Origin of the sequence: Ochrobactrum sp. EDr1-4 (assembly GCF_049199085.1) — a bacterium.
GTDB lineage: Bacteria > Pseudomonadota > Alphaproteobacteria > Rhizobiales > Rhizobiaceae > Brucella.
In genome coordinates this window covers 1-57,671 of record NZ_JBLZOF010000011.1, presented here as the reverse complement: position 1 = coordinate 57,671, position 57,671 = coordinate 1, and the positions used below count along the sequence as shown (strand labels likewise).

Here is a 57,671-nt window from a genome sequence, read left to right as displayed (position 1 = left end):
TTCTGTCGGAATTTTTTATTTCTGCTGCGTTACTGTCGCTTAGGTGCACATGATTGGGTGAGGTGACAGCCGAACTACCATCCCTCCGCGGCCTGACGTTCAGAATAGTTTGTCCCAACGAGACGCCATAAAGGACTGCAGCCTGTACCTTCAATAACCTGCTGCTGGGAGCCTTGATCGATATCTTTCTCGATGCAATGGCATCGGTTGGACCCTCTTTCGATTTTTAATCGGAGCGATCCCGGACATAGAGGTGTTGTAACTCCAGGCTGTCTAGTGTTCTGTCCCGCAAAAAGCCTTACAAACTTCCCAATTTGGCTGAGAATTCGCACAAAAGATGCGTCAAAGAATGAGTGACCTCGGCACTCTCGTTAAAGTAACACTGCCCTTTGATCGAATAGATAGCGATGAGAGAGCGGCAAGCTGGCAGCCCCCATTGCCTTTCCGTGAACGCCGACTTTCCCTTCAAGAATTTCAGGTGCTGAAATACCCTGCAGATCGATATGCCTGAGCTCAATTTTCGTTGCCTCTACAATTTTTTGACGGATATCCGTGGGCAGCCAACCATCAATAATCGCTGCGGGAAAATCAATCACCGTTGTGGCGGCAACTGCGGCATGTGCCAGTCCACGTGCCGCCAACGCAATCCATTCATCAAGCAATGGTCCAAAATCTGGCCACTGTTCTGGCGACAACCATAAATCTTCAGACGATATATTTTGTTCGCGCAACATCCGTTCAAGAACGAAAAGCGATGCTGTATCAATGAGCTGGCTTGCTTCACGCGTATCGTCTGCTTCACGCATACGTATCGGCATGGAACCCAGAGCGCCAGCATTGCCGGTTCTGCCGGGATAGAGCGTGTTATTCAGCACAACGCCGCCACCTATAAAAGATCCAATTGAGAAGTAAACGAAATCCGTAAATTCAGGTCCGCGTCCGAAAGTTAGTTCTGCACCACAGGCGGCTGTACCGTCGTTTTGCAAAAAGACTGGAAAAGGCAGAGATGAACCGAAATCGTTGATCAGATCGGCATCTAGCCAGGCGTTCATATCGGCGGCGGGTGCGCCCACTTCCTCGACCCAGTTCCAAAGCTCAAAAGGCAGTGCGATCCCCAGACCTGCAATACGGTCGCGTTTGTCTGCATCAAGCGCGGCAGTAAATTCATCGATACTATCGAAAGCAAATCTGCGGATTTTATCGGGAACAGGCCAAGCATAGGTGATGTGGCGTCGTTGGCGTATTTGGCCCAGAAAATCCATCAGGATTATTTCAGCGCTTCGGCGTCCAATCTTAAGGCCGAATGAGAAAACGCCATCTGCGGCAAGTCGCATAGGCATGGACGGTTGTCCGACGCGTCCACGTACGCGTTCACCTTGCGTGATAAGTCCGTCCTTTTCCAGTTCGCGAATAATCACTGAAATTGTTTGCGCGGAGAGGCCGGTTTTCCGAGCGATGTCGACACGCGCCATTGCACCGTGTCGGCGCACTAAGGCAAGCACAAGACGCTCGTTATAAGCGCGGACACCGATCTGATTGGATCCACGATCAATATTTGCTTCTGTTTGCGCAAATTGCGGCAAAGCTGGTCCTGCGGCGGCGAGATCGCCGCGTTGCTCAGCTCCACGTTCTGAAGTGTGCCTGACCATATCCTCTCCCAGTGTCCCGGATATTTAACTTGAGTTTGCCTATCTCATTCGAGGCAATGGAAAAAGCGTTCTTTTTAGAACATGTTAAATAAAAACATCAACTTAGCTGATTTCCATGTGCGCGAACAAAAAACACTAAGTGGAATTCCCCCTCGACAGAGTGACACACCAGATTAATAAATCAAGTGGATTTATTAATTGACTCTCTTGCAAAGCCGTGTTTTGCTTTGGTCACGCCGGGGGAAGAGGAACCGGTTTCACTCTGGGAGGAGTTTATGAAGAAGACAGTTCTCTCGGCAGCCGTGGCTGCCTTTACGCTTGGTGTGGCTGCTGCTGTGGCTGGTCCAGCCAATGCCGCCGATGTTGGCGCTTGCCTGATTACTAAAACTGACACCAATCCTTTCTTCGTCAAGATGAAGGAAGGCGCGATAGCGAAAGCTAAAGAGCTTGGCGTTAATCTGAAGACATATGCGGGCAAAATCGATGGCGATTCCGAGAGCCAGGTTGCTGCGGTGGAAACTTGTATTGCAGATGGTGCAAAGGGTATTTTGATTACGGCTTCCGATACCAAGGGTATCGTACCTGCACTGCAAAAAGCGCGCGAAGCCGGTGCTCTGATCATCGCGCTCGATACGCCGCTTGAACCAGCAGATGCCGCAGATGCAACATTTGCAACAGACAATTTCCTTGCCGGTGAACTGGTTGGCAAATGGGCTGCAGCAACGCTTGGCGATAAGGCCAAAGATGCACGCGTAGCCTTTCTCAATTTGACCGCGTCGCAGCCAAGCGTTGATGTTTTGCGCGATCAGGGCTTTGCTGTAGGCTTTGGTATTGATCCGAAGGACAAAACCAAGCTCGGCGACGAAGATGATCCACGTATTGCCGGTCGTGATTTGACGGATGGTAATGAGGAAGGCGGCCGTCGCGCCATGGAAAATCTTCTTCAGAAAGATCCGACCATCAATGTCGTACACACGATCAACGAACCTGCCGCTGCCGGCGCCTATGAAGCGCTTAAGGCGGTAGGCCGCGAAAAAGACGTACTGATCGTATCGATCGATGGTGGCTGCCCTGGCGTCAAGAATGTTGAAGCAGGTGTAATTGGTGCGACGTCACAGCAATATCCGTTGCAGATGGCTGCACTTGGCATTGAAGCGATCAAAAAGTTCGCGGATAGCGGAGAAAAGCCTAAACTAACGGAAGGCAAAACCTTCGTTGATACGGGCGTGGCACTCGTCACTGACAAGCCGGTTGAAGGTGTGGAGTCAATCGACACCAAAACGGCTCTCGGTAAATGCTGGGGCTAAAGGCTTCTCGATTGAATGCATCCGGCAGTTTTTGCCGGATGCTCTTGCGCAATTAAGCAGGAGATAGACATGAGTGAGCCTCAGGTGACAAACACCTCCGTAAAACCATCAATGCAAGAATATGAGAAGTCGCTGTCTGAAAGCGTGCGCGATGTCGCATCTTTCGATGCTGGCGATCACTCTGTTCTCTATCGCCTGCGGCATTTCCTGCATCACAATCCAGCAGCTGTGCCATTGATTGTGCTTGTTATTTCCTTGCTTATTTTTGGCATTACGCTTGGCGGAAAATTCTTTTCAGCTTTTGCATTGACGCTCATTCTTCAGCAGGTTGCGATTACAGGTATCATCGCAACGGCACAGACTTTGGTGATCCTGACTGCGGGCATCGATTTGTCTGTTGGTGCGATCATGGTGTTGTCTTCTGTCGTGATGGGGCAATTTACGTTCCGCTATGGTTTGCCAGCTGAACTTTCCATTCTCTTTGGTTTCGCAACAGGCGCGCTTTGCGGCTTTATCAATGGATTTTTGATTGCTTATGTCCGACTGCCGCCTTTCATTGTCACACTCGGTATGTGGCAAGTCATTCTGGCAACGAATTTCCTTTATTCGTCGAATGAAACCATTCGCGCGCAGGAAATCACTGCTGAAGCTCCGATACTGCAATTCTTTGGTGAGAGTATTCGCGTTGGTGGTGCGGTCTTCACCTATGGTGTTATTGCCATGGTTTTGCTGGTTTTGCTGCTGTGGTTTGTTCTCAACCATACGGCTTGGGGACGCCACGTCTATGCTATAGGCGACGATCCGGAAGCGGCGAAACTATCGGGCGTTTCCGTAAAACCAATCCTGATGTCGGTCTATATATTGGCGGGTCTCATCTGCGCACTGGCTGGCTGGGCTATGATCGGAAGGCTCGGCTCTGTCTCGCCGACCGCCGGGCAGTTTGCGAATATCGAATCTATCACAGCCGTGGTGATCGGCGGGATTTCGCTTTTCGGTGGACGCGGGTCCATCCTCGGCACGATGTTTGGCGCGCTGATTGTTGGCGTCTTCTCACTCGGCTTACGCCTGTGGGGAACTGATCCGCAATGGACCTATTTGCTGATTGGCGTTCTTATTATCGCTGCCGTTGCTATCGACCAGTGGATTAGAAAGGCTGCCGCATGAAAACCTCCGTTACACCTGTTCTTTCTGCACGTGGTCTTGTCAAACGCTATGGACGCGTCACCGCTCTTGATCATGCCGATTTTGACCTATATCCGGGCGAAGTTCTCGCCGTCATCGGTGACAATGGCGCAGGTAAATCGTCGCTTATCAAAGCTTTGTCAGGTGCTGTACGCCCTGACGAGGGCGAGATCATGCTTGACGGCAAACCAATTAATTTTCATTCGCCAATGGAAGCGCGCAAAGCGGGTATCGAGACTGTCTATCAGAACCTTGCTCTTTCTCCGGCACTTTCCATCGCGGATAATTTGTTTCTCGGGCGTGAAATTCGCCGTAAAGGTCCACTTGGCTCATTGCTACGCATGCTGGATCGTGGCGCGATGGAAAAGATCGCGCGTGAAAAGCTTTCCGAACTTGGTCTGACGACCATTCAAAATATTGGTCAGGCGGTTGAGACACTGTCAGGTGGTCAGCGTCAGGGTGTTGCTGTCGCGCGCGCTGCAGCCTTTGGCTCCAAGGTTGTTATTATGGATGAGCCAACCGCAGCGCTTGGTGTGAAGGAATCTCGTCGCGTTCTGGAGCTTATCCAGGACGTGAAGGCGCGCGGCATGCCGATTGTTCTGATTTCACACAACATGCCGCATGTGTTTGAAGTCGCTGATCGCATCCATATTCATCGTCTTGGTCGTAGATTGACAGTGGTGGATCCAAAAGAATATTCGATGTCGGATGCAGTTGCTCTGATGACCGGTGCCATGAAGCCTCGCGCTGAGTTAGACTGATGTTATGTTTTGAAGATACATTTTCAATAAATATCTATACTCAACTTCCAACGGTTGTGTTTCAAACTTTCCGTCAATGGATGAGGTGATAGTATCCTGGCTTTTGATCAGCTGAGTATTTCGGATGTTCAAGGGTCTCCATTTTGATAAATCTGTCATCCTGCTGTGTTTTCGATGATATCTGGTTTATAATAGGTGGCTTCGCAGTCTGAAGGAAATGATGGCGGAGCGCGGCATTGACGTGTCAAACGAAACAGTTCGTCGTTGGATCGCAAGGTTCGGACCTCAGATCGCACGAAACTTGCGGCCTGTGTCGCCTGAAGATCTACGAGCCGCTGAGATTTCCGGCCAAAAAAACTTAACGTGACAACACCGTGCTTAAGAAACCTATTTTGCCACATCAAGGCCGTCCGTGGGGCGTCCATCCCAGCAGACCCATTTTGTAACAGCGCCCTGTGACGAGCACTATCCACTCTCGAATGGTGGTGGCATTCAACAGTCAGTGCCGCCTGGCCCAGAACGGCTGATCGTTGAAACGCCGCTCGTTTGCATAGAGCGATTGACCCGTCATCAGCGTGGTGGCCAGTCCATCGAGAAAAGCCGCCTCATAACGCTGTGCAGCGGTCTTGTCGCCGTTGAGCAGGGCAATTGCTGCATCGGCCGCCTGCATGCCGCTCCAAAATGCCGTTACCAGTCCATTGGCAGCCAGTGGATCAAAAGCCGCTGCCGCATCGCCAGCCCGGATGATACGGCCTTCCAGCAGCCTTTCACAAATAACCGTCGAGGCCGCTGCCAGTGACGGCGGCAAATCATCCAGATCCGTGGCAAGGCTGGCGAGCCTCTGCGCCGTCGCAGGTGCAGCTGCCAGCAGTGCCTTCCATGGGCGCGCCGTGCGGCCTGCGCCGGAAGGAACCAGATCCGTATCAGTAAAAGCCGCAAGGATGAGGCGCTGGCCGGGCATGGGAGCGGAATAGCACCAGCCGGATGGCGTTGCTTCCACCAGAGTGACCGGTGCAATGTCCACGTCATCGGCCACCGGCAAAACCCGCCACAGTGCCACCAGCCGGTCGAGACGGCGGCGGTTAGCCCGGTCTCCACTGCTGAGCGCGGCACGACCGCTACAATCGATCAGCACGGTAGCCCGGTGGATTTCACCATTGGCAAGCCGCAAAGTCACGCCCTCGGGCTCGTGCCGGATCGACTGGACGCTGCTGTGGCAGCGCTCAACACTGGCAAGCCCCTTCGCCATCTGCATTTCCAGCCCTGCCCGGTCAATATGGTAACTCGTCCCTTCGCCGGATAGATCGGCTTTGCGCAGTCGGTCATCGCCCCATACCGAAAACCGTCCCTCGTTCGCGAGTGCCCGTGACGACGTAAGCAGCGTATCCCAGCCAAGCCGCTGCAGAAGCGGCAGGGCGCGCGGCGACAGGGTCTCGCCGCGACTGATAATTTTGGCCGATTGTGCGATAAGCGTGACCGCAACACCTTGCAACTGCAACCAGCGTGCAGCCGTCATACCAGCGACCCCGTCACCCGCGACAATGACCGATGCCATCAACCTCGTGCCTGCCTGGTGCTATTTGCCGGCATAAAGATCCATGGAACCGCGCTGCACTTCTACATAGAGATTTTCCGGCACGCCCGGCAGTCCGGCCGGACCAGGGCGGCGCACCAATACACCCATGCGCGTCCACAATTCGATCATGCGGCGCAGGCCATCGGTATAACCGGCCTCAACGTGCAGGCCGATGCCGGACGCCCCGCGCGCCCAGGCCACCCGGCTATGATAAAAACGCAGCCGCGCCTCATCACTGAGATCGCTGCGCATCAACTGGCGATAGAAAGCTTCGGGTAGCACATCGACCGGTAACAGGGCTGGCCACCATACCGGGGTGGGGAAACCATCGGCGGTCTGCACTGCCTGACAGCTGAACGCATCGCCCTGCCAGGGCACGCCCATCCAGCGGGTGAGATCGCCGGGAGCCTGCGCACCAATAGGTGCCCCATCGTGCGGCGCCGCAGCATTGCCGGCGAACACATTGACGGGATTGAGCTGCAGGCCAAGATTTTGCACCAGGCCGGGGCGCGACGAAATGGCGATCCGGAATGGCAATGGTGTTTCATTGCGACCCAGGTAGAGTTCCGGATGGCGGATCGGCCAGGTGATCTCGACGCCCGGATGAAAGGCGCCGCCCGAGCAGGCATCCAACGCGGCCCGGGTCAGTGCCTCCGGCTGCAACTCGATCGGCAAATCGTCAATGCGGAGTACAGCATTGGCCTCCGCATCATCGAGATCATCGTCGAAATTGCCAGCCGCCCAAAGTTCGAGCGTGTGGTACTGGCTATTGGTCAGCGTCAGCCAGGCATGGGCGCTGTCAGGGTAATTGACACCATCGCCAAGCATTTTGGGCAGAGCATCAGGGCGGCGGTCCTCACCGCCCGGCTTGCGAAACGCAGCAACCACTTTTTCGCGCGCTTGTTGCGCCGCCGGGGTCGCCTGATTAAGCCGGCCCAGCACGTCAAGGTCGGATAGGTCCTCGATGTCGGTCCAGGCAGCCCCCAGGAAGGAAGCTGCTGCCACCCATTGCAGGCTGCCTGTGCGGCGCAGGATCGGATATACGTCGCGCCGGAACGACACCCGGTCGGCAGGCGGCTCCATCTGGCCAAGCTTTTCCATGGCGCTGCGCGCCGCATCATAGAGCGTTACAATCGGCTCCAGCTGCGGCGCAAATTTCGGTCCGCAACTCACAACCCAGGCCGGGTCGCAATCATGCCGCACACCGTCAATAACTACGCTGGCCTTAACCCAGCCATCACACCAGTCATCATGCCAGCCATCATTATTAGTAAAATCGCGGACCGGGTTTTGTTCGATAGCAGTGCGCGACACACCATCGCCCGGAAAGACCAGCAAATGGGCATTATCATCGGTGCGCAAATGGCCAAGCGTAACATCCATACGCTGCCAGAATTTACCCGCCATACGACAGGTGGCATCATCACCGGCGGTATTGCGGGACGGACCCGAAATTGTCACCACACCCGGATCAATGATCAGCATGCCGGCACGCTGATCCATCGGGACCGGTGCATTGCGCAACGGTTCGGCAATGCCGGGCGCATCACTGTCCCGGTCCAGCGCATTGGAAAATCCATACCAAGCAGCCTTGCTGTTGGCGACATGCACACTCCACTCAATGCCATCAGCGGCTCCAAGCGCGCGAATAACGCGACCTTGATCGTCATAAGCAAAGATGCGGAAGCGCTGGACCTGTTTTTTCAGCCGACCCGCGTCATCTTTAAACCCGCCTTCCGGTTCATCAAGCAAACCGGGCACTTCCGGCGCGGCAAACCATTGCGGCGAATTACCGACCCGCGAAAAGCCGATGGCCGGAAAAATCGCTAACCGGGCAATCCTGGCATTCTGCGGCGCGGCCGGTGCGGCGTGCAGCGGTGAAATGGCGGCCTTCGACAGTAAGGGAGCCGTCACGCCAATGGCGGCGGCTCCGAACAAAAAATCTCGACGTTTCATGGCGGTAATCAAGCCCCGGTTAACTGCAGCGCCCACTCATTTAATGGGGCTTTTGGATGGAATTCACGTAGCCATTCTCAGTTTCTGTGCGGGTGCTATGCCGCCCATGCCCATATTGGGCGGTTCTCTTTTAAACGTCCAGATGGGAATTGGAAATGTCGACGCCAATGCTATGATTTGTCATCTTCTCCGTGTCCTATGCTTGCCATGCGTGACTTATCACTCACGTACTATGCCCAAAAAACATCTGACGACAGGACGAAGGAGCCACCACCCGATGTCGATTGGAAAGCGCTAGGTGAATTAGCCACCAAGCGATTTCCAAAGACTTTGGCTAAGTCAGCTAACCCCGACTAATCGGCGGCCACTGACGTGCCCGGTGTACGACTGCCTGGATGAAGACGTCAGATCCCTGAACTTCATAAACGAGCTGATAGTTCGCGTGGGGATAGAGCTCCTGAGTACCGCATTAGGCCGGGTGCACCCATGTCAGGAAAGAACTCAAGATCTTTAGCGGCCTTCTCAAAACGATTATCTAACCCAATAGCCGATGCAGGATTACGAGTTGAAACGTAGTCAAATATCTCTTGGCGGTCAATTATGGCTTCCGGAAGCCAATAAACTGTCACGCAAGCTGTTCCCGCATCTTAGCAAAATGAGCCGAAACTTCAGCGTTTGGCACGCCTAAACCCTCTTTCATCTGAGAGCGAGCTTTCATAACCTTAGCTTCTAGAAATTCCCTATACTCAGGCGTGACTGAAGTAAGTTCCGCTGCAAGCTTACGCTCCGCTACAAATCGGCGCATAAATTCGCGAACAATTTGCGAAGCAGGGCGGTCTTCAGCATCGGCAGCTGCCATAAACGCATCACGAAGTTCATTTTCGAGTTTCATCGTGAAGACGACGTCTTTCGAACGAGCCATATATTCACCTCTTTGGTACTGACGCGGAATATAATATATCTGTACCTGCATCCCATAAATTCGGTGTGTGGCCAACTTGTAACTCAGGAACTCAAAACAAATCAAATTTTTGCAACACAACCGCTTTTCCAAAATCATGAAGTCTTGACGTGCGGGGTAGCGTCGCCTCTCTTTGGAAGAATGCATTCCGTGCCACCCTTTTTTCTTTAAAGGGCAGGCATGCTTTCCGCCATCTGCTAAATCTGACTCTCGTAGACACCACACGAAGATAGCTCTTATCACGTCAAGCTCGCCACACGTACCCTCTCTGCCTTATTGCTCCCGACAATCAAATCACAGAGATGGAATCTGAACTTATTGGAGATGGATCATTGCTTATGCAAACTGCTCAATCGACAAAATCGTTGGAGGCATGAATCTATACAGTATATTCGGGCCTAACTCCCTCGGAGCGCAGTCTGGCGGACGTCATGCTCGAGCATCAGATGGATTGGGGCTCTACACTGCTGGTGAGTTGGCACAAAAGGCGGGGTCTCTTCGGCAACTGCGGCCTGGCTGATTCGAACGCTTGGCTATTCATCGTATCCGGAAGCTAAACGGCAAATCCGCGAGGCCTCCCATTGGGGATCGCCTCAGGGCGGAGCCATCGATAAAGCACAAAATGCAAACGATGAACCCTCTTTGGCTATAGTGGTCCAGACGAATATGGACAATATCAGGGCAACCGCCGATGGCATTCCTCAGGAAACGTTGGAAGCGATCTACGAGCGCTGTATCAAGGCTGGGAGAATCTTTATTGTCGGCATGCGTAATGGTTTTGGCCTCGCACACTACGCAGCCCACTATTTCAGCCTAATAAGAGAAGACGTTCGCGTTCTGCCCGCAACAGGCACATCAATGGCGCATGAACTATCAGGTATCCATGAAGGCGACCTGGTGATTTGTTTCTCTTTTCGTCGCCGCCCACGCAAACTTGCCCTTCTGTTGAACGAGCTTCGCGCAAGCGGAAGTGGAGTAGTGCTGATCACGGACATAAGTGCATCTGAGAGCGCAAAAGCTGCCGATCACGTTATACGTTGCCGTTGTCACTCGCTGGCACCGTTCAATTCCTTTCCAGCAGCTGTGACGATAAAAGATTACCTGACATGGTCTGTTGCAGCCCGGCTGGATGATCTCAGCGCAGAACGCTTCCGCAGGATCGACCATATGGTCGAGCTTATCGATGATGTATCGACGCCCAAAAGGGAAACGCCGCGTCGCTAGATTGTCGGAAACTCTGCCGCCCGTACGGGATAGGCCCAGCCACCCCGCTTTGAGGGGCTATGCCCGGAGTTGGCAAGCATTTCAGCCATACGTACAGCCGCATTCACCCCGTCGATCACCTGGATGCCAAGTTTCTTTTGCAAGCTTGCTGCGAAATCGGCTATCCCGGCGCAGGCTAGGATGGCAGCCTCTGCGCCGTTATTAACTGCTAGTTCGATGAGCTCAGCGATTTTCTCTTTGGCGCCGCTCTCAGGGCGGTGCAGATCGAGCACGGGAATATCGCTTGCAAGAATTTGCGGGCATCGGCGCTCGAAGCCGTAGCGCAATACATTCGCTCGCAGGACGGGAACAGAGCGGGACAGTGTAGTGACAATACAGAATTCCTGCGCAACAAGGCTTGCGAAGTGAAGAGCGGCTTCTCCGACGCCAATCACAGGCCGGTGCGAGAGCGCCCGGGCAGCGTCAAGCCCGGTATCATCGAAACAGGCGATAATGTGCGCCATTGCCCCTTCATTCTCTGCTAACTGGGTGGCTTCCAGCAATCCTGGCAGGCACATCGCACCATCAAATGGACCTTCGATGGCGGCTGGACCGCGGACCGACTGACGCACCAGCAATTTGGTATCTGGCGCAGCTGAACGTGCTGAAGCTTTCAGCCGGTCTGAATATCGTATGTTATGGTTCTGCGATTAAGGTCACGAACAACGTTTCGAAAATATCACTCAAGCTTGATAACATTGTTAAGTTCAAGGCCGAAGCGTCGGTTGCGAGGTTGGGATCAACAGCCCGATCGTAGACCGCGACACATTCCTTGTTTGTAATACGTGACATATAAATGATGCCATCGAATTCGGTACGATCGTAGATTTCTTGACTTAACCGTCTACCTGCCGCCTGCGCTTTTGCACGCACCGTATCTGTTGATATTCCTAGCAAGCTGGCACCCTCAAAGCGCAAATCGAGCAGAAATAGCGGTCTTGGATTACGGATCAGGGCAATTGAATAGCGATCAAGCTCTTCACGAAGAAGGATCCGGTCCGTTGTCTTTTCAAACCTGTCTCGTACTATTGTCTCCGCGACCGCGGTAATCGGATTTTGCGCAAGGTAGAGCAGTTGGAATTTATTCTTCGAACTAGAAAAACGCGTAAGACCAAACCCCATTCCTAATGGTGATGCTGCAAAAATGCGCGGAAGAATGCGCACATAATTGGTGACATCTACTCGAACGGCGAGTTGCTGAAGTATGTGTGGATCGAGCATTAGTGCGGATCGAAATATGCACGAGCAACATCGACCACTTCATCAAAGCGATCCTGCTTGAGGCGATCAATTGGCTTACGTCCGCCCAGCACCGGATTCGGCTGACGCAACCAGAGCCAGGCAATTCGGTGACTGCCGATCAGATCGATAATGGTGGAAATTCCTTTTGCAGGATGCCCATCAATAAACTGTTCCGTCGGATAGACATGTTTTTTAGTCCCCTTCAGAAGGGCAATTACTTCATTAGAATGCTGCCACCTATGGAGCGTCGAGCGCGCGATACCATAGTCGCGACTGAGCTCAGTTGCGCCTATAGCTTCTCCGGCCCAGTCTTCAATTTTTCGGGCAACAGCGATTTCATCGAGCAGTCGCTGTCCTTCTTCCTCGGACACGACCGCACCAAGACCCTCCCCCCTGGAGGGTTCGAAACCATCAGGTCTCGTGAGCTTAATCTTGCCGAAACTCGATTTATTGCCAAAGGATTTAATCAGTCGGTTGATACCCTGCGTCAACTCGGCCTGACGCTTCCGAAGTTCCTGACGTGCTTCTAGCGGAAGGTCAAGAACGGCTGCCGATGCAGCTCCAGCAATATGTGCCGAAAGCGCAAGCGTACCGGCCTCAAATGCCTTATCACCTTTAAGAGCATTTGTGACTTTGTTGGTGACACGATCTGCTACGTCAGTGCGGCCACTCTGGTTGGCCTGCATATTTGGACTAGCCATGGGTAAACTCCATATTACTGCAGCTCAATATAAAGCGATTACTCTCATTTGTCCAGTTTGTTCCATTTGTTCCGCATAGTGGTCGCTGCCCCTGGTTCATCCAACCTCTCTGGCTGACTGTACGGCAAGGAACTTTCCCCCAACCTCGAAGTATCTCTTCAAACCTTGATTTTTCCGCAAAATCCCGATTTTACTGAATTCGGAGTTCAAATCGATTATCTTCGACCACGTGATCAACTGATGTTTACGGCCGTGTGACTTACACCGGATCAGTTTGTAAAACCGTGAAAAACGCGCCACCGTCACGATCCAGATCCCGAACATCGAGGAGAAGCATTTCATCAGAGTCAGCCAGGATAAGCACTATCTTCGTTGCACTCATTGCAGCCACAACGGCCTTTTTGTTCCCCCACATCTTGCCACGCCTGGTCATATCCTGACCATCAGCACCGCTCACAATGCTGAACTCTACGAGACCCTCATCATGGTCATCACAGAGCATTTTTCCAGTTCCAAGTAACAATGTGACAGCCACCAAAACTACCTGTGTTTTATCATTACCACTCGCACTATAATGCCTCATCAATGCTCGGAACCACCCAGCGTCAAATGTAATCGGGCATTTGACAATGACTTAAACGGGCAATTTCTAGCCTCAGCCCTTCAATACGTCTTGCCATAGTAAACAGCATGAAAGTCTATGGCCAAAAATCCTGTTCGATTTCCCCATGGAAAGGAAAGACGTTCAACAGCCTGATAAGAAGGGGATTTTTTAATGCAATGCGCCGGTGTTTGCCGGTCAAGCGATCAATGTGAGCGTCGGCTATTGTAAAGGGCCAAATTGGCAGATGCCAGTTCGCACTGCGAATACGCTTTGTAGGCGTGGATACACGTCAAACTGCTGGGATAATACGGCTCGCCTCTTATCGCAGCTAGCCCAACTTTTGCCTTAAAAGCTGGGCTATGCTTTGGGCTGCGGCATCTCGTTATGGTATCTCCGCTTCTTGGCATCTAAGCCGAAGTTAAGCAGAAATGCCACTTATCTTAGCTGTGCAATTTTCCCGAGCTACCGCTCCAATACACAACGTAAGTTTCGTTACTTACAAGGTGCAGTGTAAATTTTACCCCTGCTATTACGGTATTGGCAGTTACCGTTTCGGAGGTCACGAACCAAAAGTCCACCGATAGCTCCTACGCCAGCTCCAATGAGTGCGCCTTCACCGCCGGCAGCGATACCACCTACGGCAGCTCCTGCAACTGTACCGATGCTGAGATCTTTTTCAGTTGATGTGCATCCTGAAATGGCCATCAATGCAATCAAACACAATCCAATTTTACGCATTCAATCCCCCCTTGTCTAATGTCCAAGCAATCTGATTTCACACTGCGGCCTGAAGCATGTCAATTTAGATGACTATTCAATAGTTAATTCTCGCAGAACGCAGCTTAACCGCCATCATTATCGACAATTTCAATGCGGAAGAATTGCATTAATTTGGCCGACCATATCATTCAGCTGCATGCGTATTGCTGCATCTTCTTGTTCTCGTTCATGATCTGGCTGTTCAGCGCGAGCATGAATTTTAGCTTTAATATCTTCAATCTTAGCTTTGATGTGTTCGACTTCTGTTTTGATGATATCAGACATATCCCGCCCCGTTATTTTTCCAGTGATGTTGATCAGACTACACTTTAGATCATCGTTAGCAAGCTCAACGCAAAATCGACTTCACTGATAAACCCGATTTCTCAACTCAATCATCAGCATCTCGCTCACCGAAAAGCCCCCTGCCCTCGTCTTCTGCACCAGAGACCGCAAATACCCACCAGGACACACGATCCCAATGCTCTTCTGAAGAATGCCAGCAATGACCGCTGAAGCGCTCTCAATGCCCCAAATCCGAACAGCATCGATATAAGCAGCTTGTGAAATTCCAAGAAATCCCGAAACCAGCTTTGAAACATCTGTGAGGTCTCTCCAGCTCTTTATGCCAGCTGGTGAATAAGCACTGATATCAGGACAAGCTCTGAGAACGAGATCAAGAGAAATGGTTCCAGCTTTTGAGGCATCCGATTTCTGATCAGCAGCTTCAGATGTCATCTCTTTCACGTTTAAAAAATCATCTTTTTCTTCTAAAAGGGGTTCAGTAAGGGACTCTATATGCCGCTCAATTTGAGCACCATTGCCGCTCATTTCTTTAGCATTATTGATATTTTTCAGTGTGATAGCCAATTCTGAAAAAACGGCTTCGAGATTAGCCTTAATCGCCTTCAATTTATTCAGAGAAGCCTTTCTAGGGATTGAATTGACGACATCGCGGAATTGCATATAACGGCTGTCAGAGCCGTCTACCGCGGCATCTGTGAAGTTTTTTGCCATCTCTCTTGCTGTGATCGAGATTTCATCACGCAAGCGCTTCACAACTCTCTGTTCATCAAGAATGCGGTCTGCTGCAGATTTAATTTCAGATGCCATTGCAAAGAACGGTGAGAAATCGAAACCGAATGCCAGCTCGACCTCCCCTTCCCTGCTCTTGTACGCGTATCTCTTAAAGTTTGGACTGTCTTTGCGTGTGATAATACCTACGGCGATCAATGATGTCAGATGTCTACGTAATGTGGATTCAGGCATCATATGCGCGCGCTGCGAAATCAGCTTGTTGGATGGAAAAACAACGAGCTTTGATTTCGATGTGATTGTGTCATCGGAAAGGAATGACAGCAGAGAATTGAGAACAGTCAGACAACGGTCGTTCAGGCTGTAGTCAGCCTTTGCGATGCAGAGATGCCGATACAGTTCCCATTTCTTTATGCCCTCACCTGATGGCTCAGATGTCGAGACGCGTTGAGTCATTCGACTGCGTAATGCAGCCGTGACAGCCTCCAGAATTTGCATTTCCTTGCCCTCTAAATTTAGGCAAAAGAGTCCAGCACGCCAAAAATGTCGTTAAAATCATTGACAACGTTTCTGAGAAATGCGATTCAGAAGGTGCTTAGACTTTTGAAAGGCTCTCACGACGGAAACGTCTTGGGGGCTTTTTTCTTTTGCGGTTTAGTCTCCGGTTCGTGTTTTTTTCATTTGCTCAAACTCATCAAACAGAGAGTCCAAACGGGTAGATATAAAGTCACCGAACTCTCCTGCATTTGCGTCAGTTAGCTCGATTGATGTCTTCTTAGGCTTCCGATTCATCGAGAACGCAACTGATGAATCTTTGGATCTCCAGGACTTTGCCGCAGTCTCCAGTCTCTTCTTTTTCGAAGCGGGCTTGTTCGCGGCTTTTAGAAGCGCATAAGCCTTTGAGAATTTGTCATCTGATTGCTCAATTGCAGTGAATTCAGGTAAAGTGATTAAGTCGCCAAGGCACCCCTCCCCTGCCTTCTCATACTGCGCTCCGAAATCAATCCAACGATCACGGCCTACATTCTTTGCTGATCCGATAGCTTCGATGATGGAAGCTGGAACCCGTTTAGTTACTGACAGCATGCGGGTAAGCATTGGGTTGTCGGTCGAAAGAGCGGCTTGGACAACTTCACGTTCATATCCGAGATCGATAAGCTTTTGAGCAAAGACGGCCTTTTCAATGAAAGACAGGTTGTCTCGTGCAGAGTTTTCTTGTCCCTGTGCGATTACATGAACGGCATCATCCAGCTTCTTGATGACAGCTTTAACAGGCTTTCCGAGTTCTTTAGCAACACGTAAACGGCGATGCCCAAAGACAACCATATAGCGGTTCTCGTCTTCAGGATGAGGACGAACTAAAATTGGGGTGTCTTGTCCGCGTTCACGAATAGCTTCGAGGAGTTCGGTGTAGGCTTCATCACTTCCAGACATGCGGTCAGACACAAACGAAGTGTCAACGAGGTTTGTATCAAGTTCGACAACAGATGCACCTTCCAGAAGCCTGTCTGCACGAGCGGCCTGCGCTGATAATTCACCAATAGACGAAAGCATGGATTTGGTGGCACCCCGCATCGCATAGTTAGAAGATCCACTTTCCTTATCGCGCTCCGGAGCAGGAGAGGTGAGGTCTAAGAAGATGTCTTTGCGTGCCATTTTTATATCCATTTCGCTTCAGTTAGTTGTTTTCATTGCCGTTTTGGAAAGTGTACGGCTGACAATCAACTACGACCCCAGGATTTGTGGATTTGATGTGTGATTTCTGAATTGACAGCTTCAAGAGATTCCATAGCGCGATCATAGGTAGAGCGCGTCATTGAGCTTCTTTCGACTTCATACATTGTCTGCTTAGTGAGACCTGCATCCGATACAGCTGTCGATTTTACCATTGAATTCTTCAGCATCTGCTCAACAAACATAGACTGCATGAAGCCAACCATCTGCGCCTGCGGAATATCAGTAGGCTCAAAACGAGTGACGAGATATGAGAACCAATCCAGTTCAACTTTGACACCAGCTGATTCAATCGTTGTCAGAATGCCGCCGAGCATAAGCAGAAACTGGCTCATGGACATGAGGTCGAGCATCTGCGGATGAACAGTGATCAAAACTGATGTTGATGCTGTCAAAGCAGTCAGCGTCAGATAACCAAGCTGCGGAGGGCAATCGATAACGACGACATCATATTGGTCGTCAACTTCAGCAAGCGTTTCCCCGATACGGGTATAGAAGGTTCTGCCTGCAGCAGGATTCTGTTGCATAGCAAGCGGGGTATCATACTCGTATTCTTGCAGTTCCAAATTTGCAGGAACGATGTCGAGTAGTGGGAAGTTGGTTTTCTGTATGACTTCTGAAAGATGTTTTCGTTCGTCATCATATCGCAGGCTGTCATAATAAGAAAGATTGCGATCAAGTTCTGGCTGGATGCCGTGCAGAGCAGTCAGAGAAGCCTGTGGATCGAGATCGATAGCAAGAGTTCTGTGACCAGTCAGCGCCAGGTGTTGGGCTAAATGAGCAGCAGTAGTCGTCTTGCCGCTTCCACCTTTAAAATTGACTACAGAGATAACCTTCAAAGGATCACCAGGTCTGCGGCGAGGTGAGCGCTCAAGATAATTTTGAAGATCGTGCATCTGTTGAGCTGTGTAAGAACGCCGACCAGTTGCCGAGGTTTCAGGCTCAACGCCGCCTTTACCTTCAAGATGTAATTTCTTGATATAGCTTTGAGATACGCCGATGAAGTTTGAAACTTCAGCGATCGAAAATTGGCGTAAATTTTTCTGAGCGTGAGGAGGAAACTTACGCTGACGAAGGTTATCCAGACGACTTGAGATTTCTTCACCTTGCGCTAAGATCGTCTTAGCGAAATGCTGTTTCGGTGATGAAGCGATATCCATTGTCGGAACCCTTGAGTAGCGATTATTTTGTTCACATAAGTAAATTATCGATACTGTATGAACCGATTCCGAAATCCTCGCAACAACTTTAAGGTTAACAGAAGGTTAACGCAATTTCGTTAGTTGTGTGAAATTGAAACGGTTGGATCATTGAAATTTAACGGATTATCATCAACTAATTGTTCTATATAAGTAAATTCAATTTGTACGGCTGACAACGGTTTGTACGAGTTAGTTTCTGTCACAGATTATCGATGATCGCCTAATCCAATCGCAATTACGAACGAGTAGGAGAAGATTGGGAGAAGGAGCGCTCTCCATTTTTCTGATAAGCGGGATTTCCCAAGTCAACCGGGTGTCTGCCCAACAATAAAGCCAAAGACCTCAGATAGAATTACTGCAATCGTGAAAGCCATCATTGAGATCGCAAAATGACTGTAGACCGATATCGGCTGATTATGCTCGAATTCGTGATTGATATAATCCATAAAATCTTCTGGTTTAATATTGCACAACATAACAGTGGCGTTTTGTTCGCAGGCATTAACAGCTTTAGCTAACGTCTTAGCAGTTCCACGCTCGATCTCTTCAATGTCTTTGAATGATTTAGTAACACTCCAGACCACGTCCGCTGTATAAACTGAAATCATGATCTTCTGCGTGATTTTTTGCCGCCATCATATAAGTTTTTTGAGAAAACATGCGCACGGTTAAAGCTGATCTCGTGTTGAAATCCAGCATTTGAGTAATGAAATTTTTCTAAAGTACCCTGGTTTCCGACTATAAATTGCATCAATGTATCTCCTTGTGAAAATGCTTAGAGATACAGTGTGAGCTCGTTCTATGAATGACACAAACTGATGGGATTAGCCGGCAGAAATCGCGAATTGGCAGTGTTTTCAATAATATAAAATGAAGAGCAGGAAAGGGGTAATAAAAAAGCTCCTGATCTCTCAGAAGCTTTGATGTCTGAGATGAATTGGTCTCGGACTACTTTTTGAAGAAGCCGCTGATCTCAACTTTTTTAGACTTCTTGTCATAGACACAGATAACCTGTTGCTCAGTTTTGTTGCCCTTTTCAAAGCCATTGATAATGGCATAGCCATATGTCTCGGATCCAAACGGATCGACCTTGGTCGCTTTAACCTTCATATTTGCGCTGGCGGCTTTAGTGCATGCTTTCTTCACATCCTGCTGGAATTCTTTCCAGGCATCGTCACTTGAAGCAAATGATGGCTGCATAGATAGTGCAAGGAATACGGTTGCGGCAGTAGCAATATAGGTTTTCTTGGATTTTAAGTCAGGCATCAGACATTCCTATTTCGACGGCTTCTCTGATTAGGGAGATAGTGCCCGAAGATTTAAGTCAATGATTTCAGTTGAGTGAAATTTTGAGGGTAGGGGAGCCGAAACTCCCCATTGATGTTTTCAGCCGGTGGTCGCAATACCGTGTCTTCACGGGCGCACCCGGGCAACCAAGGCGCATTCTTTACCTGACGTCGTCATTGAGTTTGGAGAATTATAGCTTTTCCTGCTAAGGAATGGGCTTAAATTACCTATCTTTTGATTTATTTCTTTGTTTAAGGAAAAACATATATCGAAGCGTCACTGCCTCATTCGCTTTAAAAGATAGTGTTCGATGGCCTGAAAGGCGTCGAATATGAGAATTGCAAGTGCCGCAACGACCATACCGCCTTGCAGTACAAAAGCGATGTTGTTGGAGATCAGTCCTGCGATAATCACTTCACCAAGCGTTTTTGCAGCGACTGTCGAGCCAATGGTTGCGGTGGCCAGCCCGATGACCGCGGATAGCCTGATGCCCGCAAGAATAACCGGGCTTGCCAGCGGGATTTCGATCTTCACAAGGCGCTGGCCGGTCGTCATACCCATGCCGCGGGCTGCTTCCACAACGGGCGAGGGCAGCGTTGTCAGGCCGGTTAATGTGTTTTCGAATATCGGAAGCATTCCATAAAGAAACAGTGCAATCAGCGTTGGCTTGTCCCCAAAGCCAAAAACCGGAACTGAGAGTGCCAGCACCGCAACGGGCGGAAATGTTTGCCCGATATTCACGAGGCTCCGCGATAGCGGCAAAAACTCGGCTCCCCATGAGCGGGTGACGGCGATTGCCATTGCAATGGCAATCAAAGCGGATGCGAATGTTGCAGCCGCAACAAGCCCCACATGCTGAAGTGTCAGCGTCATCAGGTTTGCACGATCATAAATGACGGGCGTTCCTTCACTCACAAGTGGTCGCAACAGCGGTTCGAACAGATGCGGCTGCGAGAGAAACAGCAGCAACACCAGCAAAAGCAATAAACGAGGCGTGAGTGACAAAGCCAGTTTCATGCGGGGCGCTCGGCTTCATGGAGAAGCTTTTCCAGCGTCACGCGGCCCAATAGCCTGCCATCATGATCCTGAACCGGCAGTGCACTTCTTCCTGACCACAAAAGCTCTGCGAGTGCGTCGCGCTGCGATGCGCTGACGACAATGGGCGCGCCCGAAGCTTCACCCGATTGAAGCACAGTTTTGAGGTTCGCCAGGGACAGTAACCGGAAAGGCCGCTCGCCAGTGCCGACGAGCTTTTCGACGAATTCCGTTGCAGGATGCGCGAGAATTTCTGCCGGAGTGCCATATTGCAGCAGCTTGCCTTCATCCATCACCGCAATATGATCGCCAAGTGAAATGGCTTCTTCCATATCGTGGGTCACCAGCAGAATAGTCGTCCCGAGCCGTTTTTGAATGGCTTTGAGGTCTTCCTGCGCTTTGGTCCGGATCACTGGGTCCAGTGCACCGAAAGGTTCATCCATCAGCAAAATATTCGGTCCTGCTGCAAGGGCGCGTGCAACGCCGACACGCTGCGCCTGACCGCCGGAAAGCTCGTGCGGATAACGATCGCGATAGTCCCTGGGTTCGAGCTGAAACAGATCGAGCAATTCATCGATACGGGCGTTAGTACGGCTTTTTGTCCAGCCAAGCAGCGCGGGAACCGTGCCGATATTGCTCGCAACAGACCGATGCGGAAAAAGTCCATGTTGCTGGATGACATAACCGATACGCCGGCGTAGTTCATGGCCGGGTTTATCGTGATTGCTTCTGCCATCAATGCGGATTTCACCTGCATCGGGCTCTACGAGCCGATTGACCATGCGCAGCAATGTCGTTTTGCCAGAACCCGATGTTCCTACAATGACTGCAATGCTGCGCGGCTCGACCATGAAGTTCACATTATCAACCGCCGCACGGCCATTGTAGCGTTTGGTTATCTGGTCGAATTCGATCATGCGGTCTGCCCTCTGGCTATCTGAATAACGGCGTCAAGAATGACGCCCGCGGCAAAGGCCAGCAGAACTGTCGGGAGCGCGCCCAGCAGCACCAGATCCATGGCGGTCTGTCCGATGCCCTGAAAAACAAACACACCAAATCCCCCGCCTCCAATCAGGGCTGCGATGGTCGTCAGCCCGATATTCTGCACCATCACGATACGGATGCCGGTGAGGATAACGGGAAAGGCCAAGGGAAACTCCGTTTTGAACAGACGTTGCAGCCGTGTCATGCCCATGCCGCGCGCAGCGTCAGTTATGGCGTCAGGCACATTGGTGAGGCCGGAAACCGTATTGGCGACGATAGGCAGAAGCGAATAGAGAAACAGTGCCACGAACGCTGGTGCTGCTCCAATGCCGCGAATGCCGAGCTGCCCGGCCCAGGGAAATTGAACGGCAAGCCAACCCATTGGTGCGATCAACAGGCCAAAAAGCGCCATGGAGGGAATTGTCTGGACGATGTTAAGGCTGTTGAGAACCGAGGCCCGAACGCGTGGCAGTCGATAGCACATCAGCCCGATGGGAATGCCAATGATGGTTGCCGCAATCAGCGATCCCAGCGCCAGAGCGACATGACGTTGAGCTTCGTTCCAGAAGCTGTCTGCGCGGCTTTGATATTCCTTTATGAAAGAAATATCGTCCCAGAGCCCGGAACCCAATAACATAGCAAAAAGAAGCGTTGCTATAAGCAGCAATCCTATGCGCAACGACGGGCGCACGTTAAGACGCACGAGACTGTCGGCAACATAAAGAGCGCTCGCGAAAAGCAGCAGCCAGAAACCCGACGCTGGCGACACGCGTGCATATGAGTTGCCATCGGGTGAGAGATATGAGGCGGACATGCCGATCATCACGAGCAGAACTGCAAGCAAAATACTACTCGCCATAAGCCTGAGCGCTGGCCGACGGACAAAAATCGCAACGATCATACCAAGTACGATGGCTGCAACAAGCAATGCGGAAGCCATAGTCGGTAAAGCATCGAGCAGATATTGCCCCTCGCCCTGCACAATGCGATTGGCTCGAAAAAGAGCAAAAGGCAAAGCAAAACTTGCTCCGCTCAAAAGAGCGAAGGCCAGCCCAAGCTTGTCAAAGACATGCAATCTGCCGTTATAGGCAGAACGATCTTTCGTGATGATGTCTGACAAAATTACGCGGTCCTGTCAGCGTGAAGACTCATTGAATGAAGCCATTTTTCTTGAGGAAATCCTCCGCGACAGCTTTTGCAGGTTCGCCACCAAGCTGCACGCGACCATTCAAATCCTGAAGCGTGGTGAGATCGAGCTTTTCAAAGACCGGCTTTAAAAGCTCTTCAATTTTCGGGTTCTTTTTCAAAACCTCTTCGCGAATAATCGGCGCTGGCTGATAGACTGGCTGCACATGCTTGTCGTCTTCAAGAACAACAAGGCCGGAAGGCGCGATACCGCCATCTGTTCCATAAACCATGGCAGCATTGGCACCACTGGTCTGGTTGGCTGCCGCTGCAATCGTTGCTGCCGTGTCACCTCCCGAAAGCGTAATCAACTGGTCGGGCTTGAGAGTAAAAGCATAGGCCGTCTGAAAGGCGGGCAAAGCTGCCGCTGAGTTTACAAATTCGGACGATGCCGCAAGCACCACCTTGCCGCCATCAGCGGCATATTTCCCGAAATCGCTGAGGTTTGCAAGTTTGCCTGCCTCCGCCACATCTTTGCGAATGGCGATGCCCCACGTGTTGTTGGCAGGCGATTGGGCAAGCCAGACAATCTTATTGGCATCGTAATCCAGCTTTTTTGCCGTCTCAAAAGCTTTCGCAGCGTCCTTCCAGAGGGGATCATCCGCCTTGTTGAAGAAGAAAGCAGCATTGCCGGTATATTCCGGATAAATGTCGATTTCGCCCGCCGTGATAGCCTGACGCACAACGGGCGTTGCACCAAGTTGAATTCGATCTGTGGTTTCAATGCCGTTGGCGTTGAGCATCAAGAGAATGATGTTGCCCAGAACACCGCCTTCGGTGTCGATTTTGGACGAAACCACGACCTGTGCTTGAGCCATACCCGCGAACATCGCTGTCGCACTGGCGAAAATGGAGAATGCGAGGGCAGCCCCCTTCAAGGATTTTTGATAAGACATGTCTCTCTTCCCACTGCGCTGGTTGTCTTCTGCTCAAGTAAAGTATGGCGCGCAGGCGAAAAGAAAAGTTTGCATCATAATCTCTCCTGACAACCAGCTGGCAGGAGAGGATGTGTCGGGCAGAAGATCAAGCAATAAAATTGCCCGGTTGGGGCGGGCGGTCTGTCTGATTGACCGACCAGCGAGATGCTTAGCGGGGAATGAGGCCGAAGCGATGCGCATCATCAAGGAGATTGCGAACAGATGAAGGTTGCCATTTGCGTCCTCCACGCACTGGCTTCTCTCCTAGTTTATCAAGCTGTGCTGCAATATCGCGTAGCGATAATTTTGGATCAGCGATCGTGATTGCAGCGACCAGTTTCATCAACCGATTGGCCGGTATGCGGCGGGTGGACCGGATAAGAAGTTTTTGGTCTGCCATGTTCTCCCGAACCAGACGATGCACGGCGCGGCGCAAACGCTCAATCGTCCAGTCCTGACCTTGGCGATTAAGCACCTCAACCACATTGTCCCAGCCATGGGTGGGGCGCAGTTGCTGTACGACCGGCAGCCATGTCGGCGCTGAAGCGAGCAGCTCATCAAGATAGCGCTTGTCGCGTGCTTGTGAAACTGCCCTGATCGCCTCTGGTTTGCGTTCTCGTAGTCCTGGATTTCCCGGAAGCTTGCCGCGTAGCTTCGCAGCCTTTATCCCGGCTTTCGATCGCTCAGCAGCAAGTCTGCGTTCAAGTTCTATAACAGAGCGCAGGATTTCCAGCGCAAGCATACCTTGCGGTGTTGATGTATCGATTGGGTCGTGGATGGATCGAAAGTGGATGCCCCGTTGCGCAAGCTTTTCGAGCATCTCAAGAAGATGGCCGAGCGACATAGCTATCCTGTCAAGGCTAACAACGACGAGTACATCACCTGCGGCAAGTTCTGAGAGTAGTCTGGTCAGAACCGGGCGGTCCCTCACTGCGCCAGATCCTTGCTCTTCGAAAATCCGGTTGCACCTGGCAGAGCGCAGCTCATCCATTTGTGTGTCATGAACCTGATTGTCCACTGGCGATACGCGCGCATAGCCAATGAGGCGTTGGGGAAGAGGGTGAGAGCTTGGTGGCTGCAACTTTGACATGGATATGATCTTACATCGTTTGCGGGCTTGTACAATTAAAGTGCATTACAAAAGCACTAGATGCAAGCGTGTCTATAAGTATCAATAACTGGCCATCAAGGGTGAAGCTAGTGCTATGGTAGAGGCTTACACCGGTTGTGAGCAGATACGCGTCAGAGACCTTTTAACAGGGAGCTGACGAAGGATGCCTGTCGTGAGCGTGAGACGAGGTTGCGTACTCGGGTTGGTGTGCGCGCCGCGTATTTAGAGTGGAACACGAAAGGCTTGACGAACCGCTCTGCGGTTTATGGCATTGCCAATATTTATAATGAATTCCTCAATGGCACGAAGGTGAATGGGAGTGAAGTGAGCTTCACCAACAGAAGCGAGCGCTTTTGGCGTGGTCTCGGGTTAAATGGTTCCAATAATTGGAACGATGACAAATACTTGATCTCTGGTGAGCTTCAGTGAATACGAGCTTCAGTCATTTTGGCGACAGTTTTACTCCTACAAAGAAACGACTGACCTGCGTGTTAAGTGGTAAGTCCCAATAGCTAAAACAATCAATCCCCGGACGACTTAAAGTTGTCCGGGGATACAACGCTATTGGGAGTAGGGGATAGAGCCAGACAAGGCGATGCATCACTATAGACGCTGACTGTGTTTAGGATACGGTAATAAGTCAGTTATAACGGTTGAACCGATGATCACTGTGGTACCCACACAAATACCGAAAGTACTATAGAATAGATCGAGCCGTTCAAAGGTGCTTGACAAGAGACAAGTCGCATATGAGCGTCTATTCCTTCTTATACAGATTGCAGGAAACTTTGCCTGCCACTTGTAAGCTACTCCTGAGAGTTGTCATAATATTACGGGACAATCTTGCTTTTAAGCGCAGATATGTCCCGCATATTTCACTCTATATCGTTAGAATTTTGCCGTCATGTTCAGCCTGAACGTACGTCCAGGGCCGGGCATGAGTGCGGCGTTAATCGCATCCATATAGTAACGGTCCGTCAGGTTATCGATTGCAAAATCAATTTGCTTGGATTCATTGAACTTGTAACTGCCGAAGACATCAACGAGCGTGTACGGATTCCAGTTGCCGGGCTGAATTTCACTTGTTGATGCTACCTTTGTCTTCACAAAACGGTTTGAGTAATAGCTTACGCGTGTCCCTAAGGTGAGACGTTCCTCGAACATTTTGTAAGTCATCTGCATCGAAACGGTGTCCTTTGGTGGAACATGTTGTAATGCGTAACTGTTGGCAAAACCGCCCTCTGTGCACAAATTATCAATCCTGTGAAGAGTGCCGGGCTTTGCACAGAACCGAGACTTAATTGCATGGTTCCAAGACAGTCTCGCCGACAGTGGTCCACGTTCATAGTCCGCACTCACCTCAATGCCCGACATGCGCGCATTCTCCAGGTTGACCATGCCCAGCGAACCGATCACGCTTGTGCCGCCGGGGATATTATAAGGCACATTTGAACGCGTGAGATAATTATCAATATCGTTATCATAATATACAATATGTGTTCGAAGCAGATCATTTTCGGATATGACATTTTCGAAAGACTTATTGGCACCTATTTCAAACGTCTTGGCGCGCTCTGGCAACAGTTCATCGGGCATCAAACCCGTCGAGAAGCCTTTGATTGATTCAAATATAGTCGGCAATCTGATTGCATCAGAATAACGCCCATAGAGCTGAATGCTGTCGGTTGGTGTCCAGCTAAGCGAAATGTTCTTCGACCAGCCATGTCCCGACCGGTCCGTGTGCTGTCCGGGAACTAACTCATATGTCGCATTTGGCCAAAAGGTCAGTGCGTTGAGAGTGTAGTTGTGATCTGTGGTCTTATAATCTGAATAACGAAGGCCAGTCTTCAACTGCCATTGAGAATTGATTTCCCAATTCGAGTTTAGGAACGCACTCTTTTGGGTTCTGGAACCTGTTCGGGGCGGGAATTCAATGTGATTGATGGTCCATTTATCATTTTCATAGCCATCCGGCAGGCCAACTTTTTCATGCTGCCAGGCTCCACCATATTCAAGCTTAAAGTCTCCAGGGACGACGTCAATTTTACTTTCATTTGAAACCGTCACACCGTCACGAACGGTCTGAGACCAGCTGTAACTTTCTGTGGTGATCCCACTCACAGTCAGTAAGTTGGTGGCACGGTGGTCCATGTCTGTGCGGAATAGATCGACCTTGAGATTAATCAAGTCACTTTCCGGGTCCCAACGATAGCGAGCTGTCCAGGTTTTAAGATCGAGCTTGTCAAGTTCCGACTGATACCCCCCGACAGCACTGGTGTGAGTGCCAAGACGCGTCGGCATGATTTCACCATAGGTACTATCAAAGTCCATATAGCTCAACTCAATCGCATGATCATCTCCGAACCGGAAATTTCCTTTAAACAACAGTGATTTATTATCAGTAGAGGTATTGAGGATTTCCTCGCCACCCTTCCAGGGAGACAGGCCTTCGTAACCAATTGTCTGATAGCCGTAATCAGTTCCCAGATCGACGAAGTGTGGTTGCCCCTTGCCGTGTTCGCCGGAAAAATAATTGCCATTTTTACGCCGTGCATAAGCCGCAACCAAATCGACGTTTTCGGAGGTAAAGGCGCCTGCAATGCTGCCGTTTCCGCCTGTAGGGTCAAACAAACCGGGCCGATCCATATTGCCGCCATCGCGTACTACCGGTGTTGTGCCCTCAGGAAAACGACCGCCTAACATACCGCCTTGAGTGAGAACTGCCGGTACGGAAGTGCTATTGCTATTAAAGCCTCCGCGCAAACGTACACCGAACTGTCTTCCGGGAAGCAAAATGTCATCCGCTGAAATCGTCTGCATACGAACGATGCCACCGATTGCGCCCGTGGCGTCAGCACCTGAGCTTGCGCCTTTTTCGATTGCAACTTCGCCAATCAGGTCTGGGTCAACATAGCTGCCCGACCGCGCACCATTGTAACCGCGATAAACTGTTTGTTCTTGAGAAGCGCCATCAATGATAACGGGTACACGGCCTTGACCCTGCATGCCACGAATATTGACATCAAGCGCACCGGAATTCCGGCTATCCCCATTGAGGACACCGGGTATTCCCCCGATAAAATCCCCAACGGAACTACCCCTTTTCTGCTCTATTTCTTCGCTCGATATGTAAGCAACAGAGCCGGCGGATTTGTAGGTATCATCATAGCTACCCAATGCACCTTGACCGCCGCTCACCGTAATTGTGTTGAGAACCGTTGTGCCATCGGCGGACGGCGCGCTTTGTAGCGCAGATCCCATCGTCGGGTCCGAAATTGCAACGGTTTTGGCACTCGTAAACTTATGCGATAACCCTGTTCCCGATAGCAACGCTGCTACAGCCTGCTGGGGCGTCATTGTTCCCCTGACAGGACGCCCCATAGCAGCGGCTGCGCCAGTTTCAGGAAACACGACATCAATGCCTGTGACACGAACAATATCATTCATTGCCTGGCGAATGGGCTTGGCAGGGACGTTAAACTGATACGTCTGTTCTGCTGTCTGCGCAAATGCTGCACGATTCAAGGCACCAGCTGTAATAGTCGCAGTCAAAACCGTCGATGTCAGAAGAACAACTAATCTTCTGCGGCTTGAATCCTTGCCCATAATCATACCCTCTCAACAAAACAATGTGCGAGAGGCGGTCAGTTGCGCGATCACGTGCAATGAATTTTGTAGCACTCTCAACATTGCTATCGCCAGTGGAGCAGGAAGGACCTCATAAAAAAGCAAACTTTTCTAAATTATTTTTATGGTCCAATGAGAATGACCTTGCCCACGAGGCTGGTCATCGGAAATCCAACAGATGTTTGCATTGCTACAAGTGTGGCCGCCGTCTTATCGAGAGAAATATTGCCGCTGACACGTTTGTTTTTCAGCTCAGAAGAAAGAACAACAATGCGGCCATCCCAATATCGTTCAATCTGAGAGAGAACATCGCCCAGACGCGCATTCTCAAAGATCAATCGGCCCTCATGCCATGCCATGCGCTCAGCAATGTCTACTTTCTCGACGCTCCCAAGGCCAACCTTGTCATATTCAACGCTTTCTCCGGGCTGGAGAACAACATTTTGAGCTTCATCAATGGCTGATACTTCAACACTGCCTTCCGCAAGTGTGACGGTGACATTGTCATTTTCGTTCATGATAACGTCAAACTGTGTTCCCAATACACGGGCCTCGCCATTGCCAGCCCTCACCACAAAAGGCGCACCGTTTTTCTGAACTGTAAAATATGCGCTACCGCGCAGAAGATGAATGCTCCGGGCATTAGATGAAATATCAGCATCAAATGCCGAATCCGCATTCATTAGGATCGTTGATCCATCTTGCAACGTCACAAGGCGACGCTCACCTTTGGACGTGATATAATCGGCAGTCAGGTTCTGGATTATGTTTGGATCATTAACCCACATCCATGTGCCAAGAACAAAAACTGACAAGCCGCTGACTATCACGGCTCCTGTCTTGGATTTCCATTTATTCCTGCGAAAATTCTCGATTTTTTTCATAGGAAGATCGAGATCAGTATTGGTATTCGTGGCTGCGTTCTTGGCAACTGCACCAATATCCAACCATAATGCGCTTACTTCTTCATAAGCTGCGTAATGTTGAGGACTAAGCTCTAGCCACTGAGCAAAATCCTGTTTCTCTCTGCGCGTCGGTTTGCCATTGATACGCGTAAACCATGCAACAGCCTCTTTCTCGATAAGAGAAATATCTCGATTATCGGTTATTTTTTGGCGTTCCATGAAGTCGCTTCACTTCCGAGGCAATATTACCATTAGCAAGTAACCTAATCCTTTAACCATGCAACATTCTATTGCGAATGTTTACATGCCATTATTGCCTTGGCCATTTCCCGCTCAACCGTGCTGTAGGATATTTCCAATCCGACAGCAATTTCCTCGTAGGTACAGCCACGCATTCGATTGAGTAGAAAGATTTGCCGCGTTCGCAGAGGCAAAGATGCAATTGTATTTTCTAATCGCTTGAGATCTTCGCGCGCTGCAACGATTTGGTCCGGCAGAATAACGGGGGATGCATATTGTTCTTCGGTCAAGCCATCCAAAAAATTCTGGCGTCGACGCTCTGAACGAAACCGACTAATCGCTGCGAACTTTGTAGCTTGCGAAAGATAAGCAGGGGAAAGCGTCACATGCGCTTTGGCTTTAGCCCAAAGAGCGGCAAATACATCCTGAACGACATCTGGTGCGTTAAACGGGCTCACTTTGCGCATGGCTATGCGCTCAAGGCGGCGATACTCATTTCGATACAAGAGCTCTAGCTGCTCAGCTTTCGCTTTTTCCATTTCAATGCCCGCAGCCGAACCAGCCTCTAAAACCAATCATCGTAACGTTGGTACTAGCTTCAGTGCATAAATACTAGATTATAATTGTCAAGTTTAATCTGGACCTCGCGAAGCCCGATACCGATCAATTATCCATTGCTAAAACGAACCGGTAATAGCATCGCCCGGTAAGTGACAGCTTGAAAGGGGCGATAGAATTGGTTGTCTTGTAATCAGCTTTTGCCCTTTCACCCATCCGGCATAACTGGGGGCGTATTCGAAAAGCGCTGGAATATTCTGGCCAGCTTTGCGCCTTGCGATTGAGGTCGGAAAATTGGAAATTTGGCCTGGGATGAAAAGATATACTGCTCGCAATATAAAAGTATTGTTCGCAGTTTCGGGGCTCACTGCAGCTGACAAGAGTTTTAATCAGGGAATAAATATCAAGAATAGTTAAAATGCTGACGAGCCTGGCTCATAGTCAAAAACATGCGTGTCAGTCCGCTTTTGGCGCGTCGCTGTCATAAGAAGGCCCATCACTATAAGTCTTCACGCCAGTGCTATCGACGATCACATGACGGGGCGCATCGTTTGCATCTATCTTTGCATGACGGGTTGAACTGGAAATCGCGAGATCGGTGCAGCGGCGGCTCGGAGTCGTATGATCAGGCACCGGGAGTGCAACATTAAGCAGCGCCTTCAGTTATGCCCTCAAGCCATTTGTCTGACGCAAAGGCTGGTTGAACACTTTGCTCGTCCTTTGAAACACGGGCATAGCCGATCAGGCCTGGCTTTGTTTTTCAGGGTCATTACTCAAACCGAGCAGGAGCCCGATCGCGAAGAAGCGCGAGCAGGCCAGGATTGATGTAAAGGTTTTCTCGTCCAGCCTTCACCTCTTCAAGTAAGCCTGCGTCAACAAGTGCCTTCAGGTAGACCGATGCGGCCTGACGCTTCGCAATGCCGGCATCCACAAGATCGCTGATCCGGCAGTAAGGATTGACGAAGATCACTTCGGCCAGTTCACGTGAGTAGATCTTCGGGAGATCGCGGCGGATGTGTACTGCGGTCTGATCAAGTAAATCACGAATGGCGCGAATCCGGGCCGTTGACCAATCAGAAGTCTCACGGACGGCTTCGAGCATATAAAGGATCCAGTTCTCCCAGGATCCTTTCGTTGTTACCGCCAGTAGCCGATCATAATAGGCGCGTTTGTTGTCGATAATGTATCGGCTGAGATAAAGGACTGGAATATCCAGAAGACCTTTATCTACAAGGTAGAGCAGGTTGAGGACACGGCCAGTGCGTCCGTTGCCATCGATGAAGGGATGGATAGCTTCAAATTGGTAGTGCATTACTGCAAGACGGATCAATGGATCGATATCTTCGGCTTCATGAATATAACGCTCCCAGTTGGCTAGCTTGTTTCGGAGCAACTCCTGTCCTTCTGGCGGAGTGTAAATCACCAAGCCTGTCGCTTCGTTCATCAGCGCCGTGCCGGGTGTCGAGCGGATGTCGAGTTCAACCCCCTTTATCCTACTGCAGATGGCTACCGCAGTGGACGTTGAAATCGGGCGCTCTCTGAGCGATTGGAATCCTTCATTTAGCGCCTTGCGATACCGCAGCGCCTCTTTCGTTGCAGGGTCGGCCTGATCTCCAGTCTCGTTGGCGAAGCGGAACAGCCGATCGGTCGTAGTAACTATATTCTCGATTTCCGAGCTCGCTTGCGCCTCAAGCAATGGAATCGAGTTAATGAGGACCGATTGATTGGGGATGAGCTGTCCCGACACGCGAAGTTCGGCGAGGGAGGCCCTGGCCGCGATGCATGCTTTTAGGACGGCCTTCGTCTCTATGTCCTCTCTCGGAGGCAGCGATGGAAGGTCGTTATGGGGGTGGTCTGGACGAAACGGCATGTCGATCAATCCTGATTTAGACGACATGACGCATTGGATATGTCGTTGCTAGCGACATGTGACAATGACATGTCGATGAAATCGGATTATATCGACATGTTTTGTGATCGCAAGCTGCTTTTGCAAATACCGAAGTTACGGATGAATGATCGAATGAAAGCGTAGAATATATGTCGGTTACAGCCACGCCAGCGACTTGTTTAACAAGCAAGATGGTTACATTGGAGCACAAGAATTCAACTATGCGCTACAGCTGGCTATTTGGATCACAATAACCAGAAACGCCTTAGACAAGGCGAGGGAGCATAGGTTTGGAGTGCAGTCAGCGTATCATTTTGTAAGGAACGTTCAACCAGAATTTGGAAACGCACCGGCGATCGCCACGACAACGGTCCGCCAATCCTCACCGACCGATACACTGATTTTTGGCCTGAAATCAATCAACTACGATAACCAATAAAAGAGCGTAGTTACCAGACCCCAACCAGCAACAGCATGTTGTGCAGGATGGCGGCAATCTGTGAGGTCTGACGGTTAGTCAAGAACGTAACTTTTCGCTTAACTTAGGCCAAATATTTGACTTCAGGGGTCAAGGACGTCTCTGAAATTTGTAACGATAGCGCAGTGGTCAAAGGAGCCAACATAAACGGCTGCCCCATGAGGAAGCAGCCGTTAAATCACCGATTTGATTTGGGGGTATGTCAGCCAAGTCTTCTGGCTGTCTTGATAATCTCCACCACCATTTTGGATGCTTTCTGAAGCGAGTTCACAGGTAAGAACTCGTATATTGAGTGGAAGTTATGCGCGCCACAAAAGAGATTAGGACATGGTACGCCCTTTTCTGACAAAACTGCACCATCATAACCGCCGCGCATGGGTACTGGTTTTGGTTCTACGCCAATAGTTCTCATAGCGTTCAACGCCAATTCAACCGGGTATCGGTTTTTGCCTTCAAGGCTTTCCGCAACGTTACGATAGACCGGCTTGTAACGCACATCAACGATGTGTCTACCGTGTAGCTGATTGAAGCCGGAGGCTAGCTTATCAATGAATTGGCGCCGGTTCTCATATCCTTCTTTGGTAAAGTCACGGATATCGATCGTCAGAGTTGTCTTTGCGACTGTGCCTTCTATTCCCTTCACCCAGTAATAACCCTCTCGCCCTTCCGTATATTCCGGCCGCTCACCGCCCGGTAACATAGCGATAAACTGTTGTGCGTAGAGGATTGAATTCTGCATCTTGCCTTTGGCAGACATTGGATGTGCCGGTTCCCCCGTAAAAGTGATACGGAACTCCCCTGCGTTCCAATTCTCATACACGATCTCTCCAATGGCACAGCAATCGAGGGTGTAGGCGAAATCAGCGTTCAATGAAGCTGCGTCAAGTGCCTTCGCGCCCAGGAGTCCAATTTCTTCATCAGGAACGAAAACCACTTTCACCGGCCCGTGTTCAATTTCGGGATGTTGTGTGAGATACTGAACTGCATCCAGGATTTCGGCTATAGCTGATTTATTGTCAGCACCGAGAAGACTTGTCCCGTCGGTCACAATGATACGATCACCCACATAATGGGCTAATTCTGGAAACTCATTCAAACGCATGACAACGTTCGTTTCGTCGTTAAGAACGATGTCGCCACCTTTGTAATCAACAATATGCGCTCGCGTATCTGTTGAGTATTCTGCAGAAGTATCCAGATGCGCAACCCAGGCAATCGTGGGAAACTCGTGTTTTTTGCTCGAAACATTGGCGGCGAGTGTGCCCACCACAATTGAGTGGTCTCGCTCTTCGACTTCTAAGCCAAGCGAGCGCATTTCACCAGCAAGTAATGTCGCTAGTTGTGTCTGTCCCTCGCTGGAGGGCAGCGTACCCGCATTTGCCACAGCTGTTGTGTTAATGCGTGTGTAGTTCAGAAAGCGGTCTACGATATTCATGATAAATCTTCTCAGAGCTTGCACAGGAAAGATGTAAGCAAAGGTGCCTTCACAGCGCAACTTGCGAGCGTTCATGTCGCTCGCAAATCGGTCTTTCTTGCCTGTTTATTAGAGTAAAGGTATGGGCCTTTATTCCTCAATATCGACGTCTTCAAAAAGATATCCACCAAATGGATCAATTTTGAAGTCTTTTACTTTAGTGCTCACAGGTTGCTCTACAACTTGATGTGCGATGGTCAGCCACGGCGCTTGCTCTTTAAATATGACCTGTGCCAGCTCATAAAGTCTTGTCCGCTCGGCCTGATCTGTTGTCAGTTTGGCTGCGCGGATCAGCTTTTCAAAATCCTGATTGCACCAATTGGCGCGGTTTGCGCTGCCAATTGCCTGACAGCCGAGAAGAGCAGCCAGGAAATTGTCAGGATCTGCTATACCACCCGTCCAGCCGAGCATGACGGCGCCATCGCGGTCTTTTTCCAGTGAACGCTTGAGATATTCACCCCAATCGTAAGTGATAATTTCTGCATTAACGCCCACTTTGGCAAAGTCAGATTGTATCAATTCAGCCGCGCGGCGAGCATTTGGCATATAAGGACGTTGCACGGGCATTGCCCAGATTTTCATCTTCAGATCTTTAACACCTGCTTCTTCCAGAATCTTGCGCGATTGATCAGGATCATAAGGATCGTCCTTAACGTCCTTGTTATAGCCCCAAACAGCTGGTGGAAGCGGATTTACTGAAACAATAGCTGAGCCGTTATAAACCGCATCAATGATTGCCGGCTTGTTAACTGCCATATTGAGTGCTTTGCGCACGCGAACGTCATCGAATGGCTTCTGCTGCGTATTGTATGCAAGAAATGAAAGGTTCATTCCATCTCTGCTCAGCATAGCTATCGAAGGATCTTGTTTCATCTCCGCAATATCTGCCGGATTTGGCGCTGCGATAACGTGGCATTCTCCGGCTTTTAGTTTTTGATGTCGAACCGCTGCATCTGGTGTTATCGCGAAGATAAGATTGTCGATCTTCTGCTTTCCACCCCAATAATCAGGGTTGGCCTTATAACGAATAGCGCTGTCTTTTTGATAAGCTACAAACTGATATGGTCCAGTGCCGACTGGTTTTTGACTGAGGTCTTCCAGTCTGCCATCTGCGACCAGTTTATCGGCGTATTCTTTCGACTGGATTGCTGAAAACGTCAGAGAAAGCGTCGAGATGAAAGTCGCTTCAGGTTGCGAGAGCACAAACTTAACGGTGTGATCGTCGATTTTTTCAATTTTCTCGATCAACGTGGGAAAAGAATAAGCGCCGAACTGTGGCCAGGTTCCCTGATTGTAATAAGGATTTTTCTCATCCCCCTGACGCTCGAAGGTGAAGATTACATCATCCGTGTTGAATTCGCGCGTGGGCGTGAAAAAATCGGTCGCGTGAAACTTAACGCCTTTTCGCAAATGGAAAGTATACTCTTTTCCATCCTCAGAAACATCCCAGCTTTCTGCAAGTCCCGGCTCGAGCTCTGTGGCACCGCGTTTGATCTTAATAAGGGTGTTTGAAATGTTGCGTGCTGATGCATCATACACAGCACCAGAGGTGGTCTGAGCCGCGTCAAAGTTCTCTGGCGATGCTTCCGAGCAATAAACCAATGTCTTTGCAAAGCTCTGTGTCAGCGCTGTGCTATTGAATGCAGCAACAACGAGCGCTGCAGAAAGTAGCTTCCCAATCTTTTTCATCAAACTCCATCCCTTATTTTAACGCGATCACTCTTTTCTGAGCGACTAATTACAGCGCATCTGATTGATTCCAAAAAGTTGTGCGGGTCCATAGTGGGCGGGAGAAGGAGCGCGACGCAAGGTCAAAACGGCTGTAAAAGTGACTTTTGATTTTTGTTGCAAGGGTTTGGCAGCGGCGTGTTGTTAATTGAGCCGGGGTCAGGTTTTGTCGCTACGCTTTTCGTTGTTGGTTTAGGGACTATTTACGACGGTGCCATGAGCGTTCTGGGATGTTGCATCTTGCTGGCAGGTTCTGTTGCGTTTACTCTCGCAGAGAAATTGTTTCGCATAAGCGATGTGTTAGTTTTGGCCATCCGATCATAATAAAACATTGCATGTCGAATTTAACCTGGATTTGATCCCGTTTTTTGTTTGGTGTTGATCAGCCAATCCACATGTAAATGGTTGAAACCTAAGTTGATTTCCGAATTTTTGTAAGTTAGCTCGAAATGGAAAACTGGCCTAAAAAGAGGTGAGAATCAACAGCTTGCGCATGAAGCGCCTGGCCGCCCTGGTATTGCGGCGTTTCTTAACCAGAACATCTATCACAAAAGCATCCTGGTCAGCCTCTTGCCAACGAACGTGATGCTCACCTTTGATAGATATTACGCATTCATCCAAGTGTCATTTATCGCCGAGCCGCTGTTTGCGACGACGGATAGCCTCGGCATAGGCCATCGGAATTTTTTAGCACATTCACACACTGTCTTATGTGTGACGAAGATCCCGCGATAAGCCAAGCATGTCTTCAACCATTCGAAAGCTCAGTGGAAAGCGAAAATACAACCATACAGCTTCGGCAAGTATCTAAGATGGATAGCGATGGGGATGACAAGGCGAAGAACGAGGTTCAGGTATCACCCGTTATCGCGGTAAAGATTAACATTCAGGTTAAGGTAACGATGCCGTTGGCATTCATGAATCAGACAACGTTCAGTCAGGGAACCCAATTTCCATGAACTGAGGTAATCCGCCCACACGGCCTGACCAATCCATCCAATTTGGTCTCATGGGCAATGATGCGGGACAGGGATATATGGCAATTCAAACAAAATCGTTCTCATTTTGGAAAGAATAAAAACCTGTTTCTATTGTCTTATATCAGACTCTGTGCGGCTGTTTTTGATTTACTACCAATATGGTTTCTTTTCCCATAGCTAAATTAAAACTACGGCTTACTTTGCAGAAAATTCATTGAAGCGGGCAAGCAAATGTCAAAAATTATGGACTATATAAAGACAATTAAAAAATATAGAAATGAATACAACTCTTCAGGGTGTAACGGATGGGATGTTAAATATTCCCAGATTATTATTTCTAAACACAATCCATACAATTCCATTTTGAAAACTCTTATCAAATATTTATGGGTGCAAAAGACAAAAACACCCATGATGGTAAGAGAGAGACTGCAAGGATTTACTGTTAATTTTTTTGTGATCGCTGCAGGTAGATGATCGCAACTCTCGCAAATTTACTCTCATCTCTCTCGGTTGTGACCCAGAAGAGGTCTTTATAACATTTATTGTTGTTTGGAACAAACAACCGAAGGACGCATGGTGATGTTGTCTCAGTATTCAGTGATGGGTCACCTCTTAGAGCATGGATTATAATGTGCAAAGATATCAGGTTGTTGCGATAAACCTTCGTCTTTGCGCTCAAGCCGGACGCCTTTATTGATCATGCGGTGATCGGTGCCGGCATAACCCGTTATTCTGATACGTTGCGCACTCCGCAGCTCGACAATCCTTAACTGTCATGGCGTCGGGTGATCGCGAATGGCGGGTTGCAGAACAGCGCGAACAGCAAGGTGTGAGGATGGATCCGGTGACGCTCAAGTCATTTGCCGATCTCGCAGCGCGTTTTTGCATCGCTCCGCCTGCGCCGATAATACAACCGGGCTGATCAGCGCCCGCCCCCATTGCTGAGCGAAGATACATCCCGGGAGGAAATTGGGAATGGACACTTCAAAAAATGCTCCTTCTGGGGCCACGCGCTTCCGTTATTTGATTCTTTTCATGTGCTTTATTGGCATTGCGATCAATTATCTTGACCGCGCCAATATGAGCGTTGCTCTGCCTTTTATTGATCAGGAACTCAAACTCAACCTCACCAATACCCAGAAAGGTCTGATCCTGGGTGCTTTTTTCTGGTCCTATGACGGCATGATGCTGTTCGCCGGCTGGATTACCGACAAGCTGGGCGCGCGCAAAAGTTTTTCACTCGCTGCAGTGTGGTGGTCGGTCTTCACCGCACTGACACCGCTTGCCAACAGCTTCTGGAGCTTTTTTACTGTAAGGTTCTTTCTCGGCGCTGGCGAGGCGCCGGCCTATCCCGCAGCAACCAAAGCGGCATCGCGCTGGTTCCCCAGAAACGAACGCGCTTTCGCGGCAGCCGTCATCGACTCCGGCTCGCGTGTCGGCACAGTCCTGGCATTGCCCATCGTCACCTTGATCATCGCATTTGCGACATGGCACTATTCCTTCATAATTCTGGGCGCCATCGGCATCGTTTGGGTACTGTTATGGTATAAAACCTATCGCGATCCCAACGACCATAAACGTGCCAATGATCTCGAGCGTCAATATATCATCCAGAACGGCGCCCGTACCGATGAGAATGACGAAATGGAAGCCCACAATATCCGATGGATCGATCTGTTTCGCTACCGCACCGTTTGGGGGATGATGCTCGGCTTCTTTTGCCTGAACTTCGTCATTTATTTCTTCCTGACCTGGTTTCCGACCTATCTGAAGACCGCCCGGGGGCTTAATATCACCGAGCTCGGGCTTTACGGCATGCTGCCCGGCCTTGCGGCGGTGGTCACAGCCTGGCTCGCCGGTATTCTGGCTGACGGGGCAATTCACAGCGGTGCCAATGTCACTACCGTGCGCAAGACTGTGATGGTAGGCGGCATGCTGGGTGGCACCGCCATTCTGCCCGCCGCCATGGTTGAATCCCTTTATGCTGCGCTCTTCTTCCTCGCGGTCTCCTATAGCAGTCTGGCCATTGCCGCGACCGCGATCTGGTCGTTGCCTGCCGATGTCGCACCAAGCTCGCACCATGTCGCATCGATTGGTGGCATCCAAAATTTTGCTTCCAATATTGCCGGGATCTTCAGCCCGTTCCTGTTCGGCTTTCTGCTCGATCAATTCGGGGGCAGCTATACCCCCTCCTTTCTAATGGCAGCAATCATGGCTTTGGTCGGGGCGTTTTCCTACGCCTTTATCGTGGGACGGGCGGAACCGCTTCCCGTGCTGCGGCCGCGAGCCTAAGACAGATTATCGCCGTCTCAGCCGCTATGTGGTGGCTGAGCCGTCACTGGATGGAAACAGAAGCCGTGCCTTCACTCAATTTCACAGCCTCCTCCGGCCACCACGCTTTTGCGATCAATCTTCACGCGAATTACTGTGTGATAACTCCGCACGCCAGGGATTTTTCCATTCATGCGACCAAGGGTGCTCTGCTACCAGAATCCTATGCAATGATGGTTGTAAAATAGATCACAATGCCCAATACGGGCGAAATTATAATTAAAGCAGCCTGGATGCGCGTCCGCTGCTCCGTTTTGCACTGGTGTAATAATCGGATGCTTGCTGCACCGAGCGATGGCGCGATTGTTCCATAGCCTCGGGAAGCGGAATACCGCAATTGGCAGCTTCGGTGAGGTAGCCGGAACGAAGACCATGCGCAGAAAACTCATCCGGTTCTAACCCCGCCATTTGTGCGCGTTGCTTGACGATCCGGTTGACTGCACTCGGTTCAAGCGCGCGTGCCGAAACATTCCCCCATCGGTCGATCTTCCGAAACACGCTGCCCTTATCGATTTTTGCCGCTTCCAGCCAACGTGTGAGGGCGTCGACGGGCTGGCCCTTCAGATAAACGACGTCGTCCTGTGCGATGCCACTGGTTTTGGTGCGGCCAAGATGAATGGCGAGTGAAAGGAGGGGAGCACCGTCTTCAGCGGTGACGGGCGTTTGTTTGACGAGCTGTTCTGTGCGCAGACCAGCAATTTCGCTGCGACGACGTCCGCCTGAGGCGAAGGCCACCATAAGGATGGCCCGGTCGCGGAGCGCGGTGAGATCCTCACTGGAACAGGTTGCCAGCAGCTTGCCCAGAATGTCGGCGGTGATGGCACTTTTGCGAGCTCTGGGCCGGTTGATGGCGCGCGCGGCAAGCCGGATCGCCGATTTGACGGCCGGAGATGAGAACGAACCCTCACGACCGCGCCAGCGGTTGAGTGTTGACCAATTAGCGAGACGACGACGGACGGTTGCCGGCGCGTGCGGCCCGGATACGCGCAGGAACCCGCGTTGACGCAATTCCTCCTCCACGTCGGCCGGCATGCCGTGATCGGGTTCGATCTCGCGCTGCTGCGGCCGCCAGAGATGATGTGCAACGAATTTCAGTAACAGAGCTTCAGACGCTGGCCAGGGCAGGCGGCTGCCGGTTGCAGCGATTGACCAGGCCTCGAGATAGGCCAGATCAGAAGTCAGCGCGCGCAGGGTGTTTTCGCCCATGCCTTCATTGACCAGGTGGCGCAGGGTTTCGATATCCTGATCGGTCAATAGCCCGGCGAGCCTCTCGCGGCGGTTCAGCGGCAGAACAGCCGCTATCATATCTAAAGTCTCGGCGCGTTTTTCGATCGAACCTGACGACGAGCTGCTCATTTCGGCAGTCCGTTCTCGTCATATAGTTCATCGTGGTTCGAAGTCTGTTGCGTGTTTGCAGGTCTTCCCTTAAGCGTCAGCGCCCGGAATTCATCCCATGTGCCCTGGCCGTTCTGCGAAATTGGCACGATCGCGGCAATAGGATCGCCAGCTCGACAGATGACGACCTCGTCATCGCGCAAAACGAAGTCAATCAATTCGTCAAATCGCTCCGCCGCCTCTGCAATGTCCACGAATATCTTCACCGCCACTGCCCTTACCAGACGCGCTCATGCAGAACCGCGTCGAACGCCAGATCCGTCGAGATAAAAGTGCAGTGCTCAAGCCGCGTCTGAGCGGCAAGAATCCGGTCCCACGGATCGCGATGTTCCCAATCAAAATTTGCTGCAAGTTCGGCATGCAGATCGGTGATGGCGAGTGTTTGCAGGCCGCTTTCCGTGACGGCTGCCCGCAGTTCCTGGGGCTTGAGATCAAGCTTGTTCAGGCGCATCTTGTTGTCCAGCTCATAGAACGTGACCGCACTGACGAGGATAGCATTTGCCTTGTCCTCGATCAGCGACCGTGCCGTCGGGGACAGGCGATCACTACCGATTGTCCACCAGTAGACGGCGTGGCTGTCGAGCAGGATTTTCATTTCGTGTTTTCGCTATTGTTGGATTTGCCTTGCCAGACGCCGGTATCATCATTCCAGTCTCCGGCATCGATCGCCGCCTGCTCTGCATCAACTGTATCCAACAGGTTGTCGGGCAAGCCACGATGGCGCAATAGGCCAAAAGGGCGCTTGCCACCGTCTGCTGCCGGACCGATGCGGGCGTAAACTTCGTTGCCACGCATGATGACGATATCTTCGCCCTTGTTGGCGCGATCGAGGACTTCGGCGAAATTCTTGCGGGCTTCGCTGATCTTGTAGCTTGTCTGGGGCATCGGGACCTCCGAAATTGGTCATACGCCATTGATACCATTGTTTCACAACACGTACAAATGCCTCGTACACATGACCTCGGATAACATATACTTATCGGATGTTATAGACCTTCCCTCAAGCTATCACCAGTGCCGGACATTAAATAGATACTGGCGTCCGTTTAACAATTCATTTACTATAAATTCAATGCGTTATGATCTCGACCAGTTGCCTCTCCAGACTCTGTTGCAGCCTCTGGCGCTCGCCGGTGCGGCTTTGGCACGGCTTGACGAGCGGCTTGCCCATTCGCCGGTTGGCACAGGGCTGATTGAGCGTTTGCATTTTGCCGATGCCTGCGCCTCGCTGTGGCTCGATGGCGAACTGGTCGAGATGGAGGATCTCATCCTGCATGACGCGGCCCGTGATATCCGCTCGCCCAGTCACGCGCTGACCATTGCCCGGGATGTGTTGCAGACGCGCCGACGCATTGTAGCGCATGAACCTGGATGGGCGTTGAGCCCAAACGGTTTGCGCAGTGTGCGACAGGCATGGCCTGTAGCGCCATTTGGTGATGGCGGCATCGCCGCAGAGAGCGAAAGTGCAGCGGAGCACGACCCGGCGGTCGATCAGCACCACCGCGACGGGGCGGGGAGGAAAGGTTGGTTGGACGATGGGCTCGAGCAGCACGATATTGATCTCGACGCCATTGACGCGGTGCTGACACGATCCGACGACGTGTTGGCAAGGGTGAAGCAGCCGCAACGGCTGGCGAAGCCGGAGACAGACCCGCTGATCCGCGAACCCGACTGGGATGAGGAGGAACGGCTCAACGAATGGCGAACCGTGTTGCGTTCGATCCGGGATCTGCCGCCGGTGTTGCAGGCTATCCTGGCGCTCGATGCCTGGAATAAGCTCGCGGTGTTGCAGCGGGCGCCGTGGTTGGGTCGTTTGCTGGCGGCATCTCTGTTACGGCGCGAAGGTCTGACCACTCAGGCACATCTTGTGGCCTTCAATGCTGGCCTCAAAACTATCCGCGTTGATCGGCGGCGGCATCGCAATTTCGAAACCCGGTTGCACGCCAGTCTCGACGGCCTGATTGCTGGCGTCGAGCTTGGGTTTAAGGAGCATGACCGGCTGTTGCTGGCACGCCAGATGCTGGAACGACGGCTGACCGGACGGCGTGCCTCGTCAAATCTGCCGGGTATGATTGAACTTGTGTTGGCCAGGCCACTTGTGTCGACAGGCCTGATAGCCAAAGAACTCGACATCACACCCCGCGCCGCCCTTCGCCTCGTCGAAGAGCTTAACCTCCGCGAAATGACCGGCAGAGGGCGGTTTCGCGCGTGGGGGATTAATTAAGCAACTGGTCTCGGAGGAGCGTCAGCAAAAGCCTACGCGTCCGAGAGGGCAAATCGCTTTATTGAGCGATCCGTGCTACGCATGTTCGAGATCCCAATTAAACTAAGGCTTACTCAATACGGATTAACGCCAGTTCGCACAAATGCGTTCATCAAATCAAGTTTGACTTTGACATATTAAAGAAATCGAAAATACTACTTTGGGCTGTGGGATTCGCGCATGGTGACTCAAGTGTCGCGGGAAGACGTGACGGTTGCTTCGAATGGTGCAAGTGGCGACTCCTGTATGTAGGAAATGCGAGGTGGGGGAATTGAAGGCGAGGGGACTTTCGGCGTTGCCGATACTTACACTAGCGAAAACTGCTGCGCGCGCGCTTCTCAAATGTCTGCCAGACGACAAGGACATCGGAAACGTCTGCATTGATCTGGACCATTTCGAAAGCAAGGAAGTCGCGAGCTTCAATGCTAGGCTCGCAACCCTACCTGTTCACGATCGCAATTATTGGCTCGGCACCCTCTACACCCTTATGATGTCACCTGTGGACCGGCGGGCTCAAGCCGCTTATTTCACACCACCTTATCTGGCGAGCGCCGTCATCGACATGACTTTGGAACATGGCTTTGATATCGAGAAGCACCACGTCCTTGACCCGGCAGCGGGAGGAGCTGCGTTTCTATCCTTAATTGCAGATAGGATGCATCGTGCGGGCTTACCGAAGAAGGATATCGCCGATCGTTTGAACGGCATCGAGATCGATGAACAACTTGCGCAGATGTCGGAATTTCTAATCGCCGAACAACTTGAGGGCTTTCGGAGCCGTCAGATTGTTAGGGTCGGAAATAGTATCTATGCACAGTCGGATGTGTCCTATGATTTGGTAATCGCTAATCCTCCCTATGGCCGCATGAGACCGAATGATCTTCCAGAAGCCAGGTGGGGGAAGGTCGCATATCGCAATCATATCAACAAATACGCGATCTTTACCGAACTTTGTCTTCGCGTCGCTAGAAAAGATGGTCTGGTTGCACTCGTCATACCCTCCAGTTTCCGAGGAGGACCGCTCTATGACCGCATGAGGTCGTTTGTTGCAAGCCAAGGACAGATATTGGTACTGGGTACTGTCACGAATCGGGCGGACGTTTTCGCTGACGTGGCACAAGATGTAAGCGTTTTATTGGTGAGAAAGGGCCCGCCGCATCGTGCCAACCACCGAGTGAAATTTCCAGCAATCACGGGAGTCGGCGTCTCTCATCCTGTTCCGGCCGGCCTACTTCCAGATGACATGTCGTCACCGTGGTTGGCTCGAACAGACGCAATGAGCGACTACGGCGGCGCAACACTGTCGGACTACGGCGTTTCTGCAAAGGCGGGATATTTCGTCTGGAATAGGGAATGGGACAGAATTTGTGATTCGGCAGATGGCTACGCCTATCCCTTGTTTTGGGCAAAGAACGTTAAGACAAAGAGCCTATGCCGTCCTTTGAACCGCAGCGGCGACGGCATTGATTTCGTTCGCGTTCCTCCCGGTAGCACTGCGATCGTGTACGGACCTGCCGCCATAGTGCAACGCATTACGAACAGCAGCCAGCCACGTCGTATCGTAGCCGCAACGGTTGACCAAGAATCGATTGCTCCCTGGAAAGGATTCGTATCCGAGAACCATACGATCGTCCTTTCCGCGTCCAACGCAACGCATCTCGATCTTCTGGTGTCGCTCCTCAATACCAAGGCGGTGGACGAACGCTACCGGGCCGTTTCGGGAACCGCCACTGTCTCGGTGAAGCTCCTCCGTAAGCTCGATCTCCCAACTCCACACGCATTTCGAACTGCATTGCAGGAGACGGACGACATAGAGGAGGCGGCGGTCATTGCCTACCGAAACGGCAATGTTCAATCGTTTTCGGAGGCGTCGTGATGAGAGGCAGCTTTCGTGGAGCCCCCAACACATCGCTGTCCGACCGCCTGCGCCAGCGTGAAGAGAACGCGAAGCATAGAAGCGCTCTGCTTGCCGCTCTTTCAACCGATAAGGAGCCAAAATGCTTCCAGGGCGAAGATCCGGCCAGTGAAAATTACAGAATTGCCACCGTTGCTGATGCGCGGCTTGCCGCGCTTGCCAACGTTCCGCTTCGACCGATCGGCGAAGACCCTCAGCCGCTCTCCGATGTCTATAACGAGATCCTCCGAGCCTCGATCGAGGCATCGGAAGAGGGCGAACCGACGGTCCTGATGACCTGGCCGGAACGGGACATCTGCCTATCGGCTATTGCGTCGCTGCTTACCCTTGCTGACGTCGCGGTGGCTAAGGAAACCATGATCGACAGGTACGGCGTAAAGGTGAAGTCATTTGAACGGCCCAAGGGCTTCAAGGCTATGATCTATCCATACGCCAGGACCACCCACGAGTTGGCCCGCGATATCCAGGTCGACCGGAAATATCTTCATCGCACCCATCTCGATCATCTGCACAGACACAGTGTCGAAAATGACGATGCCCGATCCCTCAAGGATTATCATCAGATACTGAGCCGCGTCTCCACCCTTTCCGGAAAGGGCAGGGACGGCACAATACGTGCGGAGTTCGAGCACCCGACCCTGGATGAGATTCTCCCCCACGGCGGTTGCGACGGGATCGTCCACTCCAACGGTTCGCTTCTCTGGCGGACAGCGTCGAGAACGGATCTAAGGGAACACAATACCGTCAGCAAGCACGCGAACGACGGAAATCAAGCCGAGTACTTCCTCTACGGCCTCAAACGGGGAGAGGAACACGCGATGCGAAAGGTCCGCGGCGGCCTGAACCTGATCCTCTTTGACCTCACGCGGACAGGAAGAGGCAGGCTCGGCGACGATTGGGTCGATCGGGCCGCCCGCATATACAAGCTGATGCGGAAAGCATTTCCCCGCACCGGCTTCGTCGCAATCACCGAGGATCCGTGGACCTTCGACAAGACACGGTTCGAGATATTCAGTGAGATTAACGAGCCGCGTAGTCGGAAACTCCAGCCTGCAAAATCCAAGACCATCACGGCACTATCTTCGCTGGTTCTCGAATCCCGGGAAGAAGCGATCGCCTGGTCCGGAGTAGAGACTGTCCAAGTCAAGGGCTTCAATGGGCCCGGCCGGAAGATCATAGATGACTTGCGGGCGGTGCGTCATCGGGTGAAGCGGGGAGGCGATCCCTCCGGGCTTGCTGCGATCAACGATATCATCGCGAAGCTGCGTCGGACCTCGTGCCTTCCCGGCTCCTTTTCAGCCTTCAACCAGTATCTTTTCAACGAGCACGGCCAGGCAGCCGCGGCGGACGTGATTGAGAATTACCGCGTTGCACCGCAAGTGCAGATGCTTCAGCAGCCGTCCCATCGAGCATTCGTCGTCGGTGGGTCCGAGCTAGCCGCCGCGCTGCAGGAGGCCGCGACGGCGATGACGGAGTTCAATCGAGCAACGCCGATGTCGAAGATGTTGGAGCATGCCGTCGGCAGGGTCATTAACTCGTCGTCCAAGACACTCTTCATGTTCCGAAAACAGACACTTGCCGAGTTTGCGGAGGAATATCTTTGCCGGGTTATTCCGAATTTGCGTGCCAAGCTCGACAACGAGATGATCGTCTTCTCCGGCCCCGGCGGTCTCACGGACATCGCTGGCTTCGCTCCGTCCGAGCGAAACAGGTTCAAGAGGATCTTCGTTGTATCTCCACCGCGCGATGGAGTTCTCAGTTTCTTCGCTCGGACATGGCTGCCCGCGGAGGTCATCGTTCTCGCCGACGGAGACACGCTCAAGTATTCGGCCCGCGATGCGTCCCGATTGGCAGAGCAGCTCAGGGAGCCGGAGATAGCGTCCAGACTTCGCCTGTTCGCTGACAATGCCCAGAAGGATGTGGCTGGTCTGGGCATGGCTCCGATTGAGCTTTCCGAGACTCCCGAGCTGCCGGAAGAAGTACATTTTCCGTCAGAGTCCGTGATCAACCTCGTCGGGGCGTACAGCAAAACCGACGGCGAGCTGATTGAACTCACGATGGAAGGCGGTCAGACGATTATCGCTCGCCCGGGTTCGGCACTCGTGCGCCTGGACACCTCGCGGTCTATCCAGACTTTCAGACGGATAGCCGCAAAGGATGCCCATGAGCGGGACAACATATGCGTCATTAGCTCCAGCTTCGTTGACCGCGCACGCCTCCTTCTAAGCATCCGGGCCAATGCATCACAAGCAATCCGGGACTACCACGAGGAGGTGATGGATCGCTTTGCAAGGCTCAGCGGGCTTCATGAGAGCGACAAGATCCGGACTCTCATCAACAAAATGGGCGATCCCAATCTTCAGATCGCAACGGTTCGTCGATGGGTTCACCTCCAGAAGCAGCTGCAGGCCCGACTGGAGGATGTGGTCACCCAAGCCCCACGACAGCCCGAAACCTTCACCAAGTTCACGGCTGCCCTGGGGATCACCGCCAATCTTGCAAACCGCTTCTGGCACTGGGGCGTCCGCGCCCAGCGTAGCTTCAGAATGAAGGCCGGAATGGAATTCCACGACGCCTACCTCAACATCCTGACCGATCCAGACGCGTCCCTCGCTTTTGCCAGGGATACCAAGCGCGCCAACGAAATCGCCCAGCTGATACGCCTAGCTGAAGAATACGTCTCGCCAGTCAGAGCCATCCGGAGATTCAAGCCATGATGAAGGCCAAGACACCCAGCGAACTTTCTAGCATCGATGTCGAACTTAAGGAAGCTGTCTGCGACGCGCTGGTTAACATGATCACCCGGCGGGCAAGCGGGACCGACGAGGCGGGTCGGATCGTATATGGCAAGAGCCCACGCAGAAGCGTCTTCTCCGGCCAGTTGTTGCCCAGAATGTCGAGGGAAAACGAGGACGAAACGTCCGACATCAAGATTGCCGCAATCGGCATGGACTTCAATATCGATGCAGAGAGTTCGTCCGAGATCACTGTAGCCCCACGGTTTTCCGTCTATGTGCGCGTCCTTCCCACCTGGGAGGAGATCTCCACCGAGCGGTTCGGTATCGCAATCGATTTCAAGCTGAGAAAGGACAAGAAGCAGGAGATCGACGAAGAGATCCGCGGACGTCGCCAGGAACTTTATGCCCAGGAGAAACTGGATCGTTCGGACTGGAACGAGCTGTCACAGGAGGAGAGGGAGGCACTTCACTCGCGCAGACGCGAGATCCGCGACAGCCTTCGCAACAGCGTATACGGGAAGCATGGCATCATCCTGGACAAGGCGAGCCTCGACAGGTTCGGAAGCTCCGAGGGTAGTCAGACGGAAGAGACGGATGAGGCTGCTCCCGTCGACGGCGCCGAAGATCCGGATGCCGCTCCATCACCGGCCATAGGCAGGCTTGTGACTGGCGGCGCGCAGATCCCGACAGCCCTGCTGTCGCCCGCGGCCATACCGCCCAAATGGAAGCGGATCGACCTGAAGCTGCCAAGTTTCACCTGGTCGGCAGCACTTTCCGGAAGCGCCCTGAAGGAACAGTTCGAACAGTTCTCGAATACCATGATCACCGAGGTGCTGGCGCAGCTTGCAGAATGGCTCAGTGGCGAGGGCGCGAAGATCGCCTGGCGGGACCAGACCGTCTCGCCAGCCAACGCGGCCAGCAAAGCCGATTGGAATAACTTCATTGCCGAGTTGTTGAAGGCACCCGCCGATCCGAAGCTACTCCCTGACCTTAGAGCAGTGGCGCTCCGTGCCGAGCGACAGCGAGACTTCGCGGATCCGTCTCGCGCATCGATCCGGGTTACACTCGACAACGGCTGCACTGAGCTTTCCAAGGTAGAGTCCCGATACAAGTGCAATGCCATCTTCGGGACGAGCATTTCCTTGAAGATGTTAAGAGGCGATCACAGGCCAATTCAGCTCGACCGCGTAGAGGCGTCGTATAGATTCCGCGATTTCATGACCTATCCGGCAATAGGCTTAAACTGCGGCGTGGAAAGCCAGGAGATCGAGGAGGGACTTCTGGAGCTTTCGACGACTTGGTCACCGCGTTTCAACCAGCCTCGTATTGTTCCGCGCCGGATTGACCGTGTCGAATACCGGTTCCGACCGCTGGCCGATGGTTATGACGTCTCCCGTCTGCTTGATCTCGCCGACGAGTATCGCAAGTGGATCGACGAAGAGGAAAGGGATATCGCACCGAAAATCGCACGTGGGCTTTCTTCCGACGACGCAGTACGAGAACAGGAGCGGTTTGCAACCGACCTAGCCGGGCAGCGACTGGAGGCACGCCATATCGAGCAGGGCGTACGAGTACTGATATACGCCCGCGAAGCTGCACTCGCCGCCACGCAAGCTACGGGACTGGAAGCGGACAGGCTTCGACGGAAAGCGGCTCCATGGCAAGCGTGGCTAATGATGAATGAATCCTTTGCACGGCGCGATCGAAAAGACCCTGAGAGAGGTTGGCGCCTATTTCAGCTCGCCTTCATACTGGCTCACATTCCGACTTTTGCGTCCCGGATGGAGGAATATTCCGACGCCTTCGACGTCGAGCGTGATGAACTTGCAGTAAGCCTGCTTTACTTCCCCACGGGCGGCGGCAAGTCAGAAGCGTTCTACGGTGCGCTAGTGTTCGCCGTCTTCCTCGATAGACTTCGGGGCAAGGAACGCGGCATAACCGCGATGATCCGCTATCCCCTCAGACTCCTTACTCTCCAGCAGGCGCAACGCCTCCTGCGGCTGATTGTGTGGAGCGAGGTGGTTCGCAAGGAAAAGAAGGTCGGAAACTGGCCAATAGAGATCGGCTTCTGGGTCGGATCGTCTAACACGCCAAACCGTTTCAGCGAATTGAAGGCAGCTCTGCCGAATCTGGGCGACTATCCGGACGATCAGGAAATCGGGTACGGCCGGAGCAGAGAGGCGAAGCGGTATCAGGAAGCACAGGCTTCTTACAACAAGATCCCGACGTGCCCATGCTGCGGGCAGGCCACCGGGCTGCGGAAGTTCAAGGCGGCCGGTGGAAAGGCTGAATTTGCCGCCATCATCTGCTTCGATGCGAAATGCGAGTGGAACAAGATCCATGAGGGCGTTAGTCCGCTTCCCTTTCTGCTAACCGACGATACCATATACCAGCGAGCTCCCGCGATTGTACTCGGCACCGTCGACAAGCTGGCAATGCTCGGCCAGAGCACGTCTACCATTACGGAAATCCTTGGAATGTTCGGACTGGCCCGATGGATTGGTCCGGATGGACATCTGTCCAGCCCATCTGATAGGGAGACGCTGCTCAACGGTCCCGCGGCCGTTGGTCTTCGTGGCGTCGCCCCCGCCTACGAGAACGGTAGCAGTGTTTTCGTCGATCCGTTTCCATCGCTCATCATCCAGGACGAAGCTCACCTTCTCGAAGAAAGCCTGGGCACATTCAGCGGTCTTTTTGACACCCTGCTCGACAACACCTTCACGACAATCAGCCAGATGGCCGGGGAAAAGCTGGCAGTAAGCCGATACAGAGATGCTTCCAACAAGCTCGTTCCGCGTCTTCCCAAGATCGTGGCGGCAACCGCCACCATCAGCGATCCCGATCGACAGCTCAGGACACTCTATCAGCGAAAACCGCTGCGATACCCGTATCCCGGTCCTGACATCTATCGCTCTTTCTTCGCAGAGCCGGATCGAGCCCCGCCAACAAATGGCGAACGCGTGGCTCTATCGACGGAACTGCCGAGCCACCTCGTTCCCGAGGCGACGGCACCTTGGATGCGTCTCTACGTCTCCTTGATGACCAATGACGCCACCCACACAGTGACCACGGTTGGAGTTCTGAGCTCCTTCCACACCGTCATCTCCCATCTGTGGTGCGATTTGCTCGATCCCGCCCGAACTCAGACCGCCATCGGCGAGCTGTCAGCATCGGTATCGGCGGGAAAGCTAGGCGCCTGGAGACGTGCCGCCATCGGGCGCGCTACGACCGAAGGACGCGAAGACGAGATCATGGCACTTGTGGACCTCCATCGCATTGCGCTTGCCTACGTGACCAACAAGAAGGGCGGCGACCAGATCATCGATGCTTTGCACTCTGCCGTGGCACAGAAGCACGCGGTAGCAGGGATTCCTCAGACCAAGTTTCGCAGCAGACTAATCTCCGGCGGCATCGACATGCAGGAAATCCAGAGCGTGATGAAGGACGCCGAGACATCATTCGCTCAAACCGGATATCCAGAGATCGGCGAAACGCTCAGAAACATCGTCGCCACCTCGGCAATCAGCCATGGCGTAGATGTGGACAGATTCAACAGCATGTTCTTTGCAGGACTGCCTTCCGACATCGCAGAGTACATCCAGGCCTCGAGCCGTGTCGGCCGAACTCATGTCGGGTTCGTCATGCTGCTTCCCACCCCGCAAAGCCGGCGCGACCGGTATGTGATCGAGACACACGACATCTTCCATCGCTTCCTGGAGCGAATGATCGCCCCGCCTGCCGTGGAACGGTGGTCGGACGCGGCCATCGACCGGGTCCGTGCCTCATACTTCCAGACTTGGGCGATGTTAGGGGATGCCAGCAATTTTCTCAACCTGCCGGATAATCGGAAGTCGGAATTCGTCACCCGGGACTCGACCACGATCCTAAGCCGACTGGCCACCAGGGATACACTTGGCTTCGCCAACGACATCGGCTCCTTCATGCTCGCATCGATGGGGTTCGCCGGGAAAGGCCCCGATGCGATCGGCAAGCCCGTTGCTGGGGAATACTACCGAAGCCGTACCGACGCAGCTTCTCAGAACCTCAGCAGAGCGATGAAGGATTTGAATTACGAGGCTAAGTTGCGGCGCTACTGGGAAGAACAGGATTCGACGCTTAAGAAACCGATGACCTCCCTTCGCGACGTGGACGAGGCAGGCCTGATCGTTGCTGCAGACTTCGACCGTAATGCATCAGGAAACACCCGCATCATGGATGCCGCCGACATCGCTGCCGTCATGAGGTCAATCCGAAGGCAGCGCGGGGATGCCGCGGAAACAGACGGCGAGATCGAAAGGCTGGAGAGTTGATATGAGCGGTGGAGCTAAGACGCTAGACATGGAGCGCGGCCGCAAGCGCCGCCCATCTCCCGAAGAAACGGAAGCGGCGAAGAAGGCGGCGCCGCCAATCATGCAGCGCTCGCGCGCGCAAATCGCAACATCCTATGCTCCCGGTGTCCTGATGACATGGGAAGGAGGGCGGGGTATCTGCAAGTCGGTCCCGATCAGAATGCCGTTCTCGCAGCGTTTGCCCAGAAACGTCAGCGACACTATCTTCGAGGGCGTCCGCGAATTCGCGGAAAGCTGGAGGGAGAGAGCTAGGGAAGGGTGCCCGGATGCGCTCGACGAATTCATTCTCGACGACGCCTTCTACGACCTTGCCACCAAGGAAGTGAGGATCAACCAGACGGATTTCGTTCTGAACCAGCCGAACGTCGTGGGGTACGTCCCTTACCCGTTGTTGTTTCAGTGCGGAGATTGCGGGACCGTTCGAGAATACAGGAGCGTCTCCGAACTGGCCGATAGGAAACTACCTGCTCGCTGCAAGGACCACGAATCCCGCTGGACGCAGGTAGACGTCGTATACGCACACTGGTACGGTACCATTGAGCCGCTGAGCCCCTACAACTATACCTTCGACGATCGCGCTGGCGCGACGCGGCAGATTACGCACTGCACCTGCGGATGGCAGCAATTTACTCTGAAGAACAGCGCTCCTGTGTTTTCAGAATGGAAGTACGTCTGCGAGGGATGCGGGACGCCGCGCGATCTCAAGAAGGCCGAACGACATGTCCTTCAGAAGCTCAAAACCGACAGTCTAAAGCCTTGCGGCAAGTCCTTCGAGTGGATCGAAATCGACATGCTTCCGGTATCGTATCGAGCAAGCAGCGCCTTCTATCCGCAGCGCGCGAGCTTTATCGAACTCCGGGAGACCAAGGTCGTCGAGCTGATGAGGACGACACATACGGAGGAGCTTCTGCAAAAGCTCGCCGAGATTCATTCCATACCGTATCAGGAGCCGTCCGATGCGGAGATTGAGTCCAAACTGGAGAAAGATGGTAAGCAGGACGATTGGGAAGAGTATAAGTCTCTTCGAAAGATGTTCCAGAAGCGCGCCGAAGGAGCGTCCGATCGTGCCGATCTCGGCAATGCGATGCGAAAGCTCCGCGAAGGTTGGTTCGACGCAGGTCTGCTTGAGAGAGGAAGACTGCAGAGCCAGGCAATCGAGTTCGCCGTGGGGATTCGCAAGGACTGGGCTCGGAAGTTCGACCCTATCAGATTGACGATTGAACACGCAGCCTTCGTAGAGGAACACATCCAGGACTCCCAGTCGGGGGTTCGGAAGACGGCGGTTGATGTCCTCAATCCCGATATCACACTCATGGAGAAGGCTGGCGTCCCAGACAAGCTGAAGCGCTATCAGGCCGATATCAAGGACCTATTCGGAAAGACTGGTATCAGCCAGATGTATTTGCTCCGCAGCCTGCCAATCTGCGAGTACAGTTTCGGTTACACCCGCGTTTCGTCGACGCCAGTTTACCAGCGTGAGTCTAACAACCGCAAAGTCCCGATGCCCGTGCGCTTGGTGGCGTTCGATACGATGCGGGATGGTGACAGGCCGATTTACGTCACGCAGCAGAAAAACGAGGCGCTCTATATCAAGCTTGACGAGCAGCGCGTCCTGAAATGGCTCCAGAAAAACAATGTGGAAGGTCTCCCAACCTCCGGATCGGACCTCGCAAGAGCGTATCTTGAATCCTACCAGGATTTCGGCCAGTTCCTCGACAAGTACAAGAACAAGGAACGACAAGGCAAATCGCGAGAGATTGCGCCGTTCGTCTACATGCTCCTCCACTCCCTTTCCCACCAACTAATCCACTCGCTGGCGGATGCGTCCGGCCTCGATCGAGATGGCATCGGCGAGTACATATTCCCCGCCGATCTCGCATTCACGATCTACCGGAAGGGGATGACCCCGGATCTGGCCAACATCTCGGCCATGTGGCGAAACCACGCTATGGACTTCCTGCGGCGCTCGATCGATGCGCGAATGCTTCGATGCGGCTCAGGGAGTCTGTGTGACAGCCGCGGCGGCGCTTGCCCAGCCTGTATAATGGTGAGCGAGGTCTCATGCAGCGCGTCGAACCTATTACTTTCCAGATCAGTTCTCAAAGGCGGCCCGGCGCCCGAATGGGAGGCTCCTGGCTCTGCCGACATCGTCGGTTACTTTAGTTTTGAGCTCGATACGTGGCCGGCCCTTGATTAGCTCTACAGATCAGAGATCGCCTAGTTGTGACGAAACCCCTTGAGCGCACCGACGGGATATTGCCTTTTTAACATTTTGCGATAAGGGCGCAGCAGCATCTGGTGATTGACACGCCGCTTATTTCAAAATGTAACGGTTATGAACACGATCTGAAACCTCGTTGTGCGACGAGCAGCTGCCCTGATCTGCGGACTCGTTCGCGAAAATGGTAATAATGTCATCACTCACGTCGAAGCGTCGCGCAATTAGTCCATCCGGGATAAGGGACGACAAATGAAAACCGAAATCCATAGCGTGTTTCTTTTCGATACCCCCAGTACTTTCAAACAGAAACTTATAGAATATGAGTCACCCCCTAATATTCCACGCTTAATCACAGCAATTCGGCTTCAATCGACTGAGGAAATTGGTTGGAGCACGTGCCCCTTGAGAATGATCTTTGTGCACTCAATTTCGCCTATTATCGGTTCAAGGATCGACAAATCTTCACTCGTCGAGAAAATCACCTGTTGCCCACGATCCTTTGATTTCGCTGCTCTTCGCAACAACTGCTCGAAGCTGACCTTCGAAGATGATTGCTGTCGCGGTTCGTCAAAGACCAAAACACCCGGGTGGTTTGTAATGTTTAATGCGGCCAGTTCGAGCAAGCCCAGCTGATAGGCCCATTTTAATCGTATTGCATCGCTGGCAGAAGTTTCAAAACCGATTTCAAAACCTTCAACTTCGGGGCGATACGTATCAAGGGAAATAGCAAGATCGTCAGGTCGAAATGTTTTAAAACCGAATTGCTGTGCTTGCGCACGTAGCAATTCAGATAGTCGGTTAAGCTTTGCCTTATCGCTGTCAGATAGCTCGTCGTCAGGGAGCGCGTTTCTCTCTTTAAGGAGAGCCGTGTACTGCTTGGACAAATCGCTGAAGCCGTTTACCGCACCATCAAATAAAGACTGTAGCTCCGAAAAATCTTTGATCTTCTGTTCAATCAGAATGCGCTCCTCAATCGCTGAAGCTGAAACGCTTGTCGCTGGTGCGACTAGGTCAGCTCTTAGGGTTCTAATTGCCGTATAGGCTTCGCTGAGGTCACGATTTAGCTGTGAAACTAAACCTTCACGGTCTTGATTTTCCTCTTCCTCGCGCCGAAGTATATCTTCAAACATTTTGATTTCAGATTTAATGTATGAGACATTATCTTCGATTGGCATAATCGATGCGAGCGCGTTCTGAGATAATAGAGTATCTTGTAATCCTTGTTCGCAGGTCGGGCAGCGGTCAGGACTAAGGGACCATTGAACGCCTGAAAATCGCTGTAGTTTTTGAACATCTTGGTTTTTCTGAAGATCTTCCCGCAAGGCGTGGATTCGCCGTGTCAGGGCGTCAACATCTGCCAATTTTACTTGCCTCAACGCGTTAAATGAAAGACGTTGGACATTGAGGCGCTCAACTTGCGTGAGCACCTCGGCGAGTTTGGCTTCTATGGCTGGCACATTGTCGGACACAATGGGTACTTCTGCTTGGGAAATGGAGTCGTGTTCGTACCTCAGCGACCTAAGATACTCATCAAGTGGCGTCCACCCACCTTGTGTTGCTACTGATACGAAACCACTCGTAATCGCATTTAAATCAGTGACAGGCTTCTTAGAAAGTGCCTCTATGCGTGAGGCAGATCGATTCAGAAACTGGCTGAGTTCTTGCCAATTTGTTTCCCATCTGCTCGTAAGAACGTTGATGCGTTGATTTAACTGTTCACGTTTGCGTTCTAATTCATAGGCCTCAAGCCCCGCGATGAACTCGACCGCTCGTTTGTGGACCTCTCGAATGCGAAAGTATGTAGGTATGGCTGCGGGAATGGAGGACCATCCGGACTTTTGTTCTACCCAGAAAAGAGGGAAAACAGTTTCGAGATAGAGCTTAATGTCTTCCTTCTCGTAACCTCGAACTATGGGGAGCTCCCAACCAAGAAAGTTCTCAAAGAAATGATGGAACCCATCCTCGCGTTGAGCCGCACCTGGGTCTCGGACGAAGAACTGCTGGGTTCGATAATGGCCTTCGGGGTCAGACAGTCCAGGGCCGAACTGTACAGTTATCAGGCGATCGTCGAGTTTTGAGACAATAGGGCGATGAACTGTTACTGTTGTGCCAACTGAATTCTCCAGTTCGAGCATCACATCAGATTCAACGACTCGCACGCTCGCGCCACTATCTGTTAGAAGATGGCTTGTCATCGCGTGTGGTAGTGGAATTTCTCGACGCGGGCTGAGCATCCGTTCTAAACCAAGTGCGTAAATCATCCCTTGAAGGCAGGTTGATTTCCCCATGGTGTTGTCAGCCCAGAGAACATTTAGCCCGTCGGTAAAACCGAGCTCAACTCCGTACGAGCCCTGCTCTGTGAGTGCACGAAGCTTAAAGCGTCTCAATTTAAAGGTCATATAAGCTCCTCCGGACGCCAAACCGTTTTCATAAATTTATCTGTCAGCTTCGGCGCAACTTCAGAAAGGAAGCTTCGCTCGGCGTGTAGCACGTCGCTGTCTTTGGCGATTTCCTCAGCTGCTTTACGACCCTCATCTGTCAAAACAACCACCGATCCTTTGTTAACGCTTACAAGACCCATCGAATGACTTAGCGCCACCGCGCGGTTCAGCCACGGCTCGACTCTGACCGATACGTCTAGTGGACGATATCGTCCCGCGATCAATCCAATTGCCTCCTCCCGCCCTTGTTCGAGCCGCACATTGTGTGCAAGAAACTGGAGTTTCTGAAAACTCGCCTTTTTCCCTCGACTGTAGAATACACTTAGGAGCAGTATCGCCAATCCCCAAGCCATCCGCAGATCGCCGGCGACGGGTTCAGGGCGTACGGTAAACGTGAATTTGGATGTATTCAGAATGTCTAAGAATGTGCTTTTACTGGACATTTGGAAAATCCAATGGGCATTGCATTATCCATTCAGAGATTGTTCCGAACACGAGCTGATCGACGTTTTCCTGCGACAGGTTTGGCGCCGCCCCCTTAATTGCTTCCTTGAGGTTTACAATCTCATCGTTCAAGATGCCGCTGGCTGTAATTGCAGTGGGTCCTGCAAACTCTAAATGGCGCCTTCGACTTGCAATCGCTGTGGCAAGGTTGTCATGCAACTCGGGGGCCTGAGAACGAAGGGCACTCATAAACGCTGCGCCTTGCAGATGATAACGGGCAGCATCTGCAACCGCATCTTCGAGTTTCTGAGGAGTTGTTCGCTTTGCAAGCTTAGTGCGAGCGGTGGAAAGCAAATCCTGTGACCCTTCCTTCTTCTCCCAAGAGCTAATTTGAGGATCAGTTGGATTAGGGATGCTGAGTTTGATCAATGATAGTTGCGCTGCGTTGAGCGTTAGGACATCAGCGCCAAAAAAAGCTTGATCATGAATAAGCACCTCAAACTCAGGGTCGAGATAATGGAGGGTTTTCGATCGGAGCTCAGTGGTCTTGTTCGCGCAGTGTATGTTGACGTCCTTGCTATCGTGTAATGGGCTGAGCAAGACCCATCTCTTTATCGGTGCGCCAAGGAAGAGTTTTGATACGATAACGTTGTTTTTTTGAAGCTTACCCAGATCCCTAGTAATCTTATCTTTCTGCTTCTTCGCGCGTTCAGCTACTCCGATAGGTTCTTCTACCGAGTAACACTGATATGCTACACTGTCTTTATTGCAGTAGTAGTCGATCCCAAGATCGCCTTGATCTTTGGCGGGTACCTTTTGAACGTTTAAAGCACCATGTCGACAATTCAGCAACCCAAGCGCGAATATCTCCCAGTCGTCGGGATTCCATATCGTTGTTGTTGACGGCAAGACTTCCCCCCAGCGTTCAGTAGGTGCAATTTACATGAAGTAGGGTTGCGTGCAATTAGAGATTCGCAGCTGTGGGTAGCATCTTCTGGATTTTGGATCTCATTGGTAAACGGTCCTAGACTGAATAGGTTAACCGTAACCGCTGTTCTGGCCCCACATTCTGTTTGATTTTGCACTCTGTCATTGAGAGTTAGCGAATGGATAGAACGGAGTTTCTCCATGGAGCCTCGAATGGAGTTTCTCTCAAGCGATCAGAGTAAGCGTGACAGCCATCGTCAGTGGCCAGCTGATTTAAAAGCCCGGATTGTTTCGGAAAGCTTGCGCCCTGGT

Annotated in this window: 44 protein-coding genes and 3 pseudogenes; 11 read left to right on the top strand and 36 right to left on the bottom strand. The window is 51.9% G+C overall.

The window, feature by feature from the left end; all coding sequences use genetic code 11:
* Window positions 1–371 precede the first annotated feature (371 nt).
* The gene (locus ACOZHT_RS21680) at window positions 372–1,649 is read right to left on the bottom strand and encodes an ROK family transcriptional regulator (protein ID WP_339514912.1); all 1,278 of its coding nucleotides are present in this window, start codon (window positions 1,647–1,649) and stop codon (window positions 372–374) included.
* Between the two features lie 275 nt (window positions 1,650–1,924).
* Here ACOZHT_RS21680 and ACOZHT_RS21675 point away from each other — a divergent pair, with 275 nt between their 5' ends.
* The 4 genes and pseudogenes from ACOZHT_RS21675 to ACOZHT_RS21660 form a co-directional block, all read left to right on the top strand.
* Complete coding sequence (locus ACOZHT_RS21675; protein WP_339514914.1) at window positions 1,925–2,956, top strand: sugar ABC transporter substrate-binding protein; 1,032 nt, start codon at window positions 1,925–1,927, stop codon at window positions 2,954–2,956.
* Window positions 2,957–3,025: 69 nt separating this feature from the next.
* On the top strand, window positions 3,026–4,120 hold the full coding sequence (locus ACOZHT_RS21670; RefSeq protein WP_421566550.1) for an ABC transporter permease: 1,095 nt from the start codon (window positions 3,026–3,028) through the stop codon (window positions 4,118–4,120).
* Complete coding sequence (locus ACOZHT_RS21665) at window positions 4,117–4,899, top strand: ATP-binding cassette domain-containing protein (protein ID WP_339514918.1); 783 nt, start codon at window positions 4,117–4,119, stop codon at window positions 4,897–4,899. The genes ACOZHT_RS21670 and ACOZHT_RS21665 overlap by 4 nt, the downstream gene beginning before the upstream one ends.
* Window positions 4,900–5,080: 181 nt before the next feature.
* Window positions 5,081–5,191, top strand: a pseudogene (locus ACOZHT_RS21660) (IS6 family transposase); the annotation flags it as partial.
* 207 nt (window positions 5,192–5,398) lie between these two features.
* Here ACOZHT_RS21660 and ACOZHT_RS21655 read toward each other — a convergent pair.
* From ACOZHT_RS21655 to ACOZHT_RS21640, 4 genes are all read right to left on the bottom strand, one after another.
* Window positions 5,399–6,454 (bottom strand): NAD(P)/FAD-dependent oxidoreductase, encoded by a 1,056-nt coding sequence (locus tag ACOZHT_RS21655; protein WP_421566549.1) that lies wholly within the window; start codon window positions 6,452–6,454, stop codon window positions 5,399–5,401.
* Between the two features lie 21 nt (window positions 6,455–6,475).
* The gene (goxA, locus tag ACOZHT_RS21650; protein ID WP_339514922.1) at window positions 6,476–8,431 is read right to left on the bottom strand and encodes a CTQ-dependent glycine oxidase GoxA; all 1,956 of its coding nucleotides are present in this window, start codon (window positions 8,429–8,431) and stop codon (window positions 6,476–6,478) included.
* 419 nt (window positions 8,432–8,850) lie between these two features.
* Window positions 8,851–9,060, bottom strand: a complete 210-nt coding sequence (locus tag ACOZHT_RS21645; RefSeq protein WP_421566548.1) for a type II toxin-antitoxin system RelE/ParE family toxin — start codon at window positions 9,058–9,060, stop codon at window positions 8,851–8,853.
* A complete protein-coding gene (locus ACOZHT_RS21640) occupies window positions 9,057–9,539 on the bottom strand; it encodes a hypothetical protein (protein WP_421566547.1) in 483 nt (160 codons plus the stop codon). Before ACOZHT_RS21640 ends, ACOZHT_RS21645 begins: the two co-directional genes overlap by 4 nt.
* Before the next feature lie 519 nt (window positions 9,540–10,058).
* On the opposite strand from ACOZHT_RS21640, the gene ACOZHT_RS21635 reads away from it, so the two are divergent.
* Window positions 10,059–10,616, top strand: coding sequence for a MurR/RpiR family transcriptional regulator (locus ACOZHT_RS21635; RefSeq protein ID WP_339514926.1), 558 nt, complete (start codon window positions 10,059–10,061; stop codon window positions 10,614–10,616).
* Here ACOZHT_RS21635 and ACOZHT_RS21630 read toward each other — a convergent pair.
* From ACOZHT_RS21630 to ACOZHT_RS21515, 24 genes and pseudogenes are all read right to left on the bottom strand, one after another.
* A complete protein-coding gene (locus tag ACOZHT_RS21630; RefSeq protein ID WP_421566581.1) occupies window positions 10,613–11,272 on the bottom strand; it encodes an aspartate/glutamate racemase family protein in 660 nt (219 codons plus the stop codon). The genes ACOZHT_RS21635 and ACOZHT_RS21630 overlap by 4 nt on opposite strands.
* 19 nt (window positions 11,273–11,291) lie before the next feature.
* Entirely contained in the window at window positions 11,292–11,876 is a 585-nt protein-coding gene (locus ACOZHT_RS21625; protein ID WP_339514928.1) for an RES family NAD+ phosphorylase, read from the bottom strand.
* On the bottom strand, window positions 11,876–12,598 hold the full coding sequence (locus ACOZHT_RS21620; RefSeq protein ID WP_339514930.1) for an antitoxin Xre/MbcA/ParS toxin-binding domain-containing protein: 723 nt from the start codon (window positions 12,596–12,598) through the stop codon (window positions 11,876–11,878). The genes ACOZHT_RS21625 and ACOZHT_RS21620 overlap by 1 nt, the downstream gene beginning before the upstream one ends.
* 259 nt (window positions 12,599–12,857) lie before the next feature.
* Window positions 12,858–13,100 carry a hypothetical protein gene (locus ACOZHT_RS21615; RefSeq protein ID WP_421566546.1) on the bottom strand — a complete coding sequence of 81 codons (243 nt, stop codon included), beginning with the start codon at window positions 13,098–13,100 and terminating at the stop codon, window positions 12,858–12,860.
* Window positions 13,101–13,694: 594 nt separating this feature from the next.
* Window positions 13,695–13,940, bottom strand: a complete 246-nt coding sequence (locus ACOZHT_RS21610) for a YMGG-like glycine zipper-containing protein (RefSeq protein WP_339514934.1) — start codon at window positions 13,938–13,940, stop codon at window positions 13,695–13,697.
* A 129-nt stretch (window positions 13,941–14,069) separates the two neighbouring features.
* Window positions 14,070–14,246 (bottom strand): hypothetical protein, encoded by a 177-nt coding sequence (locus tag ACOZHT_RS21605; protein WP_339514936.1) that lies wholly within the window; start codon window positions 14,244–14,246, stop codon window positions 14,070–14,072.
* Window positions 14,247–14,327: 81 nt separating this feature from the next.
* Window positions 14,328–15,494, bottom strand: coding sequence for a plasmid replication protein RepC (gene repC / locus ACOZHT_RS21600; protein WP_421566545.1), 1,167 nt, complete (start codon window positions 15,492–15,494; stop codon window positions 14,328–14,330).
* A gap of 156 nt (window positions 15,495–15,650) precedes the next feature.
* A complete protein-coding gene (gene repB, locus ACOZHT_RS21595; RefSeq protein ID WP_421566544.1) occupies window positions 15,651–16,652 on the bottom strand; it encodes a plasmid partitioning protein RepB in 1,002 nt (333 codons plus the stop codon).
* A gap of 65 nt (window positions 16,653–16,717) precedes the next feature.
* Window positions 16,718–17,890 carry a plasmid partitioning protein RepA gene (gene repA, locus ACOZHT_RS21590; RefSeq protein WP_339514942.1) on the bottom strand — a complete coding sequence of 391 codons (1,173 nt, stop codon included), beginning with the start codon at window positions 17,888–17,890 and terminating at the stop codon, window positions 16,718–16,720.
* A 347-nt stretch (window positions 17,891–18,237) separates the two neighbouring features.
* Window positions 18,238–18,540, bottom strand: a complete 303-nt coding sequence (locus ACOZHT_RS21585; RefSeq protein ID WP_339514944.1) for a hypothetical protein — start codon at window positions 18,538–18,540, stop codon at window positions 18,238–18,240.
* A gap of 340 nt (window positions 18,541–18,880) precedes the next feature.
* Window positions 18,881–19,198, bottom strand: a complete 318-nt coding sequence (locus ACOZHT_RS21580; protein WP_310015791.1) for a hypothetical protein — start codon at window positions 19,196–19,198, stop codon at window positions 18,881–18,883.
* Between the two features lie 297 nt (window positions 19,199–19,495).
* A complete protein-coding gene (locus ACOZHT_RS21575; protein WP_339514948.1) occupies window positions 19,496–20,236 on the bottom strand; it encodes an ABC transporter permease in 741 nt (246 codons plus the stop codon).
* A complete protein-coding gene (locus tag ACOZHT_RS21570; RefSeq protein ID WP_339514950.1) occupies window positions 20,233–21,171 on the bottom strand; it encodes an ABC transporter ATP-binding protein in 939 nt (312 codons plus the stop codon). The genes ACOZHT_RS21575 and ACOZHT_RS21570 overlap by 4 nt, the downstream gene beginning before the upstream one ends.
* A complete protein-coding gene (locus ACOZHT_RS21565; RefSeq protein WP_421566580.1) occupies window positions 21,168–22,361 on the bottom strand; it encodes an ABC transporter permease in 1,194 nt (397 codons plus the stop codon). The genes ACOZHT_RS21570 and ACOZHT_RS21565 overlap by 4 nt, the downstream gene beginning before the upstream one ends.
* Before the next feature lie 25 nt (window positions 22,362–22,386).
* Entirely contained in the window at window positions 22,387–23,319 is a 933-nt protein-coding gene (locus ACOZHT_RS21560) for a glycine betaine ABC transporter substrate-binding protein OsmF (RefSeq protein WP_339514954.1), read from the bottom strand.
* Window positions 23,320–23,509: 190 nt separating this feature from the next.
* The gene (locus ACOZHT_RS21555; RefSeq protein ID WP_421566543.1) at window positions 23,510–24,430 is read right to left on the bottom strand and encodes a recombinase family protein; all 921 of its coding nucleotides are present in this window, start codon (window positions 24,428–24,430) and stop codon (window positions 23,510–23,512) included.
* 909 nt (window positions 24,431–25,339) lie between these two features.
* Entirely contained in the window at window positions 25,340–28,057 is a 2,718-nt protein-coding gene (locus ACOZHT_RS21550; protein ID WP_421566542.1) for a TonB-dependent receptor domain-containing protein, read from the bottom strand.
* A gap of 143 nt (window positions 28,058–28,200) precedes the next feature.
* The gene (locus ACOZHT_RS21545) at window positions 28,201–29,202 is read right to left on the bottom strand and encodes a FecR family protein (protein WP_421566541.1); all 1,002 of its coding nucleotides are present in this window, start codon (window positions 29,200–29,202) and stop codon (window positions 28,201–28,203) included.
* 68 nt (window positions 29,203–29,270) lie between these two features.
* The gene (locus ACOZHT_RS21540; RefSeq protein WP_339514962.1) at window positions 29,271–29,762 is read right to left on the bottom strand and encodes an RNA polymerase sigma factor; all 492 of its coding nucleotides are present in this window, start codon (window positions 29,760–29,762) and stop codon (window positions 29,271–29,273) included.
* Between the two features lie 511 nt (window positions 29,763–30,273).
* Window positions 30,274–30,492 (bottom strand): annotated as a pseudogene (locus ACOZHT_RS21535) (transposase); the annotation flags it as partial.
* Window positions 30,493–30,550: 58 nt separating this feature from the next.
* A complete protein-coding gene (gene fic / locus ACOZHT_RS21530) occupies window positions 30,551–31,678 on the bottom strand; it encodes a protein adenylyltransferase Fic (protein WP_339514964.1) in 1,128 nt (375 codons plus the stop codon).
* A gap of 674 nt (window positions 31,679–32,352) precedes the next feature.
* A complete protein-coding gene (gene pepT, locus ACOZHT_RS21525; RefSeq protein WP_421566540.1) occupies window positions 32,353–33,585 on the bottom strand; it encodes a peptidase T in 1,233 nt (410 codons plus the stop codon).
* Between the two features lie 129 nt (window positions 33,586–33,714).
* Entirely contained in the window at window positions 33,715–35,313 is a 1,599-nt protein-coding gene (locus ACOZHT_RS21520) for an ABC transporter substrate-binding protein (protein WP_421566539.1), read from the bottom strand.
* Window positions 35,314–35,832: 519 nt separating this feature from the next.
* A pseudogene (locus tag ACOZHT_RS21515) lies at window positions 35,833–36,159 on the bottom strand (DDE-type integrase/transposase/recombinase); the annotation flags it as partial.
* A gap of 1,151 nt (window positions 36,160–37,310) precedes the next feature.
* On the opposite strand from ACOZHT_RS21515, the gene ACOZHT_RS21510 reads away from it, so the two are divergent.
* Entirely contained in the window at window positions 37,311–38,627 is a 1,317-nt protein-coding gene (locus ACOZHT_RS21510; RefSeq protein ID WP_339514970.1) for an MFS transporter, read from the top strand.
* A 258-nt stretch (window positions 38,628–38,885) separates the two neighbouring features.
* Here the strand turns inward: ACOZHT_RS21510 and ACOZHT_RS21505 are convergent, their stop codons facing one another.
* From ACOZHT_RS21505 to ACOZHT_RS21490, 4 genes are read right to left on the bottom strand one after another with little or no spacing between them, the layout of a single operon-like run.
* Window positions 38,886–40,022 (bottom strand): site-specific integrase, encoded by a 1,137-nt coding sequence (locus ACOZHT_RS21505; RefSeq protein WP_339514972.1) that lies wholly within the window; start codon window positions 40,020–40,022, stop codon window positions 38,886–38,888.
* Complete coding sequence (locus tag ACOZHT_RS21500) at window positions 40,019–40,273, bottom strand: type II toxin-antitoxin system Phd/YefM family antitoxin (RefSeq protein WP_421566538.1); 255 nt, start codon at window positions 40,271–40,273, stop codon at window positions 40,019–40,021. The genes ACOZHT_RS21505 and ACOZHT_RS21500 overlap by 4 nt, the downstream gene beginning before the upstream one ends.
* Window positions 40,274–40,278: 5 nt before the next feature.
* Window positions 40,279–40,656, bottom strand: coding sequence for a type II toxin-antitoxin system VapC family toxin (locus tag ACOZHT_RS21495; RefSeq protein WP_339514976.1), 378 nt, complete (start codon window positions 40,654–40,656; stop codon window positions 40,279–40,281).
* Window positions 40,653–40,946: a type II toxin-antitoxin system prevent-host-death family antitoxin gene (locus ACOZHT_RS21490; protein ID WP_339514978.1), complete on the bottom strand. Its 294-nt coding sequence runs from the start codon at window positions 40,944–40,946 to the stop codon at window positions 40,653–40,655. Before ACOZHT_RS21490 ends, ACOZHT_RS21495 begins: the two co-directional genes overlap by 4 nt.
* A gap of 187 nt (window positions 40,947–41,133) precedes the next feature.
* On the opposite strand from ACOZHT_RS21490, the gene ACOZHT_RS21485 reads away from it, so the two are divergent.
* The 5 genes from ACOZHT_RS21485 (at window position 41,134) to ACOZHT_RS21465 (ending at window position 53,523) form a co-directional block, all read left to right on the top strand.
* Window positions 41,134–42,285 carry an RHE_PE00001 family protein gene (locus ACOZHT_RS21485; RefSeq protein ID WP_421566537.1) on the top strand — a complete coding sequence of 384 codons (1,152 nt, stop codon included), beginning with the start codon at window positions 41,134–41,136 and terminating at the stop codon, window positions 42,283–42,285.
* A gap of 301 nt (window positions 42,286–42,586) precedes the next feature.
* On the top strand, window positions 42,587–44,200 hold the full coding sequence (locus ACOZHT_RS21480; protein ID WP_421566536.1) for an N-6 DNA methylase: 1,614 nt from the start codon (window positions 42,587–42,589) through the stop codon (window positions 44,198–44,200).
* Entirely contained in the window at window positions 44,200–46,956 is a 2,757-nt protein-coding gene (locus ACOZHT_RS21475) for a hypothetical protein (RefSeq protein ID WP_421566535.1), read from the top strand. The genes ACOZHT_RS21480 and ACOZHT_RS21475 overlap by 1 nt, the downstream gene beginning before the upstream one ends.
* A complete protein-coding gene (locus ACOZHT_RS21470; RefSeq protein ID WP_421566534.1) occupies window positions 46,953–51,287 on the top strand; it encodes a DEAD/DEAH box helicase family protein in 4,335 nt (1,444 codons plus the stop codon). The genes ACOZHT_RS21475 and ACOZHT_RS21470 overlap by 4 nt, the downstream gene beginning before the upstream one ends.
* 1 nt (window position 51,288) lies before the next feature.
* Window positions 51,289–53,523 (top strand): hypothetical protein, encoded by a 2,235-nt coding sequence (locus ACOZHT_RS21465; protein ID WP_421566533.1) that lies wholly within the window; start codon window positions 51,289–51,291, stop codon window positions 53,521–53,523.
* A 389-nt stretch (window positions 53,524–53,912) separates the two neighbouring features.
* Here the strand turns inward: ACOZHT_RS21465 and ACOZHT_RS21460 are convergent, their stop codons facing one another.
* Genes ACOZHT_RS21460 through ACOZHT_RS21450 form a run of 3 tightly spaced genes read right to left on the bottom strand, consistent with a single transcriptional unit; the run spans window position 53,913 to window position 57,341 of the window.
* Window positions 53,913–55,946, bottom strand: a complete 2,034-nt coding sequence (locus ACOZHT_RS21460) for a hypothetical protein (protein ID WP_421566532.1) — start codon at window positions 55,944–55,946, stop codon at window positions 53,913–53,915.
* Window positions 55,943–56,431 carry a hypothetical protein gene (locus ACOZHT_RS21455; RefSeq protein WP_421566531.1) on the bottom strand — a complete coding sequence of 163 codons (489 nt, stop codon included), beginning with the start codon at window positions 56,429–56,431 and terminating at the stop codon, window positions 55,943–55,945. Before ACOZHT_RS21455 ends, ACOZHT_RS21460 begins: the two co-directional genes overlap by 4 nt.
* Window positions 56,421–57,341, bottom strand: a complete 921-nt coding sequence (locus ACOZHT_RS21450; RefSeq protein WP_421566530.1) for a hypothetical protein — start codon at window positions 57,339–57,341, stop codon at window positions 56,421–56,423. The genes ACOZHT_RS21455 and ACOZHT_RS21450 overlap by 11 nt, the downstream gene beginning before the upstream one ends.
* Between the last annotated feature and the right edge of the window lie 330 nt (window positions 57,342–57,671).

Excerpts from the sequence above, each read along its gene's own strand:
- ACOZHT_RS21635 (WP_339514926.1), top strand. The coding sequence starts at position 10,059 with ATGGACAATATCAGGGCAACCGCCGATGGCATTCCTCAGGAAACGTTG.
- ACOZHT_RS21555 (WP_421566543.1), bottom strand. The coding sequence starts at position 24,430 with ATGTCAAAGTTGCAGCCACCAAGCTCTCACCCTCTTCCCCAACGCCTC.
- ACOZHT_RS21655 (WP_421566549.1), bottom strand. The coding sequence starts at position 6,454 with ATGGCATCGGTCATTGTCGCGGGTGACGGGGTCGCTGGTATGACGGCT.
- ACOZHT_RS21465 (WP_421566533.1), top strand. The coding sequence starts at position 51,289 with ATGAGCGGTGGAGCTAAGACGCTAGACATGGAGCGCGGCCGCAAGCGC.
- repC (WP_421566545.1), bottom strand. The coding sequence starts at position 15,494 with ATGCAAATTCTGGAGGCTGTCACGGCTGCATTACGCAGTCGAATGACT.
- fic (WP_339514964.1), bottom strand. The coding sequence starts at position 31,678 with ATGTCGTCTAAATCAGGATTGATCGACATGCCGTTTCGTCCAGACCAC.
- ACOZHT_RS21495 (WP_339514976.1), bottom strand. The coding sequence starts at position 40,656 with ATGAAAATCCTGCTCGACAGCCACGCCGTCTACTGGTGGACAATCGGT.
- ACOZHT_RS21470 (WP_421566534.1), top strand. The coding sequence starts at position 46,953 with ATGATGAAGGCCAAGACACCCAGCGAACTTTCTAGCATCGATGTCGAA.
- ACOZHT_RS21540 (WP_339514962.1), bottom strand. The coding sequence starts at position 29,762 with ATGGAAAAAGCGAAAGCTGAGCAGCTAGAGCTCTTGTATCGAAATGAG.
- ACOZHT_RS21550 (WP_421566542.1), bottom strand. The coding sequence starts at position 28,057 with ATGGGCAAGGATTCAAGCCGCAGAAGATTAGTTGTTCTTCTGACATCG.
- ACOZHT_RS21670 (WP_421566550.1), top strand. The coding sequence starts at position 3,026 with ATGAGTGAGCCTCAGGTGACAAACACCTCCGTAAAACCATCAATGCAA.
- ACOZHT_RS21510 (WP_339514970.1), top strand. The coding sequence starts at position 37,311 with ATGGACACTTCAAAAAATGCTCCTTCTGGGGCCACGCGCTTCCGTTAT.
- ACOZHT_RS21455 (WP_421566531.1), bottom strand. The coding sequence starts at position 56,431 with ATGTCCAGTAAAAGCACATTCTTAGACATTCTGAATACATCCAAATTC.
- ACOZHT_RS21605 (WP_339514936.1), bottom strand. The coding sequence starts at position 14,246 with ATGTCTGATATCATCAAAACAGAAGTCGAACACATCAAAGCTAAGATT.
- ACOZHT_RS21485 (WP_421566537.1), top strand. The coding sequence starts at position 41,134 with ATGCGTTATGATCTCGACCAGTTGCCTCTCCAGACTCTGTTGCAGCCT.
- ACOZHT_RS21475 (WP_421566535.1), top strand. The coding sequence starts at position 44,200 with ATGAGAGGCAGCTTTCGTGGAGCCCCCAACACATCGCTGTCCGACCGC.
- ACOZHT_RS21665 (WP_339514918.1), top strand. The coding sequence starts at position 4,117 with ATGAAAACCTCCGTTACACCTGTTCTTTCTGCACGTGGTCTTGTCAAA.
- ACOZHT_RS21585 (WP_339514944.1), bottom strand. The coding sequence starts at position 18,540 with ATGATTTCAGTTTATACAGCGGACGTGGTCTGGAGTGTTACTAAATCA.
- ACOZHT_RS21570 (WP_339514950.1), bottom strand. The coding sequence starts at position 21,171 with ATGATCGAATTCGACCAGATAACCAAACGCTACAATGGCCGTGCGGCG.
- ACOZHT_RS21560 (WP_339514954.1), bottom strand. The coding sequence starts at position 23,319 with ATGTCTTATCAAAAATCCTTGAAGGGGGCTGCCCTCGCATTCTCCATT.
- ACOZHT_RS21615 (WP_421566546.1), bottom strand. The coding sequence starts at position 13,100 with ATGCTCTGTGATGACCATGATGAGGGTCTCGTAGAGTTCAGCATTGTG.
- repA (WP_339514942.1), bottom strand. The coding sequence starts at position 17,890 with ATGGATATCGCTTCATCACCGAAACAGCATTTCGCTAAGACGATCTTA.
- ACOZHT_RS21625 (WP_339514928.1), bottom strand. The coding sequence starts at position 11,876 with ATGCTCGATCCACACATACTTCAGCAACTCGCCGTTCGAGTAGATGTC.
- ACOZHT_RS21580 (WP_310015791.1), bottom strand. The coding sequence starts at position 19,198 with ATGCCTGACTTAAAATCCAAGAAAACCTATATTGCTACTGCCGCAACC.
- ACOZHT_RS21675 (WP_339514914.1), top strand. The coding sequence starts at position 1,925 with ATGAAGAAGACAGTTCTCTCGGCAGCCGTGGCTGCCTTTACGCTTGGT.
- ACOZHT_RS21575 (WP_339514948.1), bottom strand. The coding sequence starts at position 20,236 with ATGAAACTGGCTTTGTCACTCACGCCTCGTTTATTGCTTTTGCTGGTG.
- ACOZHT_RS21460 (WP_421566532.1), bottom strand. The coding sequence starts at position 55,946 with ATGACCTTTAAATTGAGACGCTTTAAGCTTCGTGCACTCACAGAGCAG.
- ACOZHT_RS21505 (WP_339514972.1), bottom strand. The coding sequence starts at position 40,022 with ATGAGCAGCTCGTCGTCAGGTTCGATCGAAAAACGCGCCGAGACTTTA.
- ACOZHT_RS21640 (WP_421566547.1), bottom strand. The coding sequence starts at position 9,539 with ATGCATTCTTCCAAAGAGAGGCGACGCTACCCCGCACGTCAAGACTTC.
- repB (WP_421566544.1), bottom strand. The coding sequence starts at position 16,652 with ATGGCACGCAAAGACATCTTCTTAGACCTCACCTCTCCTGCTCCGGAG.
- ACOZHT_RS21620 (WP_339514930.1), bottom strand. The coding sequence starts at position 12,598 with ATGGCTAGTCCAAATATGCAGGCCAACCAGAGTGGCCGCACTGACGTA.
- ACOZHT_RS21680 (WP_339514912.1), bottom strand. The coding sequence starts at position 1,649 with ATGGTCAGGCACACTTCAGAACGTGGAGCTGAGCAACGCGGCGATCTC.
- ACOZHT_RS21490 (WP_339514978.1), bottom strand. The coding sequence starts at position 40,946 with ATGCCCCAGACAAGCTACAAGATCAGCGAAGCCCGCAAGAATTTCGCC.
- pepT (WP_421566540.1), bottom strand. The coding sequence starts at position 33,585 with ATGAATATCGTAGACCGCTTTCTGAACTACACACGCATTAACACAACA.
- ACOZHT_RS21545 (WP_421566541.1), bottom strand. The coding sequence starts at position 29,202 with ATGGAACGCCAAAAAATAACCGATAATCGAGATATTTCTCTTATCGAG.
- goxA (WP_339514922.1), bottom strand. The coding sequence starts at position 8,431 with ATGAAACGTCGAGATTTTTTGTTCGGAGCCGCCGCCATTGGCGTGACG.
- ACOZHT_RS21520 (WP_421566539.1), bottom strand. The coding sequence starts at position 35,313 with ATGAAAAAGATTGGGAAGCTACTTTCTGCAGCGCTCGTTGTTGCTGCA.
- ACOZHT_RS21610 (WP_339514934.1), bottom strand. The coding sequence starts at position 13,940 with ATGCGTAAAATTGGATTGTGTTTGATTGCATTGATGGCCATTTCAGGA.